This is a genomic window from Pseudomonas sp. UBA5706 (assembly GCF_002419965.1).
Classification (GTDB): Bacteria; Pseudomonadota; Gammaproteobacteria; order Pseudomonadales; family Pseudomonadaceae; genus Aquipseudomonas.
In genome coordinates, this window is sequence record NZ_DIHC01000033.1 from 145,517 (window position 1) to 189,742 (window position 44,226).

Annotated in this window: 42 protein-coding genes (1 of these 42 running past the window's edge); 18 read left to right on the forward strand and 24 right to left on the reverse strand. The window is 59.0% G+C overall.

The window, feature by feature from the left end:
• Window positions 1-160: the 3' end of an apolipoprotein N-acyltransferase gene (gene lnt / locus B3I26_RS15915; protein ID WP_296258932.1), read on the forward strand. The gene continues 1,361 nt to the left of window position 1, outside the view; only the last 160 of its 1,521 coding nucleotides appear in the window; the start codon falls outside the window, past its left edge; it ends in the stop codon at window positions 158-160.
• 103 nt (window positions 161-263) lie between these two features.
• Here lnt and B3I26_RS15920 read toward each other — a convergent pair whose 3' ends face one another.
• Together B3I26_RS15920 and B3I26_RS15925 are read right to left on the reverse strand one after the other, a co-directional pair.
• Window positions 264-1,025, reverse strand: a complete 762-nt coding sequence (locus B3I26_RS15920) for a YdcF family protein (RefSeq protein WP_296258934.1) — start codon at window positions 1,023-1,025, stop codon at window positions 264-266.
• A gap of 87 nt (window positions 1,026-1,112) precedes the next feature.
• Window positions 1,113-1,496: a hypothetical protein gene (locus tag B3I26_RS15925; RefSeq protein WP_296258936.1), complete on the reverse strand. Its 384-nt coding sequence runs from the start codon at window positions 1,494-1,496 to the stop codon at window positions 1,113-1,115.
• Window positions 1,497-1,796: 300 nt separating this feature from the next.
• Between B3I26_RS15925 and leuS the strand changes: the two genes are divergently transcribed.
• The 5 genes from leuS to B3I26_RS15950 all read left to right on the forward strand — a co-directional run bounded on the left by leuS (window position 1,797) and on the right by B3I26_RS15950 (window position 8,156).
• Window positions 1,797-4,418 (forward strand): leucine--tRNA ligase, encoded by a 2,622-nt coding sequence (leuS, locus tag B3I26_RS15930; RefSeq protein ID WP_296258937.1) that lies wholly within the window; start codon window positions 1,797-1,799, stop codon window positions 4,416-4,418.
• Between the two features lie 88 nt (window positions 4,419-4,506).
• A complete protein-coding gene (gene lptE, locus B3I26_RS15935; RefSeq protein ID WP_296258939.1) occupies window positions 4,507-5,112 on the forward strand; it encodes an LPS assembly lipoprotein LptE in 606 nt (201 codons plus the stop codon).
• 40 nt (window positions 5,113-5,152) lie between these two features.
• Window positions 5,153-6,190, forward strand: coding sequence for a DNA polymerase III subunit delta (holA, locus tag B3I26_RS15940; RefSeq protein WP_296258941.1), 1,038 nt, complete (start codon window positions 5,153-5,155; stop codon window positions 6,188-6,190).
• 188 nt (window positions 6,191-6,378) lie between these two features.
• Complete coding sequence (gene arfA / locus B3I26_RS15945) at window positions 6,379-6,537, forward strand: alternative ribosome rescue factor ArfA (protein WP_296258942.1); 159 nt, start codon at window positions 6,379-6,381, stop codon at window positions 6,535-6,537.
• 284 nt (window positions 6,538-6,821) lie between these two features.
• Window positions 6,822-8,156 (forward strand): lytic murein transglycosylase, encoded by a 1,335-nt coding sequence (locus tag B3I26_RS15950; protein WP_296258943.1) that lies wholly within the window; start codon window positions 6,822-6,824, stop codon window positions 8,154-8,156.
• Between the two features lie 154 nt (window positions 8,157-8,310).
• Here B3I26_RS15950 and lipA read toward each other — a convergent pair whose 3' ends face one another.
• From lipA to B3I26_RS16010, 12 genes are all read right to left on the reverse strand, one after another.
• A complete protein-coding gene (gene lipA / locus B3I26_RS15955; protein ID WP_296258944.1) occupies window positions 8,311-9,351 on the reverse strand; it encodes a lipoyl synthase in 1,041 nt (346 codons plus the stop codon).
• A 1-nt stretch (window position 9,352) separates the two neighbouring features.
• A complete protein-coding gene (gene lipB, locus B3I26_RS15960; protein ID WP_296258946.1) occupies window positions 9,353-10,000 on the reverse strand; it encodes a lipoyl(octanoyl) transferase LipB in 648 nt (215 codons plus the stop codon).
• On the reverse strand, window positions 10,000-10,275 hold the full coding sequence (locus B3I26_RS15965) for a DUF493 domain-containing protein (protein WP_296258947.1): 276 nt from the start codon (window positions 10,273-10,275) through the stop codon (window positions 10,000-10,002). The genes lipB and B3I26_RS15965 overlap by 1 nt, the downstream gene beginning before the upstream one ends.
• A gap of 97 nt (window positions 10,276-10,372) precedes the next feature.
• The gene (locus tag B3I26_RS15970) at window positions 10,373-11,533 is read right to left on the reverse strand and encodes a D-alanyl-D-alanine carboxypeptidase family protein (protein WP_296258949.1); all 1,161 of its coding nucleotides are present in this window, start codon (window positions 11,531-11,533) and stop codon (window positions 10,373-10,375) included.
• 207 nt (window positions 11,534-11,740) lie between these two features.
• Entirely contained in the window at window positions 11,741-12,781 is a 1,041-nt protein-coding gene (locus B3I26_RS15975) for a septal ring lytic transglycosylase RlpA family protein (protein ID WP_296258950.1), read from the reverse strand.
• Entirely contained in the window at window positions 12,781-13,791 is a 1,011-nt protein-coding gene (gene mltB, locus B3I26_RS15980) for a lytic murein transglycosylase B (RefSeq protein ID WP_296258952.1), read from the reverse strand. Before mltB ends, B3I26_RS15975 begins: the two co-directional genes overlap by 1 nt.
• A gap of 41 nt (window positions 13,792-13,832) precedes the next feature.
• Complete coding sequence (rodA, locus tag B3I26_RS15985) at window positions 13,833-14,936, reverse strand: rod shape-determining protein RodA (RefSeq protein ID WP_296259006.1); 1,104 nt, start codon at window positions 14,934-14,936, stop codon at window positions 13,833-13,835.
• Window positions 14,937-14,967: 31 nt separating this feature from the next.
• Window positions 14,968-16,866 (reverse strand): penicillin-binding protein 2, encoded by a 1,899-nt coding sequence (mrdA, locus tag B3I26_RS15990; RefSeq protein WP_296258953.1) that lies wholly within the window; start codon window positions 16,864-16,866, stop codon window positions 14,968-14,970.
• A gap of 31 nt (window positions 16,867-16,897) precedes the next feature.
• Complete coding sequence (gene rlmH, locus B3I26_RS15995; protein ID WP_296258955.1) at window positions 16,898-17,365, reverse strand: 23S rRNA (pseudouridine(1915)-N(3))-methyltransferase RlmH; 468 nt, start codon at window positions 17,363-17,365, stop codon at window positions 16,898-16,900.
• 9 nt (window positions 17,366-17,374) lie between these two features.
• Window positions 17,375-17,800 (reverse strand): ribosome silencing factor, encoded by a 426-nt coding sequence (gene rsfS, locus B3I26_RS16000; protein WP_296258957.1) that lies wholly within the window; start codon window positions 17,798-17,800, stop codon window positions 17,375-17,377.
• Window positions 17,801-17,870: 70 nt separating this feature from the next.
• Entirely contained in the window at window positions 17,871-18,524 is a 654-nt protein-coding gene (nadD, locus tag B3I26_RS16005) for a nicotinate-nucleotide adenylyltransferase (RefSeq protein WP_296258959.1), read from the reverse strand.
• Window positions 18,525-18,597: 73 nt separating this feature from the next.
• Window positions 18,598-19,872: a glutamate-5-semialdehyde dehydrogenase gene (locus B3I26_RS16010; protein WP_296258962.1), complete on the reverse strand. Its 1,275-nt coding sequence runs from the start codon at window positions 19,870-19,872 to the stop codon at window positions 18,598-18,600.
• Window positions 19,873-20,170: 298 nt separating this feature from the next.
• Here B3I26_RS16010 and B3I26_RS16015 point away from each other — a divergent pair, with 298 nt between their 5' ends.
• Both B3I26_RS16015 and B3I26_RS16020 read left to right on the forward strand, forming a co-directional pair.
• Window positions 20,171-20,854 (forward strand): DNA-3-methyladenine glycosylase, encoded by a 684-nt coding sequence (locus tag B3I26_RS16015; protein WP_296258963.1) that lies wholly within the window; start codon window positions 20,171-20,173, stop codon window positions 20,852-20,854.
• 3 nt (window positions 20,855-20,857) lie between these two features.
• A complete protein-coding gene (locus B3I26_RS16020; RefSeq protein WP_296258964.1) occupies window positions 20,858-22,174 on the forward strand; it encodes a bifunctional DedA family/phosphatase PAP2 family protein in 1,317 nt (438 codons plus the stop codon).
• Window positions 22,175-22,277: 103 nt separating this feature from the next.
• Here the strand turns inward: B3I26_RS16020 and B3I26_RS16025 are convergent, their stop codons facing one another.
• The 3 genes from B3I26_RS16025 to B3I26_RS16035 are packed head-to-tail and all read right to left on the reverse strand — an operon-like array spanning window position 22,278 to window position 23,954.
• Window positions 22,278-22,868: an LON peptidase substrate-binding domain-containing protein gene (locus B3I26_RS16025; protein WP_296258965.1), complete on the reverse strand. Its 591-nt coding sequence runs from the start codon at window positions 22,866-22,868 to the stop codon at window positions 22,278-22,280.
• 10 nt (window positions 22,869-22,878) lie between these two features.
• Complete coding sequence (locus B3I26_RS16030; RefSeq protein WP_296258966.1) at window positions 22,879-23,595, reverse strand: LrgB family protein; 717 nt, start codon at window positions 23,593-23,595, stop codon at window positions 22,879-22,881.
• Window positions 23,592-23,954, reverse strand: a complete 363-nt coding sequence (locus tag B3I26_RS16035) for a CidA/LrgA family protein (protein WP_296258968.1) — start codon at window positions 23,952-23,954, stop codon at window positions 23,592-23,594. The genes B3I26_RS16030 and B3I26_RS16035 overlap by 4 nt, the downstream gene beginning before the upstream one ends.
• Before the next feature lie 298 nt (window positions 23,955-24,252).
• On the opposite strand from B3I26_RS16035, the gene B3I26_RS16040 reads away from it, so the two are divergent.
• From B3I26_RS16040 to B3I26_RS16050, 3 genes are all read left to right on the forward strand, one after another.
• Window positions 24,253-24,708: a MaoC family dehydratase gene (locus B3I26_RS16040; protein WP_296258969.1), complete on the forward strand. Its 456-nt coding sequence runs from the start codon at window positions 24,253-24,255 to the stop codon at window positions 24,706-24,708.
• Window positions 24,709-24,848: 140 nt separating this feature from the next.
• Window positions 24,849-26,543, forward strand: a complete 1,695-nt coding sequence (locus B3I26_RS16045) for a C13 family peptidase (RefSeq protein WP_296258970.1) — start codon at window positions 24,849-24,851, stop codon at window positions 26,541-26,543.
• Between the two features lie 111 nt (window positions 26,544-26,654).
• Window positions 26,655-27,296 carry an oxidoreductase gene (locus B3I26_RS16050; protein WP_296258971.1) on the forward strand — a complete coding sequence of 214 codons (642 nt, stop codon included), beginning with the start codon at window positions 26,655-26,657 and terminating at the stop codon, window positions 27,294-27,296.
• Window positions 27,297-27,422: 126 nt separating this feature from the next.
• On the opposite strand, the gene B3I26_RS16055 is transcribed toward B3I26_RS16050, so the two are convergent.
• From B3I26_RS16055 to B3I26_RS16070, 4 genes are all read right to left on the reverse strand, one after another.
• A complete protein-coding gene (locus B3I26_RS16055; protein ID WP_296258972.1) occupies window positions 27,423-27,713 on the reverse strand; it encodes a YceK/YidQ family lipoprotein in 291 nt (96 codons plus the stop codon).
• Window positions 27,706-28,335 carry a flavin prenyltransferase UbiX gene (ubiX, locus tag B3I26_RS16060; protein ID WP_296258974.1) on the reverse strand — a complete coding sequence of 210 codons (630 nt, stop codon included), beginning with the start codon at window positions 28,333-28,335 and terminating at the stop codon, window positions 27,706-27,708. The genes B3I26_RS16055 and ubiX overlap by 8 nt, the downstream gene beginning before the upstream one ends.
• Window positions 28,332-29,681 carry a UDP-N-acetylmuramate:L-alanyl-gamma-D-glutamyl-meso-diaminopimelate ligase gene (mpl, locus tag B3I26_RS16065; protein ID WP_296258975.1) on the reverse strand — a complete coding sequence of 450 codons (1,350 nt, stop codon included), beginning with the start codon at window positions 29,679-29,681 and terminating at the stop codon, window positions 28,332-28,334. The genes ubiX and mpl overlap by 4 nt, the downstream gene beginning before the upstream one ends.
• Window positions 29,682-29,948: 267 nt before the next feature.
• Window positions 29,949-31,865, reverse strand: a complete 1,917-nt coding sequence (locus tag B3I26_RS16070; protein WP_296258976.1) for a sigma-54-dependent Fis family transcriptional regulator — start codon at window positions 31,863-31,865, stop codon at window positions 29,949-29,951.
• Window positions 31,866-32,170: 305 nt separating this feature from the next.
• Between B3I26_RS16070 and B3I26_RS16075 the strand changes: the two genes are divergently transcribed.
• From B3I26_RS16075 to B3I26_RS16095, 5 genes are all read left to right on the forward strand, one after another.
• Window positions 32,171-33,691 carry an aldehyde dehydrogenase family protein gene (locus B3I26_RS16075; RefSeq protein ID WP_296258978.1) on the forward strand — a complete coding sequence of 507 codons (1,521 nt, stop codon included), beginning with the start codon at window positions 32,171-32,173 and terminating at the stop codon, window positions 33,689-33,691.
• Between the two features lie 325 nt (window positions 33,692-34,016).
• Window positions 34,017-34,664 (forward strand): DedA family protein, encoded by a 648-nt coding sequence (locus B3I26_RS16080; protein ID WP_296258979.1) that lies wholly within the window; start codon window positions 34,017-34,019, stop codon window positions 34,662-34,664.
• A 3-nt stretch (window positions 34,665-34,667) separates the two neighbouring features.
• A complete protein-coding gene (locus tag B3I26_RS16085) occupies window positions 34,668-35,459 on the forward strand; it encodes a zinc-dependent peptidase (protein ID WP_296258981.1) in 792 nt (263 codons plus the stop codon).
• 148 nt (window positions 35,460-35,607) lie between these two features.
• Window positions 35,608-36,135 (forward strand): inorganic diphosphatase, encoded by a 528-nt coding sequence (gene ppa / locus B3I26_RS16090; RefSeq protein ID WP_110947834.1) that lies wholly within the window; start codon window positions 35,608-35,610, stop codon window positions 36,133-36,135.
• A gap of 549 nt (window positions 36,136-36,684) precedes the next feature.
• Window positions 36,685-37,419, forward strand: a complete 735-nt coding sequence (locus B3I26_RS16095; protein WP_296258984.1) for a LexA family transcriptional regulator — start codon at window positions 36,685-36,687, stop codon at window positions 37,417-37,419.
• 569 nt (window positions 37,420-37,988) lie between these two features.
• Here B3I26_RS16095 and B3I26_RS16100 read toward each other — a convergent pair.
• From B3I26_RS16100 to B3I26_RS16110, 3 genes are all read right to left on the reverse strand, one after another.
• A complete protein-coding gene (locus B3I26_RS16100) occupies window positions 37,989-40,571 on the reverse strand; it encodes a DEAD/DEAH box helicase (RefSeq protein WP_296258985.1) in 2,583 nt (860 codons plus the stop codon).
• Entirely contained in the window at window positions 40,568-42,280 is a 1,713-nt protein-coding gene (locus B3I26_RS16105; RefSeq protein ID WP_296258987.1) for a site-specific DNA-methyltransferase, read from the reverse strand. Before B3I26_RS16105 ends, B3I26_RS16100 begins: the two co-directional genes overlap by 4 nt.
• An 864-nt stretch (window positions 42,281-43,144) precedes the next feature.
• Window positions 43,145-43,387, reverse strand: a complete 243-nt coding sequence (locus tag B3I26_RS16110; RefSeq protein ID WP_296258989.1) for a helix-turn-helix domain-containing protein — start codon at window positions 43,385-43,387, stop codon at window positions 43,145-43,147.
• A gap of 144 nt (window positions 43,388-43,531) precedes the next feature.
• Between B3I26_RS16110 and B3I26_RS16115 the strand changes: the two genes are divergently transcribed.
• Both B3I26_RS16115 and B3I26_RS16120 read left to right on the forward strand, forming a co-directional pair.
• Window positions 43,532-43,936 carry a hypothetical protein gene (locus tag B3I26_RS16115; RefSeq protein WP_296258990.1) on the forward strand — a complete coding sequence of 135 codons (405 nt, stop codon included), beginning with the start codon at window positions 43,532-43,534 and terminating at the stop codon, window positions 43,934-43,936.
• A gap of 20 nt (window positions 43,937-43,956) precedes the next feature.
• Window positions 43,957-44,208 (forward strand): hypothetical protein, encoded by a 252-nt coding sequence (locus B3I26_RS16120; RefSeq protein WP_296258992.1) that lies wholly within the window; start codon window positions 43,957-43,959, stop codon window positions 44,206-44,208.
• Window positions 44,209-44,226: the final 18 nt, after the last annotated feature.

Consider the following 44,226-nt stretch of genomic DNA (forward strand, 5'->3'; position numbering starts at 1 on the left):
CACCGTGCCGCAGTTTGAGCGCGCTGTGATGTACGGCGAGGTCACGCCCATGCAAAATCTGACGCCATACCTGCACTGGCGCTCCTGGCCACTGATCATTTTGTCGGTGCTTTTGGTAGGCTGGGCGCTGTTGGCCAGCCGGATTGCGAAGACGGTTTGACGCAAAATCTTGCTAGGCAAACTGGCCTATATCGATCGTTCCCACGCTCGGCGTGGGAACGCGATCAGCTGTGGGGTGGGAACGATCTGAGGCTGCCGGTGAATCACCGATAGAACACTCGATAACCCACCCACCCCGCCGCTTCGTTCAGCAATTGTCCCATCTGCCATATGGCCTTGGATTCAGGCATCCAGCCACCGAAAGGCCTGGCGTTATCCACGCTCAAAAAGCCGACGGGTGCAGGCACAACGTTAAAACCTGCCTTTTCAAAACTCCACACCGAACGCGGCATGTGCCAAGCCTGGGTCACCACAACCACACGCCTGATCCCCAGTGGCTGCAATATCGCAGCGCTCATCGTCGCGTTTTCCCACGTGGTGCGGCTTTGCCCTTCTTGCCAACGCACGCTCACGCCGAAGTCATCGCGCAGTGAGGCGGCCATGATCGCCGCCTCACTGGGTGGCTCGCCGTAGTGCAATCCGCCTGTGGTGAGGATCGGCAACCCCGACGCTTTGGACAGACGCGCGGCATAGCGCATACGCTCAAGCGCCACGCCAGTGGGCACATCGCTGCCCCAGGTCGGATCGTTGCGCTCGCGACCCGAACCCAGGACCACTATCGCGTCGGCCCGCTGCGCCAGGGTGGACCAATCGCTCTGCGTCAACGGCGGAATGTTCTCGATCCCCTGGGCAGACCATTGCACAGCCACCGGCAGGCTCATCAGCCACAGGCCGCCCAGCCCGATCACAAACAATGCCCGTGCCAGACGCGGCCTGGTGTTTCGCAACCACCAGGCCGCCAGCACAAGTAACAAAAAGAGGCCGGGGGGCAGGAGCAGGTTCTTGATGAAATAGCGAAAGGGCATCGAGCATCTCCAAAAAGATGCCCGAAGCCTAAAAGGATTGACGTTAAGCAACAATGCTTAATCAGACGGGCTTAACACCCGCGAGCTTTACCGCTTGAAATGTTTGCTGGAACTGTAGCGACTCAACTTTGCCGATACCTTGGCGCGACGCTGGTCCTTCAACCACACGACAGTGGCTGAGGGGCGCTGGGCGCGGGCCGGTTCCGTGGGCTCCCTCGACGTATTGGAATTCCTTTGCTTCGCATCGGGTGAGAGCTCCGTGACGACAGCATCGCTTTTCTCGGTTCTGTCCAGATATGCCTCGATGATTTGGAATTCAGCGTGACTCAAACCACGCAATTCCAATTCAGCGGGGTGTTCATTGCGAAGCCGGACTGCTGTTTTCGCCGTGTCCAGGGCAAGCCCAAGACGATCGATCAAACGGTCATACAGATCAGGGTTCTTGTTAACTTGATGCCGCAGCTCTGCCATCCGTTCACCTCACTGAAGATAAGCCATACCCTCGTCACTGAGCTTAGCGCCACTGCGCAAACCGGCGCGATGCCGCGACCAACGGCGGATGCCAAGGTTCAAGCGACTTAACCATGCAATCAGGGTTTCCCTAGGAACTCGGCGCTCATGTATGCTACGGCGCTTCCTGTACTTCCACTTCCGCTCAACCGGGCTCCAATCCGTCGCGTCGCCAAAGGCACAGCCTGACAAGCGACGGCCCTCTGGTCCGGGACTGCAGCGAAGAGGTCAAGGGTCACCAATCTCTAGTAAAAAGTAGCCATGCACGAACTCTATCAGCCCCGCGAAATCGAAGCCGCCGCCCAGACCTTCTGGGAAGAGCAACAGTCTTTTGAAGTCAGTGAACAGCCCGGCAAGGACACTTACTACTGCCTGTCGATGTTCCCTTACCCCAGCGGCAAGCTACACATGGGTCACGTGCGCAACTACACCATCGGCGACGTGATCGCCCGCTATCAGCGCATGCAGGGCAAGAACGTACTGCAGCCGATGGGCTGGGACGCGTTCGGCATGCCGGCAGAAAACGCCGCGATGAAGAACAACGTCGCGCCCGCCAAGTGGACCTACGAAAACATCGCTTACATGAAGACCCAGCTCAAAAGCCTAGGCCTGGCGATCGACTGGTCGCGCGAAGTCACCACCTGCAAGCCGGATTACTATCGCTGGGAACAATGGCTGTTCACCCGCCTGTTCGAAAAGGGCGTGATCTACCGCAAGAACGGCACCGTGAACTGGGACCCGGTCGACCAGACCGTGCTGGCGAACGAACAGGTGATCGACGGCCGTGGCTGGCGTTCAGGCGCGGTGATCGAAAAACGCGAAATCCCGATGTACTACTTCAAGATCACGGCCTACGCCGATGAGTTGCTGGAGAGCCTCGATGAGTTGCCGGGTTGGCCTGAACAGGTCAAGACCATGCAGCGCAACTGGATCGGCAAATCCCGCGGCATGGAAGTGCAGTTCCCGTACGATCAGGCATCCATCGGCCAGGCCGGCGCTCTGAAAGTGTTCACTACGCGCCCGGACACGCTGATGGGCGCGACGTACGTCGCCGTTGCTGCCGAGCACCCGCTGGCCTCTCTCGCCCTTCAAAGCATGGCCGCGGACAAGGCGGCTGAGCTGCAGGCTTTCATAAATGAATGCAAAAGCGGCAGCGTCGCCGAAGCCGACGTCGCCACCCAGGAAAAGAAAGGCCTGCCGACGTCGCTGTTCGTCGAGCACCCACTGACCGGCGAAAAACTGCCGGTATGGGTCGCCAACTATGTACTGATGCACTACGGCGACGGCGCTGTAATGGCCGTTCCGGCCCACGATGAGCGCGACTTCGAATTCGCCACCAAGTACAACCTGCCAATCAAAGCCGTGGTGCGCACCAGCGCGGGCGATGAAACGCCAGCACCTTGGCAGGAGGCGTATAACGAGCACGGTCAACTGATCAACTCCGGCGAGTTCGACGGCCTGGACTTCGCCGCGGCCTTCGATGCCATCGAAGCGGCGCTGGCCCGCAAAAGCCTCGGCAAGTCGCGCACGCAATTCCGCCTGCGTGACTGGGGCATCAGCCGCCAGCGTTATTGGGGCTGCCCAATCCCGATCATCCACTGTGACACCTGCGGCGACGTGCCGGTCCCTGAAGACCAGTTGCCCGTGAAGCTGCCGGAAGACGTGGTCCCGGACGGCGCTGGTTCGCCGCTGGCGCGCATGCCCGAATTCTACGAATGCAGTTGCCCGACCTGCGGCGCGCCAGCCAAGCGCGAAACCGACACCATGGACACCTTCGTTGAGTCGTCGTGGTACTTCGCCCGTTATGCATCGCCTCATTACGAAGGCGGCATGGTCGACCCGAAAGCCGCCAATCATTGGCTGCCGGTTGATCAATACATCGGCGGTATCGAGCACGCGATCCTGCACCTGCTCTACGCACGCTTCTTCCACAAACTGATGCGCGACGAAGGCTTGGTCAGCTCCAACGAGCCATTCAAGAACCTGCTGACCCAAGGCATGGTGGTCGCGGAGACCTTTTATCGCCTGGAAGCCAACGGCAGCAAGACCTGGTTCAACCCCGCCGATGTCGAATTCGAACGCGACAGCAAGGCCAAGATCATCGGCGCCAAACTGATTGCCGATGGTCTGCCGGTGGAAATCGGCGGCATCGAGAAGATGGCCAAGTCGAAAAACAATGGTGTCGATCCGCAATCGATGATCGACCAATACGGTGCCGACACCTGCCGGCTGTTCATGATGTTCGCCTCCCCGCCTGACATGAGCCTGGAGTGGTCCGACTCCGGTGTCGAAGGCTCGCACCGTTTCCTCAAGCGCGTATGGCGTCTGGCCCAGGCCCACGTCAGCGCTGGCCTGCCGGGGGCTTTGCACAAAGATGCACTGGGTGACGAGCAGAAAGCCGTGCGCCGCGCGACTCACCTGGCCATCAGGCAGGCAGGGCAGGACGTTGGCCAGCATCACAAATTCAATACCGCCATCGCTCAGGTGATGACGCTGATGAACGTGCTGGAAAAAGCGCCACAAACGTCGGAGCAGGATCGTGCACTGCTGCAGGAAGGCCTGGAAACCGTCGCCCTGCTGCTCGCTCCGATCACCCCGCACATCAGTCATGAGCTGTGGAATGCCCTGGGTCACGCAGATCCGGTGATCGACGCGGCCTGGCCGGTGGTCGATGAGGCTGCGCTGGTGCAAGACACGCTGCAGCTGGTGGTACAGGTCAACGGCAAGCTGCGCGGCCAGATCGAAATGCCGGCCAGCGCCAGCCGCGAGGAAGTCGAAGCTGCTGCAAGGACCAACGAAAATGTCCTGCGCTTCATCGACGGCCTGACGATCCGTAAAGTGATCGTGGTGCCGGGCAAACTGGTGAATATCGTCGCCAGCTGAATGGATCAGGCGCCTGGCATCACCGGGCGCTGAAAACACTTCCAGAGCCCGCACTGCGGGCTCACACGGATTCAAGGGGAACAATAAGATGATCAAACGCAATCTGCTGGTAATGGGCCTCGCGGTGTTGCTGAGTGCCTGCGGTTTCCAGCTGCGCGGCACCGGCACCAACGCCTTGTCGATCAAGGAACTGGACCTCAGCGCCCGTGATGCCTACGGCGAAGTTGTCACCCAGTTGCGTCAGACGTTGACCAACAGTGACGTTCACGTCTATACCGGCGCTCAGTACAAGCTGTTCCTGGCTCGCGAGGATGAGACCCAGCGTACCGCCAGCTATGCAGGCTCGGGCCGTTCGGCTGAATACGAGCTGACCACAGTCCTGCAGTACGAGATTCACGGCACCAAGGACGTCCTGCTGCTGAGCGACAACGTACAGTCGACCAAAACCTTCGTCCATGACGGCAATAACCTGATCGGCTCCGACCAGGAAGCCGACCAGATCCGCAAGGAAATGCGTGGCGATCTGGTACAGAAAATGGTCGCCCGCCTGCAACAGCTCAGTCCTGATCGCCTAGACGAGCTGCAAGCCAAGGCGGATGCTGCTGCGCGCGCGCAAGCCGATGCAGAGGCCGCCGCTCAACGCGTTCGCGATGAGACGCCGCAGCAGTCTCCGATCGAAATCCCGTCCAAGTGATGGCCTCGGGGCCGCTACGCCGGCCCCGATCTTCTGACCGATGAAACTCGCCCCCGCTCAGCTCTCCAAACACCTCCAGGGTGCGTTGTCACCTGTCTACATCGTCAGCGGTGATGATCCGCTGCAATGTCAGGAAGCCTGCGATGCCATTCGGGCGGCAGCCCGGCAGCAAGGTTTCGATGAGCGCCAGGTGTTCAGCGCCGATGCCAGCTTCGATTGGGGCACGCTGTTGCAGGCCGGTGCAAGCATGTCGCTGTTTGCCGAACGCCGCCTGCTGGAACTGCGCCTGCCGTCCGGCAAGCCGGGCGATAAAGGCGCAGCCGCTCTGCTCGAATACTGCAGCCGTCCTGCCGAAGACACCCTGCTGCTGATCAGCCTGCCCAAGCTTGACGGCGCAGCCCAGAAGACCAAATGGGGCAAGGCGCTGGTCGAAGGTGCGCAGACTCAGTTCGTGCAGATCTGGCCGGTGGATGCCAGCCAGCTTGCGCAATGGATTCGCCAGCGTCTGTCGCAGTCGGGACTTGCAGCAAGCCCTGACGCGATAGAACTGATAGCCGCTCGCGTAGAGGGCAACCTGCTCGCTGCGGCTCAGGAAATCGAAAAGCTCAAGCTCATGGCCGAGCACGGGCAGATCACCGTGGAAACCGTGCAGGCTGCTGTGGCGGACAGCGCGCGTTTCGATGTCTTCGGCCTGACCGATGCCATCCTCAACGGCGAAGCATCGCACACCCTGCGCATCCTCGAAGGCCTGCGCGGCGAGGGTGTCGAGCCTCCGGTTATTCTCTGGGCGCTGTCGCGGGAGTTGCGCGTGCTCGCTAACCTGGCGCTGCAATATAGCCAAGGGGTGCCGCTGGACAAGGCATTCAGCCAAGCCCGTCCGCCCATCTGGGACAAGCGCAAACCCCTGATGAGCAAAGCCCTGCAACGGCACTCCGCTCGCCGCTGGGGCCAACTGCTAATGGACGCCCAACGCATCGACGCGCAAATCAAAGGGCAGGCCGAGGGCTCGGTGTGGAATAGCCTCAGCCTGCTATCGCTGCAGATGGCAGGACAGAGATTGGCATTGCCGTCCGAGTAAACCTTTGAGCAGCGATACCGATTTCTCAGCGCGGCTTGCCAACAACCCGTGCTGCTCGATGCGAAGTGGCTTACGCACGTTGGACTTCGATAGATGACACCGGGTCAGCGATAGCGCAGATCAATTAGACCCTTGCCGGAATGTGTCTCATCATTCCTGCCGCTTCAATCATCACAGGGAATACCGCCATGAGCAAAGCCAAGAAGCGGCCGAACAAGGCCAAATCCATCGTCGCCCAGCCACTGTTCCGTAGCCGTCAGGAACAACCCACCAAGGGCAAAGGCAGCTACCGCCGCGAAGCCTTCCAGTCGAGAGATTGGGAGGCTTCTTCCGTTATGGCGGCTTGATTCCTTGGATTACGAATAGCCACCGCTTGATCGGCCGGAACGAATCTAAACGTAGCATCATCACTTAAAGTGGCAGGAGCCTCAGGGCAATAATAGGTATCGCTATGCCGGTCAGAGCGTAGACCTCTGCTGATCGGACCGCGAACTGCTCAATCCTGCAATTGCCTGGGGACGGGCAACGTTTCCTGGTCACCGAAAACACTTCAGGTTACTGACCGGCGCCCCGTCAGCTGGGTCGACATGTTAAGGTCTGCACCTTACGGTTTATCCCTGTGGACCCCAGAATGCCCTTTAGCTTTCCTCGTCGCTGGCATGTCCGCCAGATGATCGCCGCCTCCAGCCTCTTTGTGCTGGTCGCCTGCGCGGAACAACCCACCGCCGCCGTCGCCACTCCGCTCCAACCCGCCCCTCTGAATGTCGCGAAAGCCGCCCCGACGCCCTCCGGTGCTGTCGCCCAGCCTGACGACGCTAATTTCGAAATACAGCCTGCGATGAGTTTTGCCGAATGGCAGTCCATGTTCCGCACGCAAGCGTTGAGCGTAGGCATTCGTCCCGATGTGTTCGACAAGGCTTTTGCAGGCGTGACACCGGACATGAGCGTGGTCAAGGCCGACCGCAGCCAGCCCGAGTTCAGCCGCCCTGTCTGGGAGTACCTGGACAGCGCGATGTCGGCTGTACGCGTGCGCAAAGGCCAGGCGTTGCTGGCGCAATACGCCGATACACTGACCCAGATCGAACAGCGCTACGGCGTGGATCGCCAGGCATTGGTTGCCGTGTGGGGCATGGAGAGCAGCTTTGGCCAGTTCCAGGGCACGCAGTCGGTGATCCGCTCGCTGGCCACGCTGGCCTACGAAGGACGCCGCCCGCAGTTCGCTCAGGAGCAACTGATCGCCGCGTTGCAAATCATCCAGCATGGCGATATCGACGCGCCGAGCATGTTGGGCTCATGGGCCGGGGCTATGGGGCAGACGCAGTTTATCCCCAGCACCTACAACACCCACGCCGTGGACTTCGACGGTGATGGCCGCCGCGATATCTGGAACTCGCCCGTCGACGCCTTGGCCTCGACCGCGCATTACCTGCAAAGCTCAGGCTGGCAGAAAGGACAGCCTTGGGGCTTTGAGGTGCAATTGCGCCAAGGCTTCGATTACGCGCTGGCCGACGCCTCAACACGCAAGAGCGTCGCAGAATGGCAACAGTTAGGGCTGACGTTGCCTAACGGCTCAGCGCTCCCGGCCAATGAAATGCAACAGCAGGCGGCATTGTTGCTGCCAGCGGGTTACAAAGGCCCGGCGTTTCTGGTGCTGGATAACTTCCGCGCGATTCTGAAGTACAACAACTCGTCTTCTTATGCGCTGGGGATTGGCCTGTTGTCCGAGCGTTTCTCTGGTGCCGGCTACGTGCTTGGCCAATGGCCACGCGGTGACCGCCCTCTCAGCCGCTCCGAGCGCATCGAGTTGCAAACCCTGCTCTCGGCCCGCCAGTACGATGCCGGCGCCCCAGACGGCATCATCGGCGCCAATACGCGCAAAGCTATCCGTAATGCGCAACAATCGCTGGGCTGGCCCGCAGACGGTTATCCGACACAGGAGCTGCTGGAGAGTCTGCGCAAGCCATAGCGCTCGCGGCTTCGACTTTTCTCTGGGGAAGTCATACTTCGCCACTCCAAAAAAACGGGCCGGATAGTGATATCCGGCCCGTTTTTTTGATCCTTCCCACACTCCGCGTGGTAACACAGCCCCGTACGCTCGGCGTCAGGAGCTGGTAAACCGATCAACCCGCGGTCAGCAACGACTTGGTCAGCTTGGCCTGTTCGTCGGCATGATACGAGGAGCGAACCAGCGGCCCCGAGGCGACGTTCTTGAAGCCCATCTTGTAACCTTCTTCGGCGAACCAGGCGAACGTGTCCGGGTGCACGAAGCGCTGGACCGGCAAGTGGCTGCGTGAGGGCTGCAGGTATTGGCCCAGGGTCAGCATGTCGATGTTGTGCTCGCGCATGCGCTGCATCACTTCGATGACTTCGTCGTCGGTTTCGCCCAGACCCAGCATCAGGCCGGATTTGGTCGGCACGTGAGGGACCATTTCCTTGAAGCGCTGCAGCAAGGTCAGCGACCATTGGTAATCGGAACCCGGACGCGCAGCCTTGTAAAGACGCGGCACGGTTTCCAGGTTGTGGTTGAACACATCCGGTGGCGTGGCGGCGGTGATCTCAAGTGCGATGTCCATGCGGCCGCGATAATCCGGCACCAGCGTTTCGAGCTGCACGTTCGGCGACAGCGCACGGATTTCGCGGATGCAGTCGGCAAAGTGCTGGGCACCGCCGTCACGCAGGTCATCGCGGTCAACCGAAGTGATCACTACATACTTGAGCTTGAGATCAGCAATGGCAACGGCCAGGTTCTTCGGCTCGTCCGCGTCCAACGCCTTGGGACGGCCATGACCGACGTCGCAGAACGGGCAGCGGCGGGTGCAGATGTCGCCCATGATCATGAAGGTCGCCGTGCCGCCGGAGAAACACTCGCCCAGATTCGGGCAGGACGCCTCTTCGCAGACGCTGTGCAGCTTGTGCTTGCGCAGCAGGGCCTTGATCCGGTCTACCTCGGGGGAGACCGGAATTCGGACCCGAATCCAGTCCGGCTTCTTCGGCAGCTCGACCGTCGGGATGATCTTCACCGGGATGCGGGCAACTTTTTCCGCGCCGCGCAGCTTCACGCCGGCTTCTACTTTCGGACGCGCCGCACGTTCAGGGGTGCTCACGCTCACTGTCGGGATCAGGGTTTGCACGGCGTCTGCCGTCTCATGCGCAGTAGTCATATCAGTCGATTCCGCCCGTTAGGGTCGTCTGCTCAGCATAGTCGAGGTGTTTGACGAGCTGCGCACGCAGCCGGGCACTAACCTCGGCAAATTCAATCGGGCCTGCCTGTTCACGCAGCTGGGTCATTGCCAGCCCCGCGTACCCGCAGGGATTAATCCGTTTAAACGGGTCCAGATCCATATCGACGTTCAACGCCAATCCGTGGAACGAGTGACCGTTGCGGATACGAAGGCCTAGAGAGGCGATCTTCGCGCCGTCGACATAGACCCCCGGCGCTTCGGGTTTGGCGGCTGCCGTCACACCGTAACCGGCCAGCAGCTCAATCAGACTGTGCTCGATCCGGGTTACCAGTTCGCGCACGCCGAAACCCAGGCGACGCACATCCAGCAGCAGATACGCTACCAGTTGGCCGGGACCATGATAAGTCACTTGACCACCGCGATCGACCTGTACGACCGGAATATCACCTGTCAGCAGCAGATGTTCGGGTTTGCCGGACTGCCCCTGGGTGAAAATCGGCGGGTGCTGGACCAGCCATACTTCATCCGGTGTGTCGCGACCGCGACCATCGGTGAAACGCTGCATCGCATGCCAGGTGGGCTCATAGTCGATCAATCCCAGATCGCGAAAGCCCAGACACGCGCCCATCACAGCACCATGTGCACTTTGCCTGTGGCGCGCAACTCGCTATTGATGTCGTAAAGCTGGTCCTGCCCGGTGGCGATGATGTGCAACTGCACCGTGGTGTATTTACCGTTGCTGCTTTGCCGCTCGGCAAGTTTTTCATCCAGGATCGTCGCGTGTTTCTTGACGATCTCGATGACTTGATCGGTAAAGCCTACCCCGGTGTCACCGATGATCTTGATCGGGTAGTCGGCGCAGGGGAATTCGATTTTTGGAGCTTTAACTTCGGAATCTGTCATGACAGTAACGGCCTCGTAAGCCGGGAAACGGACAGGCCCCCACCGCGATCAGCGGCAGGGGCGTACGGAGCACAATCAGGCAGTGATCAAAGAGTGATCAGTTGAACAGACTGTAAAAGAACATGCGAATGCTGTCCCACAGGCGGCGGAAGATACCACCTTCTTCGACGGCGTCCATGGCAATGAGATTAGCGGTGCGCACGACTTTGTCTTCCAGCTTCACATCGACCTGACCAATCACGTCACCCTTGGCGATAGGAGCGACCAGTTTCGGGTTGATGGTCATGCTGGCGGTGAGCTTCTTGATTTCGCCTTTGGGCATGGTCATGGACAGATCGTCAGCCAAGCCAGCTTTGACCTGACGCTCGGTGCCTTTCCAGACAGGCGCCTGAGCAAGCTCGGTGCCCTTCTGATAGAAGGTCTGGGTTTCGAAGAAACGGAAACCGTAGGTCAGCAGCTTTTGGGTTTCGGCCGCACGGGCCTGCTCGCTGTTGGTACCGAATACCACGGCAATCAGACGCATGCCGTCACGAACGGCCGAGGACACCATGCAGTAGCCAGCTTCTTCGGTGTGACCGGTTTTCAGACCATCGACGGTCTTGTCACGCCATAACAGCAGGTTGCGGTTGGGTTGCTTGATGCCATTCCAGAAGAACTCTTTTTGCGAGTAGATCGCGTAATGAGCCGGATCTTCGTGGATGATCGCACGCGCCAGCAGCGCCATATCATGGGCGGTGGCATAGTGATCAGGGTTAGGCAGGCCGGTGGGGTTCATGAAGTGGCTGTTGACCATCCCCAGATCACCTGCGGTTTTGTTCATCATGTCGGCAAATGCGTCTTCGCTGCCGGCGATGTGCTCGGAGAGCGCGACGCTGGCGTCGTTACCCGACTGGATGATGATGCCGTGCAGCAGATCGCTGACGGTCACCTGACTGCCGACCTTGATGAACATCCGCGAACCGCCGGTACGCCAGGCGTTTTCACTGACGGTTACCGGATCGTTCTCGCCGATCTGGCCCCGACGAATTTCCAGGGTGGCGATGTAGGCCGTCATCAGCTTGGTCAGACTGGCCGGCGGCAGGCGCTGGTCACCGTTGTTTTCGACCAGAACGTTGCCGCTGTTGGCATCCATCAGCACGTAAGCCTTGGCAGCCAATTGCGGTGGCGATGGCGTCATCTGTTCCGCCGCGAACACGGCAGGCGCGGTGAATAGCGGGATAAGCAGGCAAAGGCGTTTTGCAAAGGTGGTGATGTTCATCCGTCTCTCGAAAATGCTAATGGGCAAACATGCCCTCGCGGGCAAAGCGGTAATGCCAGGCTACCCTGGCGAACGGGATGACATTCTACAGATGCCCCCGTGAAAAGCTGCTGACAACGCGCACACTGGCGGCAAGTTCACTGCCTGCCAGCGTCGATTCGGCCCTATAAATGCAGTTCGAATCACCGAATCGGTACTGATTGGAAGTTACTGATCCGATGTCACCACACTCGGTGATCCCAGGTTGGCCGACCTTACGCTGTTTTGCAGCTGTTGCGCTTCACCCGGCGTGTCGACCGGCCCCAACCGCACGCGATAGAGCGTCTGTTGATTGCGCGCTATCGAACTGACGAACACCGGAGCCCGAACCATCCCGCTCAGTTTCGACCTCAGGAGTTCCGCAGCGTCCGGGTTGGCGAAGGCTCCCACCTGGAGAAACAGCCCAGACGCTTGTCCGGAAGCGTTTTTTTTTGCGTCGATCGCAACCGGGGAAACCGGAGCTGCGTGCTGTTGCGGTGGCGGCGTCCATTGCTCGATGGTGCCTGCCGACGCTGTGATCACTGGCGCTGGTGCCTGCTGACGGGGCGCGGGATTGCTGGCCACTTGCGGCTGGTCGAGCATCAACGGTGCCGGCTTTCCACGCTGAGCCCAGTACTGCGCCGGGTCGATTCCTTCGACCTTAACCCGTGCCGTACCGATTTCGGCATAGCCCAGTTTCTTCGCAGCGGCATAGGACAAATCGATGATGCGGTCAGAATAGAACGGACCGCGGTCGTTGACCCGCAGGATCACAGTGCGGTTGTTATCCAGGTTGGTCACGCGAACATAGCTTGGCAACGGCAGCGTCTTGTGCGCCGCGCTCATGCCGTACAGGTCATACACCTCGCCATTGGCGGTGTTCTGCCCATGGAACTTGGTGCCGTACCAGGACGCCGTACCGGTCTGCGCATAGGTGCTGGAATCGTTGAGCGGGAAATAGGTCTTGCCCAGTACGGTATAGGGGTTGGCCTTGTAAGGGCCGGTGTGCATGGTCGGAACGGCATCCGGTATGCGCGAGACATCGACGTCCCACCACGGCGCACCATCTTTATGCGCCCGATTGATGTCCAGACCCGGTTGCGCGCGGATGGTATTGCCTTGCTGCACGGTCCGGCCTGTGGGTCGGCTGGTGGAGCAACTGACGACCAGCAATGTCAGCGCCGCGAAGGCCATCAACTTCAATGGTTGTTTGATCGGCAATGACCGCATTACTTGACGCCCCGAGCTTGAACAAGCAGTTCAGACAGCTGATGCACGGCCATGGCGTACATCACACTGCGGTTGTAACGCGTGATTGCGTAAAAATTCTTCAGACCCATCCAGTATTCAGGGCCGCTGTCGCCCTCGAGGCGAAACGCCGTGACCGGCATATCATCGCGTAGCGCATCATGACTTGCCCAGCCCAGGGCTCGCAACTCCCCAACGGTCTTCACCGGTTCGATTCCCGGGCTCAAGCCTTCTTCAAAATGATCACCGCGCACACTGGCCCGGCTGACAACAGACTCACCCGCTACCCAGCCATGACGTTTGAAATAACTGGCGACACTGCCGATTGCGTCATCCGGGTCAGTCCAGATATTAATGTGCCCGTCACCGTCGAAATCCACTGCATAGGCGCGGAAGCTGCTCGGCATGAATTGCGGTAACCCCATCGCCCCAGCGTACGAGCCTTTAAGTGTCAGCGGGTCGACTTGCTCTTCACGGGCCAGCAGCAAAAACTCGCGCAGCTCCTTGCGGAAGAATTCGGCGCGAGGAGGATAATCGAAACTCAGCGTCGATAAGGCGTCGATAACGCGATAATTTCCAGTATTACGCCCGAAAAACGTTTCAACGCCGATGATCGCGACGATCACCTGCGCGGGCACACCGTATTCCTGTTCGGCGCGGGCCAGCGCCACTTCGTGCTGCCTCCAGAAATCCACACCGCGCGCAACACGCGCATCGGTGAGGAACATCGGGCGGTATTCCTTCCACGGTTTTACCCGTTCGGCAGGACGGGAAATAGCGTCCAGAATCGACTGTTTACGTTCGACACCGCGGAAGATTTCTATCAGTTGCTCGCCGGCGAATCCGTAATCGCGGGTCATGTCGCTGACGAACTGGGCCACCTGAGGCGAGCCCTCATAATCACCGGCGAACGACTCCTGCACTGAGCCGAGGATGCCCATCAGACCGACCAGCGGCGCATATCGAGCAGCCCAGCCACGCGTTACTTGCATTGAGTTCCTGACCTTAATACCTGAGCGGTTATTCACTGTAATCAAACCTGAGCGATCCACTTGCGGTGGGTATGGATCGACATCAAAACCCCAAACGCTGACAGCAGCGTAACCAGCGAAGTTCCGCCGTAGCTAATGAAGGGCAATGGCACGCCTACGACCGGCAGCAGACCGCTGACCATACCGATGTTGACGAAAACGTAAACAAAAAACGTCATGGTCAGGCTGCCCGCTAGCAACTTGCCATAAAGTGTCTGCGCTTGGGCGGTGATCACCAGCCCGCGGCCGATCAATAGCAGGTAGATCAGTAACAGCGCACAGATACCCACCAGACCGAACTCTTCGCCGAGCACCGCGATGATGAAGTCAGTGTGGCTTTCAGGCAAAAAGTCCAGGTGCGACTGGGTACCGAGCAACCAGCCCTTGCCAAACACACCGCCCGAACCGATGGCCGCCTTGGATTGGATAATGTTCCAACCAGTGCCCAGCGGGTCACTTTCCGGGTCCAGGAACGTCAGGATTCGTTGCTTCTGATAGTCGTGCATGAAGAAGAACCACATCCCCACCGCAACCGGGATTGCGGCCGCGATTACGCCAATGATCCAGCGCCAGCGAAGGCCTGCCATGAACAATACGAAGGTCCCGGATGCCAGAATCAGCAGCGAGGTGCCAAGATCGGGCTGGCGTACGATCAGAATGAAGGGAAGGCCGATCAGCCCCAGACTCACCGCCACATGCTTTAAATGCGGCGGCAAGGTGCGCTTGGACAGGTACCAGGCGATAGTTGCCGGCATGATGATCTTCATGAATTCCGAAGGCTGGAAACGGATCACTCCCGGAATGTTGATCCACCGCGTGGCGCCCATGGCGTTATGGCCCATGACGTCCACCGCCACCAGCAACAGCACGCCAAACACGTAGGCAATCGGCACCCAGCGTGCCATGAAGCGCGGCTCCAACTGGGCGATCACGAACATCGAGACCAAACCGATACCAAACGATGTCGCCTGTTTGATCAGCAGGTCCCAACTCTTGCCGCTGGCCGAATAGAGGACAAAAAGGCTGCCGGCGGCCAGCGTCAACAGCAGGATCAGCAAGGGACCGTCGACGTGGATTTTCTGCAGGAAGGTGGCGCGACGGCGCATCACATCTTCGCTGGAGAGGATGCGGTCGAAATTACTCTTCACGGGCCGCGGTCTCCGGAGGCAGTGTATTGCTGGCATATTCGGGTTTCAGACGACCTTGTCGGTCCAGGAGCCATGCATCCATGACCTGTCGCACGACTGGCGCCGCCACGCCGGAGCCCGACTCGCCGTTCTCGATCATTACCGCAACGACGATCTTGGGGTTGTCGGCAGGTGCAAAGCCCACGAACAAAGCGTGGTCGCGATGACGCTCTTGGACTTTTGAGCGATCGTATTTCTCGCCCTGGCGAATGGCGACGACCTGGGCCGTGCCGCTCTTGCCGGCGATGCGGTATTGCGAACCGACTGCTGCCTTGCGCGCAGTGCCGCGAGCGCCGTGCATGACTTGCTGCATGCCGTGATTGACCTTGGCCCAATCGGACGGGTCGCGCAAAACGATATCGGGCATGGGGTTTTCATCCACCGGCTTTTGGCCTTCGACAGTCCGGGCCAGATGAGGACGGTTCCATTTGCCCTTGTTCGCCACCAGTGCCGTGGCCTGAGCCAGTTGCAACGGGGTCGCTTGCATATAGCCCTGGCCGATACCCAGAATCAGGGTTTCGCCCGGGAACCAGGCCTGACGGCGGGTGATGCGCTTCCAATCGCGGGACGGCATCAGGCCCGGCGACTCTTCGAACATGTCCAGCGAGACTTTCTGCCCGATGCCGAACTTGTTCAGGTAAGTAGACAGCCGATCGATACCCACCTTGTGTGCCAGGTCGTAGAAGTAGGTGTCGTTGGAACGCATGATCGCGGTGTCCAGATCCACCCAGCCATCGCCGGTGCGGTTCCAGTTACGGTATTTATGATCGTAGTTGGGCAGCATGTAGTAGCCAGGATCGAACACTCGGGTACTGGCAGTTACCACGCCAGTGTCGAGCCCCGCGATGGCCACCGCCGGCTTGATGGTCGAGCCCGGTGGATACAGGCCCCGCAGGATACGGTTGAACAAGGGCCGGTCCACCGAATCGCGTAGCTCGGAGTAAGCCTTGAAGCTGATGCCGGTAACGAACAGGTTCGGGTCGAAGCTCGGTTGGCTGACCATCGCCAGCACTTCTCCGGTGTTAGGGTCCAGGGCCACGACAGCGCCACGGCGCCCGGCAAGCGCGGCTTCGGCGGCTTCCTGCAGCTGGATGTCCAGGCTTAGCACAATGTCCTTGCCCGGCACCGGGTCGGTACGTTTCAGAACCCGCAGCACGCGACCACGGGCGTTGGTTTCGACCTCTTCATAGCCGACCTGGCCGTGCAGTTCGGGCTCGTAGAAGCGCTCGATGCCGGTCTTGCCCATGTGGTGGGTACCGCTGTAGTTAACCGAGTCCAGGCTTTTGAGCTCTTTCTCGTTGATGCGCCCCATGTAGCCGACCGAGTGGGCGAAATGCTCGCCCTGGGGATAGTGACGCACCAGCTGCGCGACCACCTCAACGCCTGGCAGGCGGAACTGGTTGACCGCAATGCGGGCAATTTGCTCTTCACTGAGTTCGAACAGGATCGGCACCGGTTCGAACGGCCGACGCCCCTGCTTCATGCGCTTTTCGAAGATGACCCGGTCGTCCGGGGTAAGCTCCAGCACCTGCACGATGGTGTCCAGCACCTGCGCCCAGTCACCGGAACGTTCGCGGGTCATGCTCAGACTGAAGCTGGGACGGTTGTCGGCGATCACCACACCATTGCGGTCGAAGATCAGCCCGCGACTCGGTGGAATCGGCTGCACATGCACCCGATTGTTCTCCGACAGGGTTGAGTGATAGTCGTACTGGATGACCTGCAGAAAGTAGAGCCGCGCCACCAGCACACAGATCAGCACGATGACCGCCACCGCACCGACCACGACCCGGCTGCGCACCAGGCGTGCGTCCTTTTCGTGATCTTTCAGGCGAATCGGCTGGGACATTTAGGGCGTGTTCACAGTGAAGGCAGCGGCGCTACTTGTGATAAGGGTGACCGGACAACACGGTCCAGGCACGGTAGATCTGCTCACCGATGAGGATGCGCACCAGCGGGTGCGGCAACGTCAAAGGCGACAACGACCAGCGCTGCTCGGCCCGGGCGCAGACTTCCGGCGCCAGACCTTCAGGACCGCCAACCATCAGATTGACCGTGCGTGAATCCAGGCGCCAGCGGTCCAGTTCAGCCGCCAGCTGCTCGGTGCTCCACGGCTTGCCATGAACTTCGAGCGTAACGATCCGCTCGCCCGGCTGCACCTTGCCCAGCATGGCCTCGCCTTCCTGACGGATCAGGCGAGCGACGTCAGCGTTCTTGCCACGGGTATTGAGCGGAATTTCTACCAGTTCAAGTGCCAATTCCGATGGCAGACGCTTGGCGTATTCGTGCCAACCCTCTTCCACCCACTTGGGCATGCGTGAACCGACAGCAATCAAACGCAGACGCACGATGAGCCCTTATTCCTGACCTTTGCTGAGCTTGGTGAAATGCTCATGGGTATTTTCCGGGCTGTGATGCGCAGCGCTGAGCGACCGGCTCTGCTCGGCACCCGCCCACAGGCGCTCCAGATCGTAGAATTGACGCGCCGAGGCGGTCATCATGTGAACGATGGCAATGTCCAGGTCCAGCAACACCCAGTCACTGTCGCCCTTGCCCTCTTCACCCAACGGTTTGAGGCCGTTCTTCTTCACCTCTTCGCGCACTTTATCGAGCATCGCGTTGATCTGGCGATTCGAGGTACCCGTGGCGATGATCATGTAATCAGTGATGCTTTGCTTGTCGCGCACGTCCAGGACCTGGATATCCTGGGCCTTCACGTCTTCCAGGGCATCGGTGATCACTTTGATCATCGGGTTTTCGATTACTGCATCTTTACTCGTCATATAAAACTCATTCAGCTCTTGTGTTTGGGCGTCTCTTCGCGCTCTTGGCAGCGTCGAAACATACCTCAGTTCAATTAGGCGCGCGGTACAACCCGTGCGCCTCGATATAGGCCAGTACTGCGTCTGGCACCAGAAAACGTACCGACTTCCCGCTGGCCAGCAGGTGGCGGATCTGGGTGGCAGACACCGCAAGCGGCGTCTGCCAGACGAATGTAATGTTCCCGCCAGGGCCTTTGAGGGCCTTCGGGTCGCTGACCGCGCGCGCTGCCAGCAGGTTACGCATGGTGTCAGGCGACTCGCTGTCGGCGTCCGGGCGTTGCAGCACCACGATATGGCAGTGCTCCAGCAATTCTTCCCAACGATGCCAGGTGGGCAACCCGCAAAAGGCATCCCACCCCAGCAACAAAAACAACCGGTCATCGACGGCCAGTTCGGCGCGCATCGATTCCAGCGTATCGATGGTGTATGACGGCTTATCGCGCAACAACTCACGATCATCCACCGTCAATGGAAACACCTCCTGCACGGCGCTGCGGACCATCGCCAGACGGTCCTGCGCCGAAACACTCGGGGTATCGCGATGAGGCGGCCTGGCGCTGGGCGTCAGGCGCAACTCATCGAGTTCCAGCAATGCGGCGACTTCCAGTGCGCCGCGCAAATGGCCGATGTGCACGGGGTCGAAGGTCCCGCCCAACATGCCGATGCGCTTCGGCGCGCGGGGCACGCAAGCCACGTCCCCGCTAGGCCGGGTTACGGCTTCGACCTGTTCGCGTGCGTGCTGCCGATCATCGGCCAAGTCAGACTGGCCCCTGGCCGCGCAACTGGCGTCCGTCACCCACGACGATGTACTTCTCGCACGTCAGGCCCTCCAGCCCTACCGGGCCACGGGCGTGAATCTTGTCGGTAGAAATACCGATTTCCGCACCCAGACCGTATTCGAAGCCGTCAGCGAAGCAGGTCGGCGCGTTGATCATCACCGAACTGGAGTCGACTTCGGCCATGAAGCGGCGCGTCTGAGCCTGGGAATCGGAGATGATGGCGTCGCTGTGATGCGAGCCGTAATGGTTGATGTGCTCGATGGCCTGATCCAGACCGGTGACAATACGGATCGAAAGGATCGGCGCCAGGTATTCGGTATGCCAGTCTTCTTCAGTGGCCGGACTGGCTTCGATCAGCTCGCGGGTACGCTCGCAACCGCGCAGTTCGACGCCTTTTTCGCGAAACCGGGCAGCCATTTGTGGCATGAAATCCGCCGCGATCGCCTGGTCCACCAACAGCGTTTCCATCGCGCCGCAAATACCGTAGCGATAGGTCTTGGCGTTGAAGGCAATCTGTTGCGCAGCTGCCAGATCGGCATGGGCACTGACATAAACGTGGCAAATGCCATCCAGATGCTTGATCACCGGCACCTTGGCATCGCGGCTCACGCGCTCGATCAATCCCTTGCCGCCGCGCGGAACGATGACGTCAACGTACTCGGGCATGGTGATCAGCGCACCCACGGCGGCTCGATCAATGGTCTGGACTACCTGCACCGCGGCAGCCGGCAGACCGGCTTCATCCAGGCCACGCTGAATACAGGTGGCGATGGCACGGTTGGAGTGGATGGCCTCAGAGCCGCCACGCAGGATGGTCGCGTTACCGGACTTCAGGCACAGGCTGGCCGCATCGATGGTCACGTTCGGCCGTGACTCGTAAATGATGCCGACTACGCCCAGCGGTACGCGCATCTTACCGACCTGAATGCCCGAAGGCTGGAAGCTCATGTCGCGAATGGAACCGATCGGGTCGGGCAAACCGGCAACCTGACGCAAACCGGCAATCATGCTGTCGATGCGAGCCGGGGTCAGGGCCAGACGTTCCAGCAGGGCGGGTTCCAGACCATTGGCGCGGCCAGCAGCCAAGTCCTGCTCGTTGGCAGCGGCCAGCTCGTCCCGGGCAGCGTCCAGTGCAGTGGCGGTGGCGGTCAGCGCGCGGTTTTTCTGCGCAGTGCTGGCGCGACCGACCACGCGCGAAGCTTCACGGGCGGCACGACCCAGGCGGGTCATATAGTCAAGAACGGACTCGATCATGGTCTCAGAAGTCTTGGCAGAGAGGAAAGCGGCCGATTATAGCTGTCGGGCGGGCCGAACGACAGCGGCGACAGGCGGATGGTCAATATAAGCCGGATTTACTGGGCCAAACCCCTTCGCCCGGATGGCAAACGCTCCCGCCGCAGTCCGGCTCGCCTGCGGCGGCGTCGTCTTGATCGTATGCGCCGGCGAGCCGGACTGCTATAGGGCAGAACGCTGCGGGCAAGCGGATGTCCATTCAGCTGCAATTAAGCCCCAGATTGTTATCATCCCCAGCCACCTCACCATGTGCCCACTTATGCCCGACCATAGCCCACGCGCCCTGCCCGACAGCTTTTTCGATCGTGACGCCCAGACTCTTGCCCGTGAGCTACTCGGCAAAGTGATCCGCCACAAGGTCGGCGAGCTGTGGTTATCGGCGCGCATCATAGAGACAGAAGCGTATTACCTCGAGGAGAAAGGCAGCCACTCATCCTTGGGCTATACAGAAAAGCGTAAGGGTTTATTTCTGGATGGCGGACACATCTATATGTATTACGCACGCGGAGGTGATTCGCTGAATTTCAGCGCTGGCGGTCCGGGTAATGCCGTGCTGATCAAATCGGCCTATCCGTGGGTCGATGCACTCTCGGGAGAGAACAGCCTCGCGCAAATGCTGCTGAACAATCCGGACGCCAGCGGCAATATCCGCCCGCCCGAACGGCTGTGCGCCGGGCAGACACTGCTGTGCAAGGCCCTGGGCCTGAAGGTGCCGATGTGGGACGCCAAGCGCTTCGACCACGAACAGATTTTCGTCGATGACGTCGGCCAGCAGCCTGCTCAAATCATCCAGACCACACGCCTGGGCATTCCTGCCGGACGTGACGAGCAACTGATGTACCGTTTTGTCGACGCCACCTATGCACGGTTTTGCACGCGCAACCCGATCAGGCGTGGGCAAGTCGAAGGCCGCGACTACTTCATCATCGAGCAAGGAAACTGACCCATGGGTTCATGGCTCGACAGCGTCACCTCATGGCTGAGCGCCAACCCGTCCTGGCTGGGTGCGGCGGTTTTTCTGGTTTCTTTCGTCGAATGCCTGGCCATCGCCGGAATCATCGTGCCGGGTACGGTTGCGCTGTTCGCAATTGCCGCGCTGGCGGGCAGCGGGATCCTGCCATTGGGCGAGGCGTTATTGCTGGGTTTTCTCGGCGGGCTGTTGGGCGATTTCGTTTCCTACTTTCTGGGTCGGCGTTTCCACCAGAACATCCGCCGACTTCCGGGGCTTCGCCATCATCCGGAATGGATCGCCGGGGCTGAAACCTACTTCCAGCGGTATGGTATCGCCAGTCTTCTGGTAGGTCGCTTCATCGGCCCCCTGCGTCCGATGTTGCCGATGGTGGCCGGGATGTTCGACATGCCTTTGGTGCGCTTTGCCGCAGTGAGCGTGGTCGCGGCAGCGGGCTGGTCCGTGGCGTACATTCTGCCGGGCTGGGCGACCGGGGCTGCCATTCGCCTGCCCCTTCCCGAAGGCTTCTGGCCGGAGGCGGCGGCGGTGGGCCTGGGGCTGGCAGCGCTACTGGGGGTAGCGATCCACAGCAGCGTGCGGGGTAAACCTTACGCCAACAAACTGATCGCCCTGACCAGCCTGGCGCTGCTGATCGCGGTGTTCCTGGGCTGGCCTTTCCTGGCGCACCTGGATCAGGGGGTGATGACACTGGTGCAAGAGCATCGCAGTGAAGCCGCGGAGAACTTCGTGGTGCTGGTGACGGGCCTGGGGGACTTCAAGACGCAATTCTGCGCCGCGGCATTGCTGTTGATCGTCCTGGTTGTGACCCGTCAGTGGCGGCACGCGGTGTTCGCCTGCTCGACGACCCTGGGTTCGGCCATCATTAACCAATGCATGAAGCACACATTCGCTCGCGCCCGCCCTGAAGTGTTGGCCGAGCCGTTGGCCAGCTACAGCATGCCCAGCGGCCATGCGTCGGCATCGTTTGCGCTGTTCATGACGCTTGCCGTACTCGCAGGCCGAGGGCAGCCTGTTCGCCTGCGGCTGACCTGGCTGGTGCTGGGCCTGATTCCTGCGGCGTCGATTTGTGTGTCACGGGTGTATCTGGGCGTGCATTGGCCGACAGACGTGCTGGCCGGGATGCTTCTGGCGTTTTTTGCCTGCGCCACCAGCCTGGCGTTCGTGGAGAACAAACGGCCGCTGCCCGCCCTGCCGCGACGCGTATGGTGGTTGCTGTTACCGGTAATCTTCGCGGTGCTGGTGGGGTTCGCGGCTCATTCGCTGACACATGGGCTGATTCGCTACGAGTATTGATGCCTGCAGCGAGCGATAGCCGAGCACCTGTAACGGGCAACGGCTGCCGGCGCAGACTTCAAGGATGCCGCCGCCGGCAAGCAGGACCGTTACAGGGAGCCGGTCAGGCCTGCATATCTCCCTGCATCTCATCGAGCAGATCCTGAATCGCATCGAGCCGCTCTTCGGCGTCGTCGATTTCCAGTAACTCGATTTTGTCTTCCTCGGCAAACGGCAGCAGGTAGGCCAATTGATTGGACAGTGACTGCTGCCCGCTCGCCGTCAATCCCATATTCAGCGCGGCCACCATCGGGTGCTCGGCCAAGGCCGTCAGCAACGCCACCAGGTCGTCGTCTTCCTCCTGCAGCGGCTTTTCCTGCGGCTCCTGCAGCCACTGCACCTGGGCAATCAGCAAGTTGTCGCGCTGGGCCTCGGCGCTGACCACGCGAAAACGTCGACCACCCACTACACGAATGCCGAGCAGGCCATTGTCCTGCTGCTGGAAGTCGGTCACCAGCGCCTCGCAACCGATCTGCGAAAAGCCCTCGGGTACCTCACCGATTTCGCTGCCTTCAGTGATACACACCACTCCGAAGCCCTCGCCCTGTTTCATGCAGCGGCCAATCATGTCCAGGTAACGCGCCTCGAATAACTGCAGATCGAGCACACACCCCGGGAACAACACAGCGTTCAGCGGAAACAACGGCAACGACATAGACACACCCTCAAGCAACCAGAGACACCGCCAACGGCAAGAACAATGCCGTGGCAACACCCATCAAACTCATGGCGAGCGCAGCAAAGGCGCCGCACTCCTCACCTTCCTGCAAGGCCGCGGAAGTCCCGACAGCGTGGGCCGTGAGCCCTAAAGCCATGCCTCTGGCTTCCGGGCTTTGCACACCCGCCAGGGTCAACAGACCCGGGCCGAATATGCCGCCAATGACGCCGGTGATCAACACGAACACCGCAGCCAATGCCGCAACACCGCCGATCTGCTCGGCCACCAGCATGGAAATCGGCGAAGTGACCGACTTGGGCGCCATGGTCATCAGGATCATGTGATCGGCGCCCAACACCCAACCAATTCCCACGCACAGCGCAGTGGCAAGCACGCCGCCCACCAGCAGCGTAGTCAACACCGGCCAGAACAACTGCCGAATACGCCGCAGGTTCAGATAAAGCGGCACGGCCAGCGCGACCGTGGCAGGGCCTAGCAGAATGCTGAGGATGTCCGTGCTCTTGCGGTATTCGGCATATTCCAGTCCGCAGCTGACCAGTACGCCGATCACCACCAGCATCGACACCAGCACCGGCTGCAGAAACACCCAACGGGTTTTCTCGTACCCGGCCAGGACCACCTGATAAGCGCCCAGGGTAATGGCGATGCCGAACAGTGGATGATGAATGACCGACAACCAGGCCCCCTGCCAATCCAGACTCATGACGGCTCCCGGCGGTTGGCCTGACGGTCCATGAGCTTTTGCATAAACCAGCCGGCAAAGGTCAGCGAGATCATCAGCGACAAGACCAGAGAGCCGACAATGGCCCAAAAATCTTCGGCGATCTGCCCCGCATAAACCATCACGCCCACCGCAGGTGGCACCAGCAGCAACGGCAGGTAGCGCAGCAAGCTGCTGGCCGCCAGGCTGATGGGCTCACTGACCCCGCCACGCACCATCAGGTAAATCATCAGCAGCACCAGGCCGATGATCGGCCCTGGCAGTATCGACAGGAATAAATGGTTCAGCGCCGTTCCCACCAACTGGAACAGCACCAGCCAGGTCAAACCTCTTAGCAACATAAAAAACTCCAGCAAATGCGCGACGACATTATAAGCACGCAGCTCGTCAGCCTATGAGGTGGCATTCGCAAGCAGTGAGATCGTTGACCAGGCCAGGACGGCGTGCTGATCTTCGATGCCGGACACAAAGACATTTTGCAGCCGCCCTGCTTGCAAGCAATGGCGATCGTGCGGATGCCGGCATGGGCAAGCGGTGTTGCTGCCGACGTTCTGCATAAAGCAATTAAAGAGCCTATAGCGGCTAACGTCCGAAAAAACAAAAACAGCATGACGAATCAATGTCACCAGGAGAGTATCGATGCCCTATGTACCCGTTGCAGAGCTCAAGCGCTATGAAGGTAAGGAATTGGGATATTCCGAATGGCTGATGATCGACCAGGCGCGGATCAATCTGTTCGCTGAAGCGACAGGGGACTTTCAGTTCATTCATGTCGATCCGGTCAAAGCTGCGCAGACCCCGTTCGGCTCGACCATCGCCCATGGCTTTCTGTCGCTGTCGCTGATCCCGACCCTGATGGAGTCACTTCTGGTCCTGCCCGAAGGTATGAAGATGGCGATCAACTATGGGCTGGACAGCGTGCGTTTCATTCAGCCGGTTAAAGTCGACTCGCGCGTTCGTCTAAAAGTTGCCCTCGCCCAGGTCAGCGAGAAAAAGCCCGGCCAGTGGCTGCTCAAAGCCACCGCAACGCTTGAAATCGAGGGTCTGGACAAGCCTGCGTTCATCGCCGAACCGCTCTCCCTGTGCTTTGTGTAAACCCGATAAAACATCAAACAGTCATAACAGACTGTTTCGTGAGACTTCCCGGCTGCGGCATACTCGGCGCGGCTGTGTGAGCGACTCGATTCCAGTTCGCAATCCGATCACGCCGCAACACCTCATTTTCGGGATTTACCATGCGCGCGCTTGCTCCGTTGGCCCTTACCCTTTTGATTACCGCATGCGGTGACGGCGAATCATTGTTGCCGCCAGACGCACGCTTGCCCGATGGCGGTCGCTACCGTGGCGATGTGGTCAATGGCGTGCTGCAGGGCAAGGGCCGCATCGATTACCCCAATGGCAGCTGGTACGCCGGGGAGTTCAAAAATGGCCAATGGAATGGTCAGGGCGAGTGGCATGCCAGCAACGGCGACGTCTATAAAGGCGGTTTTCAGGACGGCCTGTTCCAAGGTCAGGGTCAGCTGACCACCAGCGCGGGCAGCTATGTCGGGGGCTACAAACTGGGGCGTCGCGATGGCGAGGGCACGCTCAAAGAGCATGGTATGAGCTACCGCGGCGAGTTCAAGGGCGACCTGTACGACGGCCTGGGCCACCTGGTTCTGGAAGACGGCAGCGAGTATCAGGGCCAGTTTGCCCACGGCAAACCCAACGGCGAAGGCCAGCGTAGCGACGCGGCGGGTAATCAGTTCAGCGGTAAATTCGTCGATGGTCAGCTGCAGGGTGTCGGCAACTACAACAGCGCCGATGGCGATCAATACGTTGGCGGCTTCCATGACAACCAGCTCAACGGTCGCGGGCGCTATGAAAACGCCGATGGCGACGTCTGGTCGGGCCAGTTCAAGGACGGGGCCTTCACCGGCAAGGGCGAACTGATCGGCTCCGACGGCACCAACTATCAGGGGCAATTCCGCAGCTGGCGCTTCTCGGGCGAAGGTCGCCTGAAGCTTGCGGATGGCAGCGTCTACACCGGTCATTTCGACAATGACAACTATCAGGGGACGGGCGTGCTGAGCTCTGCCGATGGCACCGTGCAGAGCGGCACCTGGGTCAACGGCCAGCGCGTGCGCGACGCGGCTGGCAAGCTGCTGCCTGACGCGCTGGAGGTCGGTCTGCTCGCCCAAGGCCCGCTGCTGGACAAGGCACTGGCGGCGGTCCCGGCGTCCACACCGGCTATCGAGCTGTACAGCCTGGTGGTCGGCGGCGACGGCAAACAAAGCGTGTTTCTGCGCGAGGCCGATTTCGTCAACAATCTGCTGGCAACCCGGTTTGGCGCTTTCGGCCAGATTTCCCTGGTCAACCACCGCGACCACATGGCCGACCGGCCGCTGGCGACCCGCGAAAACATCAGCCGCGCGGTGCAGACCCTGGCGCAACGCAGTGGCCCTGAAGACCTGATCTTCATTTACCTCACCAGTCACGGCACCCACGAGCATGAGCTGGTACTGGATCAGCCGCGTCTGGAGCTGTCGGATCTGCCCGCCAACGAGATGGCGGGGGTGCTCGCGCCACTGAAAAGCCGCGACAAGATCGTGGTGATTTCGGCCTGTTATTCAGGCGGGTTCATTCCGGCGATCAAGGACGAGAAAACCATGGTCATTACTGCATCCCGCGAAGACCGCGTTTCATTCGGTTGCTCGGAAGAAGCCGATTTCACCTATTTTGGCGAGGCGCTGTTCGGCAAGGCACTGGTGCAGACCGACGATTTGATGCAGGCCTTCAACGACGCCAGAACCATCGTGGCCCAGCGAGAAATCGAAGAAAACTTCGAAGCCTCCGATCCTCAGATCTGGGCGCCCAAAGGCGTTATCGCGCACTGGCAGAAGCTGCGTAAAAGCCAGGCGGAACGGGCGTTGAATACCGTCAAACGCTGACAGCGCCAAAGCACTGACGAATATTTCAGGGGTTTTGTGAAACCAGCCCGGTTGACGCACAGTCTGTTGCGTTAGAACGCCTATGCTTGTGGCGTATCAAGGAGAAAAATCATGTACTTGACGCCGCAACACATCCTGCTCGCCGGAGCGACCGGCTTGACGGGCGAACATCTGCTCGATCGCCTGCTCAACGAACCCACGGTCAGCCGCGTCCTGGCCCCAAGCCGCAGAGCGTTGTCCGAACATCCTCATCTTGAAAACCCGGTGGGCGATTTCACCGCGCTGTTGCCTGAGCTTGATGGCCAGGTCGATATCGCTTTTTGCTGTCTGGGCAGCACTATCAAGCAGGCGGGCTCCCAGGACGCCTTTCGCGCGGTGGACATGGACATGGTGGTGGCCTTCGGCAGGCGCGCTCGGGAATTGGGTGCCCGCCACCTGCTGGTGATCAGCGCAGTGAACGCCGACCCTGAGTCGAGCATTTTCTACAGCCGCGTCAAAGGTGAGATGGAAAAAGCGCTCAAAGATCAAAACTGGCCGCAACTGACCATCGCACGCCCATCCCTGCTGATTGGCGAGCGAGAGGATCAGCGTCTGGTGGAACAACTGGCCGCGCCCATCGCCAAATTGATCCCCGGCAAATACGGCGGTATCGAAGCCTGCCAATTGGCTCGCGCGCTGTGGCGTCTGGCATTGGAGGAGCAGAAAGGTGTGCGGATCGTGGAGTCTGATGAGTTGCGGCGGCTGGGTAAGTAGCGCCCATTGCTACTGATGAGCACGCTGTGTAGCAGTATGGATGGTTCGCGATGGGATTAATGAGGCCGCGGCCGCCGGTAAGCCGGACGGCTACGGGGCGGATTGAACCTCTCGGCCCGTTGTCCGCTACATTCCGCCCGTCGCCTGATATCCCACACCTAAAACCGTTAAAACCGATAAGGGCAGCAGCACCGTGTCGAGCAACGCGCTGCCGGGTAGATCCAGCATCGGGTATTTCGGCGCCTTGACACCAAAACGCTCTTTCTCGCAGCAACCGCCCTGAATCGCATACAGATCCAGCCGGGTGCCGGAATACACCACCGGCGCGCCCGGTTGATTGGCATCCAGCGTGCGCACCGTCGAGCAACCGGTGGCCAGCACCAGTCCGAGCGTAAGGACGAACAGTTTCTTATTCATCGGCGCCGAAATGATGCTCGCCCCAGCGCGGCAGCATGTCCTGGGGGATGTTCAGCAGGTTGAGAATCCGCGCCACGACGAAGTCGATCAGGTCATCGATGGTCTGCGGCTGGTGATAAAAACCGGGCGCGGCCGGAAGAATCACCGCCCCCAGGTTCGACAGCTTGAGCATGTTTTCCAGGTGAATACTGGAAAACGGCGCTTCACGTGGCACCAGAATCAACTGCCGCCGCTCCTTGAGCGTCACATCGGCGGCGCGTTCGATGAGGTTATTGCAGGCCCCGGTGGCGATGGCCGACAAGGTACCGGTCGAGCACGGCACAACCACCATCGCACTGGGCGATCCCGAGCCGGACGCTACTGGCGACATCCAGTCTTCCTTGCCATAGACCCGAATTTGCCCCGCCGCCGCGCCAGTGTATTCGGTGAGAAATGCCTGCATCATTTGCGGCTTGGGCGGCAGCGTCACGTCGGTTTCGGTGGCCATTACCAACTGCGCGGCCTTGGAGATCAGGAAATGCACTTCGCGATCTTCCCGCACCAGGCAGTCGAGCAGGCGCAGCCCGTATTGCGCGCCGGAGGCTCCAGTCATCGCCAGGGTAATGCGTTCCGGCCCGCTCACTTGAGCGCCTCGGCCAACTTGCCGTGTAAACCGCCAAAACCGCCGTTGCTCATGATCACTACGTGAGTGCCGGGCTGCGCCTGACTTTTCACGCGTTCGATGATGGCGTCCAGGGAATCGCAAACCACTGAAGGGACTGTGCACAGTGCAACTGTCGCGCCCAGATCCCAGCCCAGATTGGCCGGTGCGTACCAGATCACCTGATCGGCCTGATCGACGCTTTCCGGCAGCCCTTCACGGTGCGCGCCGAGCTTCATTGAATTGGAGCGCGGCTCAACGATGGCAATGACCGGCGAATCACCGACCTTCTTGCGCAGACCGTCCAGCGTGGTGGCGATAGCGGTCGGGTGATGAGCGAAGTCGTCGTAGATGGTGATGCCGTTTACTTCAGCAACCTTTTCCATTCGGCGCTTGACGCTCTTGAATGCGCTCAAGGCTTCGACACCTTGCTGGGGCACGACGCCAACATGCCGAGCGGCTGCCAGGGTTGCCAATGCGTTAGCGACGTTGTGCTGGCCGGTCATGCCCCAGTTGACCACGCCTTGCGCGACGCCCTCGAAACTCACCTCGAACGTCGAGCCGTCTTCGCTGAGCAGCTTCGCTTGCCACTGACCGCCCTGACCGGTGGTTTGCACCGGCGTCCAGCAGCCCATTTCGATCACCCGCTCAAGGGCCGGTTCGGTGGTCGGATGAATCACCAGGCCTTCGCTGGGGATGGTGCGCACCAAATGGTGGAACTGGCGCTCGATGGCGGGCAGGTCCGGGAAGATATCGGCGTGGTCGAACTCAAGGTTATTAAGGATCGCGGTACGCGGGCCGTAGTGGACGAATTTCGACCGCTTATCGAAGAAGGCGCTGTCGTATTCGTCGGCCTCGACCACGAAGAACGGTGTGTCGCCCAGGCGGGCAGACACCGAGAAGTTCTGCGGCACACCGCCGATCAGGAAGCCAGGCGCCATGCCTGCATGCTCCAGTACCCAGGCCAGCATGCTGCTGGTGGTGGTCTTGCCGTGTGTGCCGGCCACGGCAAGCACCCAACGACCGCGCAGCACATGATCGGCCAGCCACTGCGGGCCGGAAACGTAGGGCAGACCTTTGTTCAGAACGTATTCGACCGCCGGATTGCCGCGTGACATGGCATTGCCGACCACCACCAGATCCGGCGCAGGCTCCAGATGCGACGGATCATACCCTTGCATCAACTCTATGCCCTGCGCCTGAAGCTGCGTGCTCATCGGCGGGTAGACGTTGGCGTCGGAGCCGGTAACTTTATGGCCCAAATCCTTGGCGAGAACCGCCAGCGACCCCATGAACGTGCCGCAAATACCCAGAATATGAATGTGCATGACCGACCTCTTAAAACATGGGCGCAGGTTAGCGTAGAGAGGGTCGGTTCGCACAGTTCAATTGGCGAAGGATATTGGCGGTATTGCGCTACGGCTTTGATTCTCGCGCAAGGGCGTGGAGCTCGGTTGCCGGCGATCTGCCGGGAGTCGGCAGCAAACCTGTGCGCTCGATGTGCCAGATAGACCACGTTTACAGGGTCTGCCACCGCTGCGCGATGGATCGCCGGCAAGCCAGCTCCCACGCCCTCCGGGCAGAATTAAAACCTGCTAACGCGCAATCCCATGCTTGCGCAGCTTTCTATACAGGGTATTGCGGCTGACCCCCAACGCTCGCGCCGCGTGGGTCATGTGCCAGCGTTGAGCTTCGAGGGTTGCGATCAGCGCTGAACGTTCGGCGCTGTCCAACGGCGAGTCAGTCGGCTCAGGCGCGAAAGACTCTTCGGCAGCGCCCTGACGAATCACCTGCGGCAAGTCGTCATAGCGGATGACATCGTCCTCGCACAACGCCGCCAGTGTCCGAAGCACATTACGCATCTGCCGCACGTTACCCGGCCAGTCAAATCCCAGCAGCGCGCCACGGGCATCGGGATCGATCGTCACCGGATGACCTTGCGCCTCTTGTTGCAGCAGAAAATCCAGCAACTGCGGTTTGTCGCTGCGCTCGCGCAATGGTGACAAGGCGATTTCCAGACCGTTGAGCCGGTAGTAGAGGTCCTCGCGAAAACGGCCGTCCTCCACCCGCTCCTGGAGATTGCGGTGGGTTGCGCTGATGATTCGAACGTTCACGGCCTGGGGTTCGCCACCAATCGGTACAACCAGACGGTCCTCCAGCACCCGCAACAAGCGCGTCTGCAAGGTCAGCGGCATGTCGCCGATTTCATCCAGAAACAGCGTTCCGCCGTCAGCCTGCTGCAGCTTGCCACGCATGCCTTCCTTGCGCGCGCCGGTGAAACTGCCACCGCGATAGCCGAACAGCTCACTCTCGATCAGGCTCTCGGGAATGGCCGCGCAATTGAGGGCCACGAACGGCCTGCCTGCACGTTGACTGGCCTGATGCACAGCCTTGGCGAACGCCTCTTTGCCGGAACCGGTCTGCCCATTGATCAGCAGAGGCACATCACGCTCGAAGACCTTCAGGGCGCGACGAAAATCGGTTTGCAGCGCAGCATCGCCCAGACAGATTGCGCTCAGCGAAGGCGGTGAAACCGGTTCGGTGACAATGGGCGCAGAATAGACTTTCAGTTCAGGCCGTGGTTGGCCACGCAGCACCGCGAAAAACCCTCTACCGTCCCGGGTGCGCAGCGGCCAGCTGGTTGCAGCATCAGGCGCTGCGCGGCTCATAAGCTCATCCAGCGAGCAGTCGAACAAGGCTTCGACCGTCTGCCCGATCACATCGGCGCGGCCCAGGCTGAGCAAATTCAATGCGCTTTGGTTTAGCGCACTGATCCGCCCCGCGCCGTCGAATGCCAGCAACCCTTCACTGAACAACCCCACCGATCCGGGCTGCAAATGAAAACGCAGCAGCCACTGATCGTCGAAATGACGCACGAAGTAGCTGCTTTCGATCATCTTCGCCGAGAGATTGACCAGCGCCATGGTGTGAAACTGGCTTTGCCGGGATACATCGTGCCGCGCCGATGACACATCAAGCACCGCCAGAAGGTCGCCGTTGGGATCGAACACCGGGCTGGCAGAGCATGTAAGGCCTGTGTGCCGCCCGCGGAAATGCTCGTCGCGATGAATGGTCACCGGCTGGCGCTCCACCAGACAGGTGCCAATCCCGTTGGTCCCTTCCCGCGCCTCGCTCCAGTCAGCCCCCAGCCAGAGGCCCGCGCGCTCGAAAATCTTCCGTTCTCCGGGCTCAGTGACACAGTTGAGGATCACCCCGCGATCATCGGTCAACAGCACTGCATGGCCACCAGAAAGCTGCTGAAGCAGGCGGTTCATCTCGCCACCGGCGATGGTCAGCACCTGCTGCAGACGCTCGCGACTTTCCAGTACCCGAGCATGCTCCAGTACCGTCGGGGCCATGGGTTGAGCGGGGTCCAGATGATAGTCTTCAAGGCAACGCGCCCAGGACCGGGCAATCGACGGGTCGGCACCGGGGCCAGAGCGATGAGTCGACTTGCCTTGGGCAACTGTCAGGACTTGCTGTGCGTGTCGGGTGAAGTGATTGCTGTGCATTTTTATTGTGCTTCCTAGGTGCTCCCGGGGAGTTGCAGACCAGCATCCTCTTGGCCTCTATGCATTGCAATGCTTCCAAAGGCGCATGCGAGCGAATCGCTCCGAATTCGGTACAAAATGTCACACAGGCCGTATCGCCCCTGGCGCACAACAGTCGCTCAGGCATCCGATGTTCTGGCTGAGGCCTTATAAGCCGGGGTCTTGACGGCAGTGGCCCAAGCTTTGCTCTACGCTTTGACCAAGCAGCTCTACCCAATGAAGCAATGCGTTATCCCCACACAATCACAACAACGGAGATATTCACCATGCGTTATGCCCATCCCGGCACTGAAGGCTCGGTCGTGACCTTCAAGACCCAATACGGCAATTACATCGGTGGCCAATTCGTGCCGCCGGTCAAAGGCCAATATTTTGAAAATACCTCGCCGGTCACCGGCACGCTGATCGCTGAGTTCCCTCGCTCGACTGCCGAAGATATCGATAAAGCGCTGGATGCAGCCCACGCCGCCGCCGATGCATGGGGCAAGACGTCCGTTCAGGAGCGCTCGCTCACCTTGCTGAAAATCGCCGATCGCATCGAGCAGAACTTGGAACTGCTGGCCGTCACCGAAACCTGGGACAACGGCAAGGCCGTGCGCGAAACCCTCAACGCCGACATTCCGCTGGCCGTCGATCACTTCCGTTATTTCGCAGGCGTGCTGCGTGCGCAGGAAGGCAGCGCGGCGGAAATCGACGGCAATACCGTGGCGTACCACATCCATGAACCGTTGGGCGTGGTCGGTCAGATCATCCCGTGGAACTTCCCGCTGCTGATGGCCGCCTGGAAGCTCGCACCCGCCTTGGCAGCCGGTAACTGCATCGTACTCAAACCCGCCGAGCAAACCCCACTGAGCATTACGGTGCTGATGGAAGTGATTGGCGATCTGCTGCCAAAAGGCGTGCTCAACGTAGTGCAAGGGTATGGCCGGGAAGCTGGCGAAGCGCTGGCCAGCAGCAAGCGCATTGCCAAAATCGCCTTCACAGGTTCTACACCTGTGGGCTCGCACATCATGAAACTGGCGGCCGACAGCATTATCCCTTCCACCGTGGAACTGGGCGGCAAATCGCCGAACATTTACTTCGAAGACATCATGAGCGCCGAACCGGAGTTCATTGATAAAGCGGCTGAAGGCGTGGTGCTGGCGTTCTTCAACCAGGGCGAAGTGTGCACGTGCCCTTCGCGCTGCCTGGTCCAGGAGTCGATCTACCCGCAGTTCATGGAAGCGGTAATGAAGAAGGTGCTGAAGATCAAGCGCGGCGACCCGCTGGACACCGAGACCATGGTTGGCGCCCAAGCATCGCAGCAGCAGTTCGACAAGATCCTGTCCTACCTTGAAATCGCTCAGGGCGAAGGCGCCGAGCTGTTGACCGGCGGCAAGGTCGAGAAGCTGGAAGGCTCATTGGCGACCGGCTACTACATCCAGCCGACGCTGCTCAAAGGCAACAACAAGATGCGCGTGTTCCAGGAAGAAATCTTCGGACCGGTGGTCAGCGTTACCACCTTCAAGGATGAAGCCGAAGCGCTCGCCATCGCCAACGACACCGAGTTCGGCCTCGGCGCTGGCGTGTGGACCCGCGACATCAACCGCGCCTACCGCGTTGGCCGCGCCATCAAGGCCGGTCGTGTGTGGACCAACTGCTACCACCTGTACCCGGCGCACGCTGCGTTCGGTGGTTACAAAAAATCCGGCGTGGGCCGCGAAACGCACAAAGTCGCGCTCGAGCACTACCAACAGACCAAAAACCTGCTGGTAAGTTACGACATCAACCCACTGGGCTTCTTCTGATCCGGTAAACGTGCTTTAAAAGAACGGTCTCTTCGGGGGCCGTTTTTTCATGAAAGCGCGTAAGCAGACACGATATCCAAGACAGCGAGTCATCACCGGGGAGGCGTCGCAGCCCAGGCTTTTCGATCGTCCCGACGCAGGCTCGAAAATGAATTGGCCTCCAACGGTTCGCCGAGGCGTGCGAAGGCCATTGCATCTAAATATTTCAATCTGAATACCGCCCCCAGCGACATCCCATGGCTTCCCTCTATAATGCGCCGCAATCAGCAGTCATCATTGACCCGCACAGGGCCCGCTTGGGGCCTTTTTCAATCAGGTGCCGTACATGGATTTCCACCCGCTCGACCTCATCCTTCACCTCGACGTCTATCTCGACTTGTTGGTGACCAACTACGGCACCTGGGTCTACGCGATCCTGTTTTTGGTGATCTTTTGTGAGACGGGTCTGGTCGTCACGCCTTTCCTGCCGGGTGATTCGCTGCTGTTCATTGCAGGCGCCGTCGCGGCTGGCGGCGGCCTGGATCCGGTCTTGCTCGCTTGCCTGTTGATGGCCGCAGCGATTCTCGGCGACAGCACCAACTACGTCATCGGCCGCAACCTTGGGGACAGGCTGTTCAAAAATCCCGATTCGAAGATTTTCCGCCGCGACTATCTGACCAAAACCCACGAATTCTACGAGCGTCACGGCGGCAAGACCGTGACCCTGGCGCGCTTCCTGCCCATCATTCGCACCTTCGCCCCTTTCGTCGCTGGCCTGGGCAAGATGCACTACCTGCGCTTTTTGGGTTTCAGCGTGCTGGGTTCGATCCTTTGGGTCGGCGGTCTGGTCACCCTCGGCTATTTCTTCGGCAACATCCCATTCATCAAGAAAAACCTCACGCTGCTGGTGCTGGCGATCATCGTGCTTTCGCTGCTGCCCATGATTATCGGCCTGGTTCGCAGCCGTATGGGCCGTTCGGCCACAGCGCGCTGAATCATGTGGTCAATCGGCAACTGGCTGAAACGTCGCACCCTGGCGCGCAACCCGGTCGAGCCTGAGCTATGGGCGCGGGTACGCCAACGCTTGCCGATCCTTGATGGCCTGACCGCCGAAGAGGATCGCTACCTGCTCGACAGCTGCGTACTGTTTCTGCATGGCAAACACCTCACGGCACTGGAAGGCGTTCACCTGGATGACGAGTCGCGCCTGTTTCTCGCCGCCCAGGCGCAGTTGCCGCTATTGGCCCTGGGCGACCTGAACTGGTACCAGGGCTTTCATGAAATCGTCCTCTACGGTGACGATTTCATCAGCCCGCAAAAGCACCGCGACGCCAGCGGCGTCGAGCACGAGTGGGATGGCGAACACAGTGGCGAGGCCTGGTCCCAGGGCCCGGTCATCCTGGCGTGGCCGGGCGTATTGGCCAGCGGCGGCTGGGAAGCCTACAACCTGGTGATCCACGAACTGGCGCACAAACTCGACATGCTCAACGGCGGTGCCAACGGCCACCCGCCCCTGCATAACGACATGCGCATCGCCGATTGGGTCAGCGCCATGCAGGGCGCCTTCGATGACCTCAATCGCCAGCTGGACGCGGACCCCGATGCTGAAACCGCGATCGATCCTTACGCGGCGGAGAATCCTGCCGAGTTTTTCGCCGTCACCAGCGAATACTTCTTCAGTGCACCGGATTTGCTGGCCCAGGCGTATCCGCAGGTCTACGCCCAGCTCAAAGCCTTTTATCGGCAGGACCCTCTGGCCCGCCTCACGGCACTTCAACCCGGCACTTAAGTCTGAAACGCCGGTCTATCAGGCTCAACCCAACGCCTGGAAGGCGAGCGCCACGCATGGCAACGCTTTTCGAATGTGCCTATAATCCGGGCCACTTTTTGGCGTTGGACGCCAGATTCTGAATGGTCAACCAAGGGGGCAAAGCCCAATGAGCTACAGCAAGATTCCGGCCGGCAAAGACCTGCCGAATGACATCTACGTCGCAATCGAAATCCCGGCCAACCACGCGCCGATCAAATACGAAATCGACAAAGAAAGCGACGCGCTGTTCGTTGACCGTTTCATGGCCACCCCAATGTTCTACCCGGCCAACTACGGTTTCATCCCCAACACCCTCGCCGACGACGGCGACCCCCTCGACGTGCTCGTTGTGACGCCATACCCGGTTGCACCCGGCTCGGTCATCCGCGCCCGTCCGGTCGGCGTACTGAACATGACCGACGATGGCGGCGGCGATGCCAAAGTCATCGCAGTACCACACGACAAACTGTCCCAGCTGTACGTCGACGTGAAGGAATACACCGACCTGCCACCGCTGTTGATCCAGCAGATCGAGCACTTCTTTGCGAACTACAAAGACCTCGAAAAAGGCAAATGGGTAAAAATCGAAGGCTGGGCCGGCGCAGACGCCGCTCGCGAAGCCATCACCAAATCGGTCGCTGCCTACAAGGGCTGATCCGGTTCGACACCTCCGGGGCGCCAGTCGCCTCGGAGCTGCGTATTCTTTCTGCTGTTCCCCCGATGGGGTCTCATGCCAGCCGGCTCTCGGCGTTATGAAAGGCTGGAAACTCAGAGCCCGCCAGATCGTAAGCACCCATTGATTCGTTATCGATCGCGAACTGACTACAAGGTCATGCCATAGGTGCATTTCGGATGCGCGCAAGCATGGCCTCTCGGCAGCTTTTTCACCGTATGTGTCCGAAAAAATGTTTAAACCTGCGCCCCTTCAAACAACTCGTTTATACCCGTAGTACCCGCCACCCTTTCGAAACACAATACCCACAACATACGTCTTTAACCGACGCTCTATCTCGTACCCTGTACTAAAATCGCCTTGCAGGCGCCGGTCTTTGCGACTGTTGACCGAAAACAATATAGTTGTTGAAACTTCCTACAAGAGCGCCCTCAAGTTGTAATCCCCACAATCGCCTTCTACGTTGAAGTTGTGCGCATTTGAACACTTCGTTCATTTAAACAACGTGCAACCGCACGTAAACTTCGATTCATGAATACATCAGGTGATCGACTACGTGTCCTTCTGCGAGAGTGCCGTCTCTCTGCAACAGACTTCGCCGCCAACCGTAAGGTGACGCCGCAACACGTGAACAACTGGTTCAAGCGCGGGATACCCTTGGCGCGTATGGAAGAAGTCGCCGAACTGCTGAGCGTCAATGTCCGCTGGCTGCGTACCGGGGAGGGAGCCAAGCACCCCGGTGAACTCGACAGAAGCGGTCTGACCGGCATCGCCAAGCCACGCATGGAGCGCGGCAGTGCGCGCGAAGAACTGGAGATGCCCTTCTACACCGAGGTGCAAACGCAAAACCTGCCTCATGCTGGCAGGCGCACAGCGGTCAGCGAGCTGCCCAACCATAAAGTCCGCCTGGCCAGACGCGTGCTCGAAGCCATGGACGTCGAACTGCACAACGCCATCTGCGTCGCCATGGTCGGTAACAGTATGGCCGACAAGATCCAGGACGGCTCGCTCGTCGGCGTAGACCGAGGTCGCATCAGCGTCATTGACGGCGAAATGTATGCCTTGGAGCACGATGGCATGTTGCGCGTGAAATACCTTTACCGCCTTCCCGGCGGCGGTCTGCGCCTGCGCAGCCACAACGCCGGCGAATACCCCGACGAAATCTTCAGCGCCGAGCAGGTTCAGGAACAACACATCCACATCCTAGGCTGGATCTTTTGGTGGTCCACGCTCAACAACCGCCGCCACCCTGCGACCAGCCCCTGACCCGGAAAAACGAAAGCGCGGATGAAGAGACATGACAGCGGTTCAGGACTGGGCAGGCGATGCAAGAATGCGTATCCTGCACGCCTTCGTTTCACCACCCACAGGCTACCCGCCGAGGGTGATCGACAAGGTAAAGTCTTCGCGACCTGCCTGGTCTACCTAACAAGCGCCTGCTCGCAGCGCGCACTTTTGCGGACGAGTGCGGTTAGCCAAAAACTCACCAAGCCCGTCACCGAGAAGCCGGCCACAAGCCGGCTTTTTATTTCGCTATCACATTGAAAAATAAGAATTTTTACTTAGCAAGCTTCACTAGCCCATACGCCAGCCCATACCCACGCTGCCTGCTCGGAACTGTGTTGGCGCGGGACCTCGTCCATCTTCAACTGAGATGATGGATTGCTTCCGCCCTGGCTAGGACATCGGGCTTGAATGTCGCTTTATAGGCGGCGCACCTGACGGCATTCCCCCCCCGATCGACCGCGCGCTGACTTTGAAGCGGGATTACAATGCATTACGCCAGTCATTGACGCTCGCAGCGCCCCTTGAACCCAGGTTGCGCTGCTCTCGCATCATGAATAACGCATCCTCTGTACCTCGAATGGCCCGTCGTCGACGAGAGTCTGGTCGTCATTAGCTAGGCGCCACATCCGGAAGCTTCCCTCAGCGCCAGCTTTGCCAACCATGTAGACTCGGCCATATTCGACATGGCGAGCACCTGCCTTTGCTTTGTCAAACTGTCGGAGATGCGGTCCTTTGACTTCACCTAACGCTACCCCGCTTCCTTCACTGCGCTCGGCAACGCCGACGACGAAGTCCGGAAAGAATCCCACTCCTTCAGCCCAGCCGTACAGGGCTACAGAAAAAGGTTTTTGCGGCGGATTACGGTGCCACCACAACACTTGAGAAGAAGTATCAAGCATTTCAGCAAACTCTCGCTCCTGAGGTCGAAGATCTTCCGGGAAAATGCCATAGAGGTTGCGAGCAGCTGGCGCCAACGGCATCGTGGATGATACGAACGCTGGCAATGGGACGGTGGCGGAACTGACTTGCTCAGATCTCAGACGTTTGTGCGCGTCACGAATGAGCTTGTCGTTACGAACTAAGACTAACTCCAACTGGCCGGTTAATGCTTCTTCGCTCTCCGGCAGTTCGTATCCCTCACTGACAAGCACTTCCCGGAAGCGCGTCCGTAACGCATGAAGCAGCTCGCGCCGATCAACCTCTTCGAACTGAAATGCTATCTGACGTGCCCTCTGAGCAATGGCAACCGGAGAGACGGTTGCCCATACATCCTTATCTTCCGGCGCGGTTCCTGATGCAAATACATCGGTCACCCGCTCTGTAACCCTTGAGCGTACTTTTAGTCGATCACCGAGTACCCGAGAGAAGTCGATGTGGTGAGCAAGCCTTTGCTCGAAGTCCTCGGGCAAAGGAGGTAGAGTTTCAGTTACAAGCGACTGAGGGGTCGCAGCCCTAAGTGCATAATTGAACCCATTCGAATGGGCTTCTAGCTGAAAGGCACGGGCAAGGGGTGAGGATTCCGTGTAGCCATGCGCCAGCCCCGGATGAAGCGGGTCGGCAGGTGTCTGACTTCCTACTGAAAGAACGGGGCCGGGAGGTGTAGCAAGTATCTGAAAAAAATCTATCTGCGATCCTAACCCTTGGGAGGAAGAAATATACGATGAACTCAAATCTACAAGATCTGGCGTACCTTCACCGTTTGTAGGCCGGGCACTGTTATCCGCCGAGTTGATAGACAACGCCGTGCTCTTTTGATTAGCGAGAAGAGAGAAGGTTTCCCCAGGTTTAGCAACCTGCACACTCGACTCACCCCCTATGATGGTTACGACAGTAGCGGGTGTAGCGGACGCTAGCTGGCCAGGCAATTGGTTTATTTGCGCTGCAGCGTTGAGCAAGCCCTCCTGCGCCTCCCCATTCGCAAGAAATACATAACCATAATGCAATAAAGGCGGCATGTCGTTGAGCCGGCCTTGAAGCAAACGGTGAACGCGCATGATGCGCCCTACGACTTGTACGCCAAAGTTGGAGTCGCGAGCGCCACGGAGAGCTGCGAGAGTGAAAGCCCGAGGAGCATCAAATCCGGTTGCGATCGCCATCTTAAATAAGATGACTTCAACCTGAGGATCGTCCGCAAGTGCCGACAGGTTCGGATCCGGTTCGTCCGAGGTGTGACTGCGTACAGCTGTTTCTGGAAAGCGTAGAACGTTGATCAGATACTTTTTGGCTTGCTCCAACATCTGTCCGCCGTTGGGGACCTGCACCAACATCAAGGGGACCAACCCGACGTTGGCGTCGGCTAAGGTAGTCTTGATAAGCCGGTGCATCGCGGCGGCTTCAGACATGGCCACCTCTTCAAAAGCTAGCAGCTGCGCATCGTCCTGGTTCTGGGCTATGAATCTTGCAGCCTTGACGCTCTTTTTTAGCAGCTGCGCGTCCACCCCTTCGGCACGTGTGATCGACGCCCAATCGTTAGGCCCTCCGATCTGGTAACCAGTTTGCTTGGCAAACTTAGCCGCATCCGTGTCTCTAGGAGTAGCCGTCATCAGCAATACATAGTCCGGTGACATCACCTCGGCGAAAAAACGTCCTGCCTCAGTGGCACGGACAAACCCATGGTGAGCTTCGTCTACCACGACACCGATGCGAAAACCGAGATGTCTTGCTTCAGCTATCAAGTCATCGACAGCCATGCCTACATCACCGGTCTGCCGGACTACACGAGAGTCACGAGATCTGGCTGCCACCGTCTGCCAACTTAGGACGAATACCGCTCCTGGGAGAAGCTTCTCGACTTGGCGATCAGAGTCAATATCTAGGTGTATCAAACTTGGGGCCTGCCGCTTGAGCGACGCTTTAGCCTGAGAAAGAACGCCAGTGAAGGGTGCGAACCAGAACCATATGATTCGATCTGTGGGCGAAAATCTCGCGATAAACTCGCTAGCCATCAACGTTTTGCCAATACCGGTGGGGGCCTGCAAGAGAACGCACGCGCCGTTACGGCGGAGGCGTTCAAGCTCATCCTTACGTGGATTGGAGCCCAAGGCATCGTAGGTGGACTTCAGAGCTACAAATCTCTCGACTAACACATTGATGTGCCGGTCTTGAAAAGGCATCGGGACGGTTCGGCTCACGGCTGCTCTCCCTGTAGTACCAATTGATCTTCCCTTGCTTCGGTTTCAACAGGCTCAGGTTCTCGGACCTGCGCGTTGCCTTGCCGGAAGGCATGCTGCAAGTCCTGAGGCACAGCCACATAGCTTATGTTCATAGCTAAGCCTACTAGGGCTTCCTGCACCGCTTGGATACCCCAGCTAAGTACCACCGCTGGCCCCTTATGGTTCTCCAATTTTGCACAGAGAGCTGCCAACGTTGAAGGCTTTGTATTGGCACAGTATGCGATCAGATGATTGCCATTTATTGAAGTGGATACCCCCTGCTGTGGTGCACTCAAAGGATGGCCAGAAGCCTGCTGAGCAAATGTCCAAACCATAGAGTCTGTGAGCTGCTCCTCGAACCTATGCATCGGGACAGGAATGGCCTTCAGGTAAGCAAATGAGCCCCCTAGAGGTTCGACAAAACCAGTTTTTATCGACGAGTATCCTTCCATCGCCTTGCGAATTCGCACAGCGCAAACGTCGCGGCATAAGTTTCTGTCAGGTGTCTCGTCAGTCGCTTCACGGCTAGACACCACCACAAATCTTCTTTGCCCTCCGTCAGCCTTGTTCATTCGGAGCAACGCATGCGCCGTAGTTCCAGAGCCTGCAAAGAAATCGAGCACAAGAGCGTCTTTCTCTGGGGCGCAGATTTGGAGGACTCTTTCCATTAGCCGGGTGGGCTTCGGAGTATCGAAAGCCGTCTGCGTGCCAAAGATGTCTTGAATCTCTTTTCGCGCCTCGTCGGTGTGCCCGACCTCGTCGTGCGGCCACCAAGTCCAAGGTGTCATGCCATCAATGTCTTCCAAGAACTGCATCCGGCTAGGCATGGCGTTGCCATCCTTACCAAAGTAGATAAGCCCCTGCGCTAGAAGATCATCGTATTTTGACTTTATTACCTTCCAACAGCCCCCTTCTGGGGGGCGGAAGACTTTTCCTGTAATTGGCGAGACAATTTCGTACATCTGATTAGGCCGGAACCCTTGAGCGGACAGCGACACGGCACGCCACTTCCCTCGGGGATGCCCTGTCTCTTTGTAAACTGACTTCTGTTTATCACCTAAAACCAACCTACCTCGGCGCTGCTTGAACGCATCAGGCTTGAGTGAGTAAATCAAGAGATATTCATGTGCATCGCCGATAGCGCTACGGTTCTCACGGCTGTAGCGCTTTTGCCAAATGCAATTAGCTAAGAAACTACGCTCGCCGAATACTTGATTCATGAGCAGCCCCATGTTGAACAGCTCATTGTCGTCAATACTGACTACGATGGCGCCATCCTCTTTGAGGAGGGCTTTAGCTAAAACCAGGCGCTGATATATGAATTCGAGCCATGTACTGTGCCGGTAGCGGTCTCGGGAGTCGAAGAAGTGGTCGTTGTAGACAAAATCCTTGTTGCCCGTGTTGTAGGGGACATCAATATAAATGAGATGAAACTGCCCCGCATGGGTGGTGGCCAGGTGCCTCAACGCATCATAGTTGTCCCCTTCGATGACGAGGTTCTCCCATGGGCCCTCACCGTAGCACTGCTCAGGTAGAAGCTCGAACCCAACGAAGTCTCGGTTGAGCGCCTTATCTGGGGTAATGTTCTGACGCTCCCAATGCAGCCCGTAATGAGCCTGCACGTCGCGACGCTTAAGCACTTCGATGAGTTGCTCTTTAGTCAAAGTGGAATAGTCGATAGCGCTCAAGCTTTCCTCGGTTGTCTAGGGGTGGACACCTGCCGTGCCTGGATCCAGATGGAAGCCATGCGAGTCGCGGCAGTGCTGACGAGTTTTCGACGACATATTTCGTGAAATATTTCTATGAGCGGAGGCTTCACGGCCGCGCCTGATCAAGTAAGAGCTTACCGGGTTCCCAGCCTCGCTCGTCCAGAGTCGCGAAAACGGCTTGTTCAAATCACACATTATCATGCATTACGTCGTCGAAGACGAGAGCACGCCGCCCTTGTGAACCTGTAGAGCACCCTAGGACAAGTGACTAAGGCAGCGTGCCTGGCCCTTGCTGGAGAGGCCCCAGAAACAGAGTGTTCGCCACTAAACTACGTCTTGAGCAATGCAAGGAATTCCGAGTGGAGGCGCAGCCTGGACGAGTTATTTGACCTGGAGCAGCTTTCAGCCTGATAGCAGTAATGCTGTATTCCTTGATGCAGCAGGCAGCCCACCACTGAATGCTCCGGGGCTATTTTACGTTGGCAACATGGTTGCTGTGGCGGTGCCTGTCATCCATTGCAAGCGCCTTCCTGAGCGCCTCGGCCACTTCGTCTACTCTATCGTCCGAGATGCATAGCGTGCCGTGGATGTGTGCAAGGTGATTTTCTATGCGGCCGGTGTGTTTGGATTTAGCGTGAAAGCTAGATCCGTCTCAATCCCCAGCTTTGCCAGGGTCGCTTGATCATCGCAGCGAGATAGTTTGCTGGTGGGCGGACCTAACAAAGCAGCTTCAGCGGTTGATCGAGCCGCATACTAAAGGTTGGCGGTCGGGCGTTGTACGCTGAAAAAGAAATCAGGGAGATGCCACAGCGCGGCGGTTGCAAGGTTATGGCATCCGGCAGCTTAACTGCGGCGCGGTGGCGCTACCGCTTTAAGAATCTCATACGCATCCGCGTCCAAATGCCTGCAGATTTCTAAGAATTCGATCACGTCAAGACGACGCTCTCCACGCTCGTACTTGGAAACGAACGACTGCGGCCGGCTGAGTGCCTCAGAGAGTTGTTGCTGCGTGATGCTTGCCAGCTTGCGCTGCTCGATCAGTAATACGAGCAGCCGCTGGTACGGTTCCGAGTGGATGGATTTCAAAGTGCGCCGCCAAAAAAAGGACTGGCGGACTAAATAAACCTGTTCTGGGATTATCCCAAAACAGGTTTTTAGGTATTATCCGAGACTGTTTTGCCTGAATGTGTAAGGCAACGGACCAACCAAAAGCCGAAAAAGGATCTCTCCGTGCTGAACAAAGCGTTGATTTTTGCCACCACCGTGCTGCTTTCAGCCCCAACACTTGCGGAGGTCAAGGCAGACTGCTCGACAAAAATGAATGGCAGCACACGCTGCGAATTCATCAACAATGGTGTGAAAAAGGACAGTTCGTGCGTGGTAATAGAGGTGGCCCGGGGTTATGACGCAGATGTCTACAGCGTCCGCTCAGCAGGTGGTAAGGGGGCGGTGTTAACTTCTGAAAAGATCTGCTCAGGACTCGTTGAGCCACAAGATATCCGTGAGCGTACACCGACTGGGTCGTTCACGGCTGGCGGACGAATCATGACGCCTTTCGAGTTTTGCCAGTCAGATAACCCATGGTTCAAAGCTTCTTCGAACTGCACCATGACAACTAAAACCGTTGCGAACTGACCGTGATTAAAGGACTGAACATGCGGGCGATTGTTGAAGCAAAGCATCTGAAAATACCGGGACTGGTCGCTGCCATGCTGCTTTTGACAGGGTGTAGCTATGGCTTAACCCAGCGAGGTATTGACTCGTCTCCAGTGAGTAAAACAGTGATGGTCAAAGGCTCCGCTCGTGAGGTGTACCAGTCTCTTGCTCACGAGATGCAAGGCCCTGGCTGCCCGCCGATCCACTCGAGTCAACTCTATGAAAATGGAGATAGCTTCGTCGTGTACTGAACGAGCCCCATGAAAGAC

Bases quoted from the DNA above. Each gene is read 5' to 3' on its own strand.
- B3I26_RS15920 (WP_296258934.1), bottom strand. From the start codon at position 1,025: ATGCCCTTTCGCTATTTCATCAAGAACCTGCTCCTGCCCCCCGGCCTC.
- B3I26_RS15925 (WP_296258936.1), bottom strand. From the start codon at position 1,496: ATGGCAGAGCTGCGGCATCAAGTTAACAAGAACCCTGATCTGTATGAC.
- leuS (WP_296258937.1), top strand. From the start codon at position 1,797: ATGCACGAACTCTATCAGCCCCGCGAAATCGAAGCCGCCGCCCAGACC.
- lptE (WP_296258939.1), top strand. From the start codon at position 4,507: ATGATCAAACGCAATCTGCTGGTAATGGGCCTCGCGGTGTTGCTGAGT.
- holA (WP_296258941.1), top strand. From the start codon at position 5,153: ATGAAACTCGCCCCCGCTCAGCTCTCCAAACACCTCCAGGGTGCGTTG.
- arfA (WP_296258942.1), top strand. From the start codon at position 6,379: ATGAGCAAAGCCAAGAAGCGGCCGAACAAGGCCAAATCCATCGTCGCC.
- B3I26_RS15950 (WP_296258943.1), top strand. From the start codon at position 6,822: ATGCCCTTTAGCTTTCCTCGTCGCTGGCATGTCCGCCAGATGATCGCC.
- lipA (WP_296258944.1), bottom strand. From the start codon at position 9,351: ATGACTACTGCGCATGAGACGGCAGACGCCGTGCAAACCCTGATCCCG.
- lipB (WP_296258946.1), bottom strand. From the start codon at position 10,000: ATGGGCGCGTGTCTGGGCTTTCGCGATCTGGGATTGATCGACTATGAG.
- B3I26_RS15965 (WP_296258947.1), bottom strand. From the start codon at position 10,275: ATGACAGATTCCGAAGTTAAAGCTCCAAAAATCGAATTCCCCTGCGCC.
- B3I26_RS15970 (WP_296258949.1), bottom strand. From the start codon at position 11,533: ATGAACATCACCACCTTTGCAAAACGCCTTTGCCTGCTTATCCCGCTA.
- B3I26_RS15975 (WP_296258950.1), bottom strand. From the start codon at position 12,781: ATGCGGTCATTGCCGATCAAACAACCATTGAAGTTGATGGCCTTCGCG.
- mltB (WP_296258952.1), bottom strand. From the start codon at position 13,791: ATGCAAGTAACGCGTGGCTGGGCTGCTCGATATGCGCCGCTGGTCGGT.
- rodA (WP_296259006.1), bottom strand. From the start codon at position 14,936: ATGCGCCGTCGCGCCACCTTCCTGCAGAAAATCCACGTCGACGGTCCC.
- mrdA (WP_296258953.1), bottom strand. From the start codon at position 16,866: ATGTCCCAGCCGATTCGCCTGAAAGATCACGAAAAGGACGCACGCCTG.
- rsfS (WP_296258957.1), bottom strand. From the start codon at position 17,800: ATGACGAGTAAAGATGCAGTAATCGAAAACCCGATGATCAAAGTGATC.
- B3I26_RS16010 (WP_296258962.1), bottom strand. From the start codon at position 19,872: ATGATCGAGTCCGTTCTTGACTATATGACCCGCCTGGGTCGTGCCGCC.
- B3I26_RS16015 (WP_296258963.1), top strand. From the start codon at position 20,171: ATGCCCGACCATAGCCCACGCGCCCTGCCCGACAGCTTTTTCGATCGT.
- B3I26_RS16020 (WP_296258964.1), top strand. From the start codon at position 20,858: ATGGGTTCATGGCTCGACAGCGTCACCTCATGGCTGAGCGCCAACCCG.
- B3I26_RS16025 (WP_296258965.1), bottom strand. From the start codon at position 22,868: ATGTCGTTGCCGTTGTTTCCGCTGAACGCTGTGTTGTTCCCGGGGTGT.
- B3I26_RS16030 (WP_296258966.1), bottom strand. From the start codon at position 23,595: ATGAGTCTGGATTGGCAGGGGGCCTGGTTGTCGGTCATTCATCATCCA.
- B3I26_RS16035 (WP_296258968.1), bottom strand. From the start codon at position 23,954: ATGTTGCTAAGAGGTTTGACCTGGCTGGTGCTGTTCCAGTTGGTGGGA.
- B3I26_RS16040 (WP_296258969.1), top strand. From the start codon at position 24,253: ATGCCCTATGTACCCGTTGCAGAGCTCAAGCGCTATGAAGGTAAGGAA.
- B3I26_RS16045 (WP_296258970.1), top strand. From the start codon at position 24,849: ATGCGCGCGCTTGCTCCGTTGGCCCTTACCCTTTTGATTACCGCATGC.
- B3I26_RS16050 (WP_296258971.1), top strand. From the start codon at position 26,655: ATGTACTTGACGCCGCAACACATCCTGCTCGCCGGAGCGACCGGCTTG.
- B3I26_RS16055 (WP_296258972.1), bottom strand. From the start codon at position 27,713: ATGAATAAGAAACTGTTCGTCCTTACGCTCGGACTGGTGCTGGCCACC.
- mpl (WP_296258975.1), bottom strand. From the start codon at position 29,681: ATGCACATTCATATTCTGGGTATTTGCGGCACGTTCATGGGGTCGCTG.
- B3I26_RS16070 (WP_296258976.1), bottom strand. From the start codon at position 31,865: ATGCACAGCAATCACTTCACCCGACACGCACAGCAAGTCCTGACAGTT.
- B3I26_RS16075 (WP_296258978.1), top strand. From the start codon at position 32,171: ATGCGTTATGCCCATCCCGGCACTGAAGGCTCGGTCGTGACCTTCAAG.
- B3I26_RS16080 (WP_296258979.1), top strand. From the start codon at position 34,017: ATGGATTTCCACCCGCTCGACCTCATCCTTCACCTCGACGTCTATCTC.
- B3I26_RS16085 (WP_296258981.1), top strand. From the start codon at position 34,668: ATGTGGTCAATCGGCAACTGGCTGAAACGTCGCACCCTGGCGCGCAAC.
- ppa (WP_110947834.1), top strand. From the start codon at position 35,608: ATGAGCTACAGCAAGATTCCGGCCGGCAAAGACCTGCCGAATGACATC.
- B3I26_RS16095 (WP_296258984.1), top strand. From the start codon at position 36,685: ATGAATACATCAGGTGATCGACTACGTGTCCTTCTGCGAGAGTGCCGT.
- B3I26_RS16120 (WP_296258992.1), top strand. From the start codon at position 43,957: ATGCGGGCGATTGTTGAAGCAAAGCATCTGAAAATACCGGGACTGGTC.